Below are 57,671 nucleotides of genomic sequence, written 5' to 3' on the forward strand. Positions count from 1 at the left end.
CGTCAATATATCCACTATTACAATCACGAACGCATCAGAACAAAGCTAAAAGGCCTGAGCCCGGTGCAATACCGAAATCAGGCCTTGCTCATCTAATTTAACTGTCCAACTTTATGGGGTCAGTTCATAGCGCGGGCCTTTTCAGTCATACCAATTTATCAAGCCGTTTTTTTCTGGCGCTCCAGAGCAGCTTTGATATAGCTGGTAAACAGCGGGTGGCCATCACGCGGGGTCGAGGTGAATTCCGGATGGAATTGCACACCCATGAACCAAGGATGATCAGGCAGTTCCATGATTTCTGGCAGGTTCTCGGTAGGAGTACGAGCCGAGATTACCATACCCACTTCTTCCAGGCGCGGCACGTACAAGGTGTTGACCTCGAAGCGGTGACGGTGGCGCTCGTTGACTTCTGGGCCATAAATGGCTTCAGCGCGCGAACCAGGTTTCACGGGGCAACGCTGTGCGCCCTTGCGCATGGTGCCGCCCAGATCGGAGGTGCCATCACGGTGCTCAATCTTACCTTCACGATCAGCCCATTCGGTAATCAGGGCTACTACCGGGTGCACGGCGGATGGATCGAACTCGGTGGAGTTCGCGCCCACCAGATTGCCCACATTGCGAGCAAACTCGACCACGGCCAATTGCATGCCCAGGCAAATGCCCAGGAATGGCACGCCGTTTTCACGAGCGTATTGAATGGCGCGAATCTTGCCTTCAGTACCACGTTTGCCAAAGCCACCTGGGACCAGAATGGCATCCAGACCTTTCAAGCAATCCGTACCTTCATTCTCGATCACTTCGGAATCCAGGTACTCGATATTGATACGGGTGCGAGTATGGATACCGGCATGAACCAGCGCTTCGCTTAGCGACTTGTAGGATTCGGTCAGGTCTACGTACTTGCCAACCATACCAATGCGTACTTCGTGCTCTGGATTCTCCTGTGCCTGGACCAAACGATCCCACATGGAAAGATCTGCCGGTGGAGGCGACAAGGCCAAGGCATCGCACACCAAGCTGTCCAGACCTTGCTTGTGCAGCATGGCTGGAATCTTGTAAATAGAATCCGCATCCCACACCGAAATCACGGCGTCCATGGGCACGTTGGAGAACAGCGAAATCTTGGCTAGCTCGTCATCAGGAATGACACGATCGGCTCGGCACAGCAAAGCATGGGGGTGAATACCGATTTCACGCAGCTTTTGCACCGAGTGCTGGGTAGGTTTGGTCTTGAGTTCGCCAGCCGATGCAATGAAAGGCACCAGTGTCAGGTGAACAAAAGCGGTGTTGTTACGGCCCAGGCGTAGGTTCATCTGGCGGGCAGCTTCCAAGAAAGGCTGGGATTCGATGTCACCCACTGTGCCGCCAATCTCGACGATGGCAACATCAGCCTCGCCATTGTAGGCAGCCTTGGCGCCACGAATGATGAAGTCCTGGATTTCGTTGGTGATGTGCGGGATAACCTGCACGGTCTTGCCCAGATAATCCCCGCGACGCTCTTTGCGCAGCACGGATTCGTAAATCTGGCCCGTGGTGAAGTTGTTGACCTTGCGCATGCGAGCGGAAATAAAGCGCTCGTAGTGGCCCAGGTCCAGGTCAGTTTCCGCACCATCCTCAGTAACAAACACTTCACCGTGCTGGAAGGGGCTCATGGTGCCCGGATCTACGTTAATGTAGGGATCCAGCTTGAGCATAGTCACGCGCAAACCGCGGGACTCCAGGATGGCAGCCAGGGATGCAGCCGCAATACCTTTGCCCAGGGAGGACACAACGCCTCCCGTTACGAATACATATTTGGTGGTCATTATAAAAGGCGCCTGAGGTCAAATCAGGCGATAGCGGGAAATTTGGATTATAACGGCAAGCGCCCATGCTTGGCGACCCGACAAGTGGCATTTCACAGCGGAAATACCACTTGTCCTTGCAACTATTGACAACAGCAGACGGTGCGATCAGATCGCCTGCGTCCTTTGCTCAAGCCATGTACGTGCCTCACCCTGAACACGGGGCAAGAGACGTTCGCGCACTTGCTGATGATATTCATTGAGCCACTGACGCTCGGCAGCGGTCAGTAGTGCGGCATCTATACAACGCGTATCAATGGGGCACAAGGTCAGGGTTTCAAAACGCAGAAATTGCCCGTACTCGCTGCGCATGGCTGGTACCGCCGCCACCAGATTCTCGATACGAATGCCCCACTGGCCGGGACGATACAAGCCAGGCTCGTTGGACGTAATCATACCGGCACGCATGGCCGAATGAGGTCCGATACGGCCTCGCCAGGAGATAGACTGCGGACCTTCATGCACATTCATGAAGTACCCCACGCCATGTCCGGTGCCATGACCGAAGTCCAGCCCCTGTTCCCACAAAGGCTGACGCGCCAGCACATCAATTTGCTGACCGGCAATGCCCTCCGGGAACACCAGCATGGACAAGGACACCATGCCTTTGAGCACCAGCGTGAAGTCACGAATCTGCTCGGCAGATACCTGCCCCACCGGCACCACTCGGGTGATGTCCGTCGTCCCCCCCTGATACTGCCCGCCCGAATCGATCAGCAGCAAGCCATTGCCATCAATACGGGCATGGGACTGCTGGGTAGCCTGATAGTGCGGCATGGCGCCATTGGCGTTATAAGCAGCAATCGTGCCAAAACTAGGGCTGACAAAGCCTTCCTGACGAGCACGGGCAGCGCAGATATGTTCATCCACATCCAGCTCGTTCACCTCGCTTTGCTGCTCAAACCAGGCAAAGAACTCGCATAAGGCAGCGCCGTCTTTTTCCATGGTTTCACGAACATGATCCAGCTCGGCATCGGTCTTGCAGGACTTGAGCAATTGAGCGGGATTGATGTACTCCACTACATTCAAATGTGCCGCCAGTTGCGCCGCCCAAGCCGTGGTCCGCGCCATATCCAGCAGGATAGGCATGGACGCGGGTAAAGCACGCATGAAGGACGACAACTCGGTATAGCCTTGAACTTGCACGCCGTCCAAAGCCAGCGCCTCCTGTATGCCTGCCGACAGCTTGTTGCTATCCACAAACAGAAATGCCTGATCCGGGCCAATCAACAAGTACGACAGGAACACCGGGTTATAGGACACATCACTGCCGCGCAGATTCAGGGTCCAGGCAATATCATCCAGTGCGCTCAGCAAATGCCAATGGGCGCCCTGCTCCTGCATGGCGGCCCGGGTGCTGCTCAAGTTTTCCTGACGAGTACGGCAGGCAAAAGGGGGCAGATGCTCCACCACCTGGCCAACAGGCGCAGCAGGCCGGACCGTCCAGATCGGGCTGAGCAAATCGGCTTTCAGCACCCACTCCAGCTCCGGCGTGGCCTTTTGCCAGGCCAGCAGACTTTGTGCCGACACCGACTGGCTATCGAGCGTGACTCGCGACTGGGCAGGCAAATGCTCCGCCAGCCAATTGGCTGGCTCCGGCACGCCGGCCTCGCCGGCACGTTGCAATTGAATGCCGCTACCGTCCAGCTCCTTGGCTGCCTGCTCCCAATAACGGCTATCGGTCCACAAGCCGGCCCAATCGGCCGTCACCACCAGGAGCCCGGCCGATCCGACAAATCCGCTGAGCCACTGACGGCTTTTCCAGCGATCAGGCAGGTATTCAGACAGATGAGGGTCGGATGTAGGCCAGATGCTTGCCTGCACGGACTGAAATTGCATTTGTTCGCGCAGCGCCTGCAAGCGTGCGGCAACGGGGGGATGGGCCATGCCAACTTCCTTTACATAAACAGCGTTCACGCACCGATCAAACATAAAAAAAAGCTCCGACTCGCGCCGAAGCTTTTTAAGCCAGAGAGACCGATCAGGCCACCGCACTGACGTCCAGCGGGACGCCTGTCTTGGACTGAATGTACTCAAGGCTGACTTCTGGTGCCAACTCAAGCAACTTTAAACCATTTTCCGTCACTTCCATCACTCCCAGATCGGTAATGATGAGGTCAACCACCCCCACGCCCGTCAAGGGCAAGGTGCAAGCAGGCAGAATTTTCAGGTCTTCCGTGCCATCTTTCTTGGTGGCCACGTGCTCCATCAGGACCACGACACGGCCAACGCCAGCGACCAGATCCATGGCACCGCCCATGCCCTTGATCATCTTGCCAGGGATCATCCAGTTGGCCAGATCACCCTTTTCCGACACCTGCATGGCGCCCAGAATCGCGATATTGATCTTGCCGCCACGAATCATGGCAAACGAGTCTGCCGAGGAAAAAATGGACGAACCGGGCAAGGTGGTGATGGTTTGCTTGCCAGCGTTGATAAGGTCCGCATCAATCTTGTCTTCGGTCGGAAAGGGGCCAATGCCCAGCAAACCGTTTTCCGATTGCAGCCAGACTTCAATGCCCTCGGGCACGTGGTTGGCAACCAGCGTAGGCAAACCAATACCCAGGTTGACGTAAAAGCCGTCCTGAAGCTCCAGGGCGGCGCGTGCCGCCATTTGATCTCTATTCCAAGCCATTATTATCTTGCCTCGCTAATCAGGAAGAACGAACGGTACGCTGTTCAATGCGCTTTTCAGGCTGTGCATTGAGCACGATACGGTGCACATAAATACCGGGCAAATGCACATCATCCGGGTCCAGGCTGCCGGTCTCGACAATTTCCTCGACCTCGACAATGGTGATCTTGCCAGCCATGGCCACGTTCGGGTTGAAGTTGCGCGCGGTCTTGCGAAACACCAGGTTGCCGCTGCGGTCGGCCTTGTAAGCTTTGACCAGTGACACATCGGGCACCAGGGCCTCTTCCATCACGTATTGCTGACCGTTGAACTCGCGAATTTCCTTACCCTCAGCCACGATGGTGCCCACGCCTGTTGCGGTAAAGAAAGCAGGAATGCCTGCACCACCGGCACGCAACTTTTCAGCCAATGTGCCCTGAGGGGTGAAGTCCAGCTCCAGCTCGCCGGCCAAATACTGACGTTCAAACTCTTTGTTCTCGCCCACGTAGGAGGAAATCATCTTGCGGATCTGACGAGTTTCCAACAACTGACCCAGACCAAAGCCATCCACCCCGGCATTATTGCTAATGCAGGTCAGGTTTTTGACTCCGCTATCGCGCAGCGCAGCAATCAGCGCTTCGGGAATTCCGCACAAGCCGAATCCACCTACCGCGACTGTCTGTCCGTCGGCAACGACTCCCTGCAACGCCTCCTTGGCGCTTGGATAGACTTTATTCAATTGACTCTCCAATAACTCTTTAATTGGCCTAAACAGCAAACTTTGTCCAATAATGCCGCTATGCACCATAAGGTGCTATCAGGCATTCTACGACTTGACTACGCTTTCCGTATACGTAAAGCTTAACCCTGAAAAACCGAGTGTATCTGTTTACGCTCATCTTCGGTCCAAGGTTGAGAGCCACCTTGGGGGTTAATGGACACTAGCACACAGCGACCACGTGCATAAATGACATCAGCTTGATTTGCGTCACCTACAAAGACTTCCAGCTCAATGCTGCTGCCGCCGACTTTCAATAATTTATGCACAATCCGAACAGTCGCCGGATACAGGATCGAACGCAGGAAATCCAGGCTGGCATGAGCCAGCACCCCGGTACGTGGAGAAGGTGGCACCATGCCCAGCTTCATCATTAACTGAACACGCGCTTCCTCGATGTAGCGAAAGTAAACCGTATTGTTAACATGATTCATGGCATCCAGATCGCCCCAGCGCACGGCAATATCAAAAGTGGCTCCTGCACCAGAATCTACTACTTGTGTCATTACATGCTCTCCTTACTGATATTTACTGATGAACCCGGAAGCGGACGGACACCCCCCCTAGCCTCTGAACTCAAAACGGGATTGCTCAGACTACAATACAATCGACCGTACGCACAGTACACGAATTTCACCCGCCAACAATCAAGAACAAAGCGCTAAGCCGTAATAGGAGATCAGCAGCAATGTCTGAACGTGAATCGATGGAATATGACGTTATTATCGTCGGCGCTGGCCCTGCTGGTCTGGCCACCGCGATACGTCTTAAACAGCTCGCCCAAGAAAAAGAACAAGAAATCAGCGTCTGTATCCTGGAAAAAGGCGCTGAAGTGGGGGCCCATATCCTGTCCGGCGCCGTCATGGATACGCGCGCGCTGGACGAACTGTTGCCGGACTGGAAAGCGCAAGGCGCCCCCATTTCGGTAGAAGTGACCGAAGACAAATTCCTGTTCCTGACCGAAAAAGGCGCACGCAGCACTCCCATGTGGTTGCTGCCCGACTGCTTCAAGAACCATGGCAATTACATCGTCCGCCTGGGCAATGTCGTGCAATGGATGGGTGAACAGGCCGAGGCCCTGGGCGTGGATATATTCCCCGGCTTTGCCGCTGCCCACATTCTGTACGACGAGCAAGGCGCGGTACGTGGTGTTTTGACCGGTGACATGGGCGTGGCCCGTGACGGCACCCACACCTCCCACTACCAGCCTGGCATGGAATTGCTGGCGTCCTACACGATTTTTGCCGAAGGCTCGCGTGGCCACCTGGGCCGTGAGCTGACCGAACGCTTCAAGCTGGACGAATCCCGCAATGCACAAAGCTACGGCATTGGCATTAAAGAGCTGTGGGAAGTCGATCCGTCCCAGTCCCAGCCCGGTCTGGTGATTCACACCGCTGGCTGGCCTCTGGATTCAGACACCTACGGTGGCTCCTTCCTGTACCACCTGGATAACAATCTGGTCATGGTCGGGATGGTGGTGGGTCTGGATTATGCCAATCCCTGGCTGTCTCCCTTTGAAGAGTTCCAGCGTTACAAAACTCACCCTGCCCTGCGCGCCACATTTGAAGGCGGCAAGCGCATTGCTTACGGGGCTCGTTCCCTGACGGCCGGTGGTTTGCTGGCACTACCCAAACTCAGCTTCCCCGGTGGCGCACTGGTCGGTTGTGATGCGGGCTTCCTGAATGCCTCACGCATCAAGGGTAGCCACGCTGCCATCAAATCCGGTTCCCTGGCCGCTGAAGCCGCTTTCGAAGCCTTGCAAGCGGGTCGCAAGCAGGACGAACTGTCGCAATACGCCGAGAATTTCAAACAATCCTGGCTGCATGAGGAACTGAACAAGGCCCGTAACTTCAAGCAATGGTTCAAGAAAGGTCGCTCGATTGCGTCCGTCATGACCTTTGTGGAGCAAGGTCTGCTCAAAGGCAAAATGCCCTGGACGCTACGTAACAACAAGCCTGACCACGCCTGTTTGCAGCCGGCAGCCGAATGCGCCCGCATCGACTACCCCAAGCCAGATGGCAAGATCACCTTCGATCGTCTCAGTTCCGTGTTTATTTCAAACACCAACCACGAAGAAGATGAACCTGTTCACCTGACGCTGAAGGATCCATCCGTGCCTGTAGCCGTAAACCTGGCTCGTTACGGTGGCCCTGAAGCCCGCTTCTGTCCGGCCGGCGTGTACGAGTTCATCAAGACCGAAACCGGCGACGACAAGCTGCAGATCAATGCACAGAACTGTGTGCACTGCAAAACCTGTGATATTAAAGACCCTACCCAAAATATCGTCTGGGTGCCTCCACAAGGTGGTGAAGGTCCGGTGTACAACGGCATGTAAAAATAACTCTGGCCTTGGCGATAACACCAAGGCCAGACAGTTTGATGCTGAAAAAAACCACCCACTGAACTGCACCCCAAAAGTTGGACATTGATCCGACCTTTAGGGTGTTTTTCATGGCGAAATACAATAGTCAGTTCACACGCGGGTGGTTTTTTTAAGTTCTTTTTGATTTGCGCGATCGGCTGGGCCAGTTAACGACAAATAGCCCCAGTAGAATCAGGCCAGTTCCCATCAACTCCAATTGAGTGGGCCATTCGTCCAACAGCAACCAGGCCAGCAGAACGGTCAGTGCAGGCACACCCAAGCTGGACATACCAGCCAAGGTCGCGCTGACGCGGCTGACCACCGCCATCCAAAGCAACCAACCCACGCCAGTGGCGATCACACCCAGATACAGCACACCGCTAAACATTTGCCACTCCATCACCAAAGAGCGCTGGGGGATCAAGAAACTCAAGGGCAGGACAATGACCACTCCCAAAAGGCATTGCCAGACTGTGGCGTTAAGCAGCTCAACACGATGACGTTCAAATAGCTGCTTGGAGTAAATTGCCCCCAAGGCCCAACTCACACCGCTGAGCGTTGCCAAAACAGAACCCAGTATGCCGCCCATTCCCTTCCAAGGCGCGATCAGGAGCATCAAACCCAAAATCGCAGGCACCATACCCATTACGTGGCGCTTTTGGGGACGCTGTCCCAACATGGGCCAGGACAGCAACAAGATCCAGATGGGCATGGTGTAAGCCAGGGCAACCATCTTGCCCGCCCCACCCACCTGCAAGGAAAACTGGCTAAGCAGCTGAAATCCAGTGGTCTGGAAAATGGCCACACCCAAACTCAGCTTCCAGGGTGTGGGCCGCAAATGTCCGCCTTTAAGACGCAGCACCAACCATAAGAAAACGAATGCCACTGCATAGCGTGCGGCAATCAGATCAACTGGCCCGATGTAGACGGTCATCGCCTTCATCACGACCCAGCTCATGCCCCAGGTCAGCACCACCAAACCCATCAGCGCCAAAGCACCCCTGTCTGCCTGCTGTTCCCCACTCAAACCTTTCCCCTTTTCTTTGAATTCATGGACCGATGTTTTGACCACGGACTCAATGCTAGGCTAATTCCGTATTGTGCAGGCCTCAAAGACACAATAATCAGAAGCAATAAAAAAACCCTGGCTCCGGAAAGAAACCAGGGTCAAACAGGAACTACCAAAAAACTTAGTGTGCTTCGGACAACTGATCCAAAATTGCTGGGTTTTCCAGCGTGGATACGTCTTGCGTGATCGGCTCGTTATTGGCAACAAAACGCAGCAAACGACGCATGATCTTGCCTGAACGTGTCTTGGGCAGGTTCTCGCCGAAGCGGATCTCACGAGGCTTGGCGATAGGACCAATTTCCTTGCCTACCCAATTGCGCAGATCGGCGGCAACCTTGTCAGCCTCTTCGCCCGATGGCAGATCGCCATTGAGCACCACAAACGCCACAATGGCTTCACCCGTCGTTGGGTCAGGCTTGCCCACAACAGCCGCTTCAGCCACCAGTGGGTGGGCAACCAAAGCCGACTCCACTTCCATCGTGCCCAAACGGTGGCCCGAGACGTTCAACACATCGTCAATACGGCCCATGACCCAGAAATAGCCGTCGGTATCACGCTGCGCACCATCACCGGCCAGGTAATAGCCTTTGAGCTCAGGCGGAAAGTAGCTTTTCACGAAGCGATCCGGGTCACCCCAGATGGTGCGGATCATATTGGGCCAAGGTTTGCGAATGACCAGGAAACCGCCATTGCCGCGTTCGACCTCCTCACCTACCTCATCCACAATCGCCACGTCCATGCCGGGAAATGGCAAACCGCAGGAACCGGGTTTCAATGGAGTGGCGCCAGGCAAGGGAGTAATGACATGACCGCCCGTTTCGGTTTGCCACCAAGTATCCACAATGGGGCAACGCTCGCGGCCCACATTCTTGAAATACCACATCCAGGCTTCAGGGTTGATGGGCTCGCCCACCGACCCAATAATACGCAGGCTATCCAGATTGTATTGTTTGGGGTGAATGGCCTCGTCCGCTTCGGCTGCCTTGGTCAAGGAGCGAATAGCGGTAGGTGCCGTGTAGAACACCGTCACGCCGTGGCGCTCAATCATGTTCCAGAAACGGCCAGCATCCGGATAGGTAGGCACGCCTTCAAACACGACTTGTGTCACGCCAGCGGCCAGAGGGCCGTAGGTGATGAAGGTGTGGCCTGTTACCCAACCGATGTCGGCTGTACACCAGAACACATCGCTGTCTTTGGCATCGAAGGTCCACTGTACGCTCAGCATGGCACCTAGCAGGTAGCCAGCCGAAGAGTGCTGCACGCCTTTAGGCTTGCCAGTGGAGCCAGAGGTGTACAGAACAAACAGAGGGTGTTCTGCATTCACGGACACGGCTGGGCAATCGCTGCTTTGGCCCTTGACGGCATCTTCCCACCACAGGTCACGGCCTTCGTGCCAGGCAACAGGCCCGCTTGTACGCTTGTACACGATAACGTGACGCACGGCTTCGCAGTCGCCTCCGCTCAGGGCTTCGTCAACTGCATTTTTCAAAGGGATGGCACGGCCACCGCGACGTTGCTCGTCAGCGGTAATGACCAAGGTAGCGCCCACGTCCACCGCACGTTCGTGCAAACTCTTGGCCGAGAAACCACCAAACACCACAGAGTGGGTAATACCCAAACGGGCACATGCCTGCATGGCCACAATGGCTTGCACCGACATGGGCATATAGATCAGGGCGCGTTCGCCGGTTTTGTAGCCCAGGGCTTTCAAACCATTGGCAAACTGGCAAACTTGTTCGTACAGCTCGCGGAAGGTCACTTTAGTGACTTCGCCACCGTCAGCTTCAAAGATCAGCGCGGTTTTGTTTTCGGTGGGTGTGCCCAGGTGCTTGTCCAGACAGTTAGCCGAGACGTTCAGCTCACCATCATGGAACCACTTGTAAAACGGGGGCTTGCTATCGTCCAGAACCTGGGTGAAAGGCTTGGTCCAGACCAGACGATCACGGGCCAACTCCGCCCAGTAGCCGGGATAATCCTGCTCGGCCTTCTGGCAAAGCTCCTGGTAGGCTGCCATGCCAGCGATGCGAGCATCGCGTTCCAGATCCGGGAACACGGGAAATACCCGACTTTCCGACAGGACGGATTCAATAGACGTTGGACCGCTCATAGTTTGGCTCCTTTATTTTCCAGATTTGGTGTTTTTTTTGGGATGCGCAAGGGCAGCCCAGCTTAATTTTATATAAACGTAACGTGCCTTACTTACTCAATCCTGACAACTGAGATCGGCTTGATTCTTGGCCAAAATGCCACGCGGAAAATTCAAACGCGACAGGATCAGCAGGCCCGCCAGAAAAAACAATCCCGTGCAGGTCAGAGCCAAACGGTGGTTTCCACCACTTAGCCAAGTCACCAGGCCATAAGACAGCGGACCACATACGGCAGCCAACTGAATGGCAAAGGTCCACAAGGCGAAAAACTCGGCCAAACGGCTCTTGGGTGCCAACAAGCCCACCATGGCCCGACCCGCACTTTGACTACTTCCTATACATAGCCCGGCAACGGCTGCTGCGGTCCAAAATCCGGCCAAAGAACGCGTACTGACCGCAATCCCCACCATGACTAGCCAAGCGCACAGCGTCAGTGCCAACGCACGCCGATGGCCAATGCGATCTTGTACATGGCCAAACAGCAACGCCCCCACCGCTGCCGCGATATTGACGGTAAAAATCAAGGCCATGGTTTGCGCCATCGTAAAGCCCATGGCCTCAGTGGCGTACACCGCTGACAAGGTAATAATGACGGCAATCCCGGCCTGATAGGCAGCACCACACAACAACAAGGTGCGGAAATCGGGAAAATGCTGATGCACATCGCGCGCCGATGCAATCAAACGCGACAGCATGCCTTGCTGCTCTGCGCCACTAGGCGCACTGCGTTCGCGCAGAAACAAAAAAGAAGGCAAGGCCGACAGAGCAAACAAGGTAGCCGTAATCAAAGCAATGCCCGGTACATACTCCTGAGCCGTCCAGCCCTGCGACGTTGCCCAGGTCAAGAAACCGAGAGACAGCCCCAAAGCCAACATACCCCCAAAATAGCCAAAACCCCAGCCCCAACCGGAGACTCGTCCCAAGGCGTCAGGCCGAGCGATTTCCGGTAAGAAAGCGCCGATAACGGACTCGCCTATGCAGTAGCAATAATTGGATAACGCAATGAAAACCAGAGCCCAGACAATGTCATTGGGGCCGGCCCAATACAACATCACGGTTGCCAACACGCAACCTATGGTGCTGCTAAACAAAAGCCGTCTTTTGCCTTGACGGGCATCGGCTTTTGCACCGAGTCCGGGCATGGTCAACATGATGCTTAAATACGAAGCAGACAAGGCCAAGGTCCATGCCAAGGTAGCCCAACTGCGGCCTTCAGCGATCACACCTACAAAATAGGCACTGTAAACACTGGTCAAAATCACGGTGGTGTAGCCAGAGTTTGCAAAATCGTACATGGCCCAAGCCCACAACTCACGCAGCCGTACTCCTTCATTTAGTGCTTTCCCTAGGGCTTGTCCTATAAATCGCATCATTCAATCTCTATAAACAGTAAAACTTCGCTCTATTTCGGTTAATTTCCTGCAAGCCACCCAAAAGAGCACTGGACCCATGAACAGGGCCTAAAAACCGCTGCCAGCCACACTTTGCAACTGTATGATTCAATCGCAAAATACACTCCTACAATGCTTTACGGTGCAATTATCATCCGGTACACTGCTTAGCACTCAACGCACAGCAACGTTCGGCAAAGTATGGTGCTTTTAGCCATACTTACAGCCCTGATACCCATCAATTGCTGCTAATTTCAGCAAAAATAGGCATCAAGGTTGTGCTGCTGCCCACCAAGTCCTTAAAAAAGCCCTGGTCATGCCGCCACATTACCTGAATCCACCCGCACTTTTGCATATTACTTATCGCAGCGCCAAGTATCTTTTGTTAGCCGGTGCGCTAGCCTTAACCGGGTGCGCCACCACTGGAACTCAACAGTCCAGCCAGAACAAAGATCGTGCAGAGCTGGATCACGCTTACTACGCCGATTACGAATTCCAGACCGAGTCCGACCCGTTAGGTACGTATCTGGCCAATCGCGCTCGCAACGACATTAATATTGCGTATAGCAGCGATCGTCGCCAAGGGCGCACCGAAAGCCGCAGCAGCCGAAACGCTTCCTCTAACCATGGCTTGGCCACCACTGCCCTTAATTTTCTGGGCGTGAAGTACAGCTTTGGTGGCGACGCTCCCAGCACTGGCTTTGATTGCAGTGGCCTGGTGTCTTATGTCGCTGAAAAATCCCTGGGACTGAAACTGCCCCGCCAATCCAAAGACATTGCTAAAGAAGGCATCTCAGTTAACCGTAGCGAGCTGCGCAAAGGCGACCTGGTGTTCTTCAATACCCGTGGCGCTCGTTTTTCTCACGTAGGCATTTACTTGGGCGATGACAAATTTGTTCATGCGCCTCGCACTGGCGCCGTAGTACGCGTTGAGAGCATGCAAGTGGGTTACTGGAAAAAACGCTATAACGGTGCACGGCGTTTGGCCGCTGCCGATACCCAGCAATCCGAAGCCCGTCTGCGTAGCGTCAAGTAAAGACCGCCCTGCTGCCATTTCAGGCAATACACAAAAAAGCCACTGTGATGAAACAGTGGCTTTTTTTCTTACAGATTCCTTCTTTGCCCCAGTAAGTCATGCCGCCAATCTAGTGGCTCTTGGACTTACCGAGCGGACAAGACTCACAATAGCCGCATTGGGTTAAGGCTTGCTTCATACTGCAAACCGAGCGTCGGCAGGCGACCACTCGAATACCGGACTTCAAGGCAGCGGCCCGGAAGGTTTTCATGACGTTGTGACCCAGGAAATCGGTCAGGAGAATCAACAAATCGGTGCCCGAAGGCAACTGCAGGGTTTTTTTCTGATGCGCGGGATCACGACCGCTAATATGGTGTTTGATCGAAATATTGTGGATCTTGAGCAGGTCGGGAATATTCCCCAGACGGTCTGCTCCAACCACGACTGCACTGACGTATTGAGACACAGAAAGCTCCATTGGCTAAGAAAGTTGGATAATGATAATCATTCTTATTATCATAGTCAATTGAGCCGATAGCTTGTTTCAATTTTTACTTATAACCTTCGACCATAAGTCTTACCAACTTTGCAATCATCCGCTGGCAGCACAAACAAGAAGAGCCACCGTGTGATCACGATGGCTCTGTTACCAGCCCAACAGCCGCTGCTTTACAACGGGCTACCAGTCTGCTTTTCATCCAGAGCGCTAAGCACCACATCGCGGGTCAATTCCGGTGCCAACATCTCTAGCAACTCGAAAATGTAGTCACGTAAGAAGGCCCCGGCTTTCACCGCTACCTTGGTATGGTGCGCGCCGAACAAATGCCCTGCTGGCAGGCCCACCAAACCCTTGTCACGACGCGGATCGAACGCGATGCCTGCGATGATACCGATACCCAGACCGACATCAACGTAGGTCTTGATCACGTCAGCATCAATAGCTTCCAGCACAATGTCCGGAGTGATGCCGTACTTGGCAAAGGCCTCATCAATCGAACCCCGACCCGAGAAGGCATGGTCGTAAGTCACGATGGGATATTGCGCCAGGGTTTCGATGGACAGTTGCTTGTTGGCAGGCAGATCAGCCAACGGGTGATCCGGCGTCACCACCACCGTGTGCTCCCAGGTGTAGACCGGCAACGCGACCAGGCCCGGCGTCAAGGCCAGGGTTTCAGTTGCAATCGCAACGTCGGCCTGCTCGTGTAGCACCATCTGGGCCAGCACGGGTGGGCTACCTTCCGCCAAGGACATATGGACCTTGGGAAAGCGACGACGGAATTCAGGGATCACCTTGGGCAGCAAATATCGTGCCTGGGCATGGGTACAAGCAATGACCAAAGTGCCCTCATCGCGGCGGGCGAAGTCGTCGCTGACACGCTTGAGGTTGTCGATCTCGCGCATGATGCGGTCAATCACCTCGGCGACGGCTTCGCCCGGTCGGGTCAGGCCCTTAATGCGTTTTCCATGACGTTCAAAAATCTTGATGCCCAGCTCATCTTCAAACTCGATGATCGCCTTGGACACCCCCGGCTGGGAGGTATAAAGCGAACGAGCGGCTTCAGTCAGATTGAAGTTACGTCGGATGGTCTCTCGGACAAAGCGGAATTGTTGAATATTCATATGTTAATAGCCCCAGGTACAGAACTATTATATGTAATAAGAAGCAGCCCGCTTATTGCATTAAGTTATATATATAGATGCAACCATTACGTCATGCTGATGGTTGTATTCATTGTATTGGCGTGAGCCTGCCAGCGAGCCGTAACGGTTTTGGTCTGTGTCCAGAACTGAACAGCCTGTTTGCCGTTCGGGCCCAAGTCACCCAACTTGGACGCACGCGAACCCGTGAAGCTGAACCAGGCCACCGGCACAGGGATGGGGATATTGATACCAATCTGGCCTACGTCGATACGGTTCTGGAAGTAGCGCGCATGGCCGCCATCCTGGGTGAAGATGGACACGCCATTACCATTGGGGTTGCGATTAATGAACTGCACCGCTTCTTCCAGGGTGTTGACGCGCACAATGCACAGCACAGGCCCGAAGATTTCTTCTTCGTAAATGCGCATGTCAGCTTTCACATCATTGAAGATGGTTGGGCCTACAAAGTTGCCGCTTTCATAGCCAGGCACCTTCACGCCACGACCATCGAGCAAGAGGCTAGCACCTTCCTGTACCCCAGCTTCAATCAAGGACTCCACACGCTGACGAGCACGTGGCGAGACCAGTGGGCCCAAATCGGCCTGACGATCAGTACCGACATTGACCTTCATGGTTGCGGCACGCTTGACCAGCTCATCGATCCACTCGCCGGTTTCACCAACCATGACGGCCACCGAAATCGCCATGCAGCGCTGGCCTGCCGCACCAAAAGCAGCACCCAGCAACTGGTTGATCGCTACATCACGATCGGCATCTGGCATCACGATGCAATGGTTTTTAGCACCCATCATGGCTTGCGAGCGCTTGCCTGCCTCCGTCGCACGACGGTGGATCTCGGTGCCGACAGCAGTCGAACCAATAAAGGACACGGCTTTGACTTCGGGGTGAGTGACCAAGGCATTGGCAATCTCTGCACCGCCGTGAACCACGTTCAGCACGCCTGGCGGCAGACCGGCTTCCAGAGCCAGCTCGGCCAGCATCAGACTGGCGCTAGGATCCTGCTCGGAAGGTTTGAGCACGAAGGTATTACCGCAAGCCACGGCCAGCGGGAACATGAAGCAAGGCAGCATCACCGGGAAGTTGAATGCGGTCACGCCTGCACACACGCCCAAGGGTTGGATCAGGGTGTAGACATCAATACCACCTGCGGCGTTTTCTGCATACTCGCCCAACTGCATCGAAGCAATGGAACACGCGTATTCGATCACCTCCAGGCCACGGCCTACTTCACCTTCAGCATCGGGCATGGTTTTACCGTGCTCACGCGAGATGGCCTCAGCCAGCTTGGTACTGTTTTCACGCACCAGACGCTGCAGATTCAGCATGACGCGCATGCGAGCGCCCTGGCTGGAATGGCGCCAGCTTTCATAGGCTTTGGCCGAGCTGGCAATAATGGTCTCCAGCTCTTCCATTGTGGCGTAAGGCACTTGGGCCACCACTTCCTGGGTGGCTGGATTGAGCACATCGTCCCAACGGGTGCTCTTGGATTGAACATGTTGTCCATCGATCAGCAAAGGTACACGAACCACTTCCGTCATAGCATGTCTCCAATGAATTGCTCAGGCGGCTAAGCCTTATTTGTTATCCCACTTGTATGAGGGTTCTCATCGAGTGTAGAAGCCTCAAGACCCGTTTACCATGATGAAAAATGCACAGGAGCTGGGCATTTATGCACAAGTCTTTTTCAAGGCGGGCTCATCACGATGGACTGGGATAATCTGCGTTATTTTCTGGAAGTGGCTCGCTGCCAACGAATCAGCGTCGCGGCCCAGAGGCTGGGCGTGCAACACAGCACCGTAGCCCGCCGTATTCAAGCCTTGGAGCAGGAATTGGGCTTGCGCCTGTTTCACAAGTCCACCGTCAGCGGCTATAGCCTGACCAGTGAAGGGCTGAATCTGCAGCAACGCATGGAGCCAGTAGAAAACCGCTTGCTGGCGGCACGAGATGCGATTACCGGCAAGGCCAGACCTTTGACAGGTAAGCTGCGCCTGGGCTGCACCGAAGCCTTCGGCAGCTATGTACTGACACCCTTACTCAGCATTTTTCAGACTCAGTATCCGGAGCTGACTCTGGAGCTGCTGCCCGTGCCCCGGCCTATCAGCCTGTCACGTCGGGATGCGGACTTGGCCATTGCACTGGAGCGCCCCCAGCGTGGGCCGTACTGGTGCACGCGTTTGGCTGACTACAGCTTGCGGCTCTATGCCCATCAAGATTATTTGAATAGCCACCCACCCATAGAAAGCGTGCAGGATCTGTCTCGGCATCGCTTTATTGCCTATGTAGATGATCTGGTGTTCAGTGACAGCCTGCGCTACCTGGAGGAAATTGTCCGATCTGCCGCCGTACGCTTTCGTAGCACCAGCGTGATTGCGCAATATCAGGCTGCCTTGCAAGGACAAGGGATTGCCGTGCTGCCCTGCTTTTTGGCGAAAACCGATCCACGCTTGCGCTGTGTTCTGCCCGATCAGGTGGAGTTGCGTCGCCGCTTCTGGATGTTCTGCCATGAAGAGCAACGTCAAAATCCCAGCCTGACCCGGTTGTGGCACTTTCTGAAGCAGTCGGTGGAAGAGCGACAAGATTTGCTGGATGGGGCGTAAAGATCAGCTTCCTTCTATACACCTCAAAGCATAGAGAAAGACCGAGCCTGCCTCGGTCTTTTTACATTTACCTCCCTAACTCTTGCAGACCCCGCCTCAGGCGCCGATTCCCAGCCGTAGCCTCACTCCTGAACGCTTAATTCCCTCCTTCCGCATTCTGCTTAATTTTTAAGTAATGCGAATTATTTACATTGACCGACGGTCGGTCGGTAATTACAATCACCTCCGCTTGGCCTTCTGATCTCTCCCACACCTCAGGAAACGTTGTTATGAACTCCCATTGGTTTTCCAGAACCCATTCGGCAGAAATGGGCTGGTCGGCTTCACCTCGTTTGCGCTACACCGCGCTTGCCACCACTTTAATGTTGATCAGCGCACAGTACGCGCAGGCACAAACCACCGCGCCGTCCTCTCAAAAACCCACTACATCCAACGCCCAGCAGTCCGACGATGTGGCTACCCTGCCTTCAATCACTGTCACATCCCAGAGTGGCTCAGACACGGAAAACGGCCCGGTACAAGGTTATGTGGCAGAAAAATCCCGCATCGGTACCAAGACCAGCACCTCCATTCTGGAAACACCCCAATCGGTTTCCGTTGTGACTCGCGAACAAATGGATTTGCAACAACCCACCAGCAGCAGTGCTGCCTTGCGTTACGCTGCCGGTGCGACCAGCGAACGCTATGGTGGCTTTGGCAGCTATCTGGATATGACCCGTATTCGCGGTGTGGACGCGGACTACTACCTGGATGGACTGCGTGTTATCGGCAACCCCGGTAGCTGGCTGCCCCAAGTAGATGCCTATTCTCTGGAACGAATTGAAGTGCTGCGCGGGCCTGCCGCCGCCATTTATGGTCAGGGAACCGGCGGCGGGATCGTGAATCAAGTCAGCCGCAAGCCGCAGGACATCGCCGCCCATGAACTGAATATTCAATATGGCCGCTTCAACCGCAAGCAACTGGGCTTTGACAGCACCGGCCCCATGAATCAGGACGGCACCTTACTGTACCGAGTTACAGCCAGCGGGCTGGATAGCGAAGGCCAAATTGAGGACACACGCCACAAACGGCTCTACCTCGCCCCCGCCATTACCTGGCGTCCCAACACGCAAACATCATGGACAATTCTGGCTACCCACTCGCGTGAGCCCGAGTTGCCCAACTACAACAGCCTGCCCGCTGCCGTTCTGGGTCTGGAGGGCGGGGCTTATCCTGAAGTGGACCGTCATCGCAACTTCACGGACAGCAACTTCGCCCAGTCCTCCCGCAAGCAGAACTCCATCAGCTCCTTGTTCGAGCACGAGTTCGACAATGGCTGGAATTTTGTCAGCAACGCTCGCTATATGTATGTGCAGTCCAATATTCAGCGCGGCGTAGTGTATGGCTATCAGGACGTCAATGGCATGCCGCAGTTGAAAGGCTCGTATGAACTGACGCCCGCCAAGGTCAACACCTTTTCGATGGACAACTATCTGCGCGGCGAACTGAAGTTGGGTGCCACCACGCACACGGTTCTGGCTGGCATAGATTACTCCAAGGGTACCCTCAGAAACGAGCTGTACAGCGTTGGCCCCATCCTGTTTGACCCGTATGGCGACATTCACCACCCAAATATCTACCCGGACTTCACCACCAGCTACGCTGCACCCTGGAAAGTCCAGCAGAACTTCACCCGCGTTGGTGTGTATCTGCAAGACCAGATTGCTTACGGGCGCTGGCGTCTGACCTTGAGTGGCCGCCACGACTGGTCCAAAACCGACGATCAGACCCACAGCTACTCCCCCACTCCGCGCGACACCCATCAAAACGACAAGAAATGGAGTGGCCGCGCCGGTTTGAGCTACCAGTTCGATATGGGCCTGGCTCCCTACATCAGCTACGCCACTTCCTTCGATCCGATCCTGGGTACCAATTACAAAGGTGAAGCCTTTGTCCCTATCGAGACCAAGCAAACTGAACTGGGTATCAAGTATCACCCTGCTGGATCGAAAACCTTGCTGAGTGCTGCCGTCTTTCAGCTTGAGCAAACCAATGTCAAAACAGCGGATGCCAGCCATCTGGGTTTCAACACGCAAGCCGGAAAAGTGCGTACCCGTGGCCTGGATCTGCAAGCTACAACCGAGCTGGCCCGTGACCTGAACCTGATTGCCAGCTACACCTATCTAGACAACGAGCTGGTGCAAGACGCGAGCTATCAAGGCAAGAGCCTGACACAAACGCCCAAACACAGTGCCTCCCTGTGGATGGACTACGCCTTCAAGCAAGGTCTACTCAATGGTCTGCAAATGGGAGCAGGCGTTCGCTATCTAGGCAAAACCTATGGTGATCCCACCAACAAGCTGGAAGTTCCCTCGGCAACGCTGGTGGACCTGGGCCTGAACTACAACCTAGGCATGCTCTCCCCAGACTTGAGCGGCGCGACCCTCAGCCTGAATGTGAACAATCTGACGAACAAGCAGTACATCGCCAGTTGCACCTCTCGCCTATATTGTTTTGTTGGTCAGGATCGAACCATTACGGCCAGCCTGAACTATCGCTGGTGATCCCTTTGTCTGCACAACGCTATACCCGACGCGATGTCCTGACTCGCCTCCTGGCGGGTGGGGCCTTGCTCGCCAGCCCAAGTCTGCGGGCTGGCACTGCCAACGTCATTGAAGATATTGCGGGACGCCGCGTCACGCTTGGCCAACCCATCAAACGGCTTTTGCTGGGCGATGGGCCCTTGGCCTATGTGATGGCCCTGCTCAAACCCGAAGATCCCTTTGGTGGCATTGTGGGCTGGGGAGATAACTTTCGGGCGGCGGATCTAGATGGCTATCAAGCGTATTTGGACCGCTTTCCGAGCATAGACCGCATTCCCACCTTCTCCAGCCGAACAGTGGACTCTATCGGCACCGAATTGGCCATTTCATTAGAGCCCGATGTTCTCATCATGAACCTGAGCTCCAAGCCTGCCGCCGAATCCTCGGGTTTGATGACGCGCCTGACCCAGGCCGGTGTGCCCGTGGTGTTTGTGGACTTTCGCACACGCATGTTTGGCAACACCGCCCGCAGCATCCTGATTCTGGGCGAGCTACTGGGACGCCAGGCACAGGCACAGAGCTTTCTGGACTTTCGACAAACGCAGATTGATCGGGTCAGCACGGCCCTGCAGTCCCTTCAGCACCGGCCCACGGTCATGATTGAACGCGCCGCCGGACTATATGATGACTGCTGCCTGAGCTATGGCGATGGCAACTTTGGCGAGCTGGTTGCCGCAGCCGGGGGCGACAATCTGGGCACCCGCTTTCTGCATGGCACGTTTGGCACGCTACATCCCGAACAAGTCATTGAGTCCGACCCGGATATCGTGTTGGTCACTGGCGCAAACTGGGCTTTGTATTCGCCAACCGGAGATTGGGTCAATCTGGGGCCAGGGGCCGATCCCGAGCAAGGCCAGGCACGCCTGCGACGCTTGATGAAGCGCCCCGCCTACCGCTCCCTGTCAGCCGTACAGAAAGGCCGGGTTCACGCCATCTGGCACCCCTTCTACGACAACCCCTACTACTTTATTGCCCTACAACGTATCGCCAAGTGGCTGCATCCCGAACGGTTCCGCACACTGGACCCGGACGCTACGTTTGACGAGCTGCATCAGCGCTTTCTTCCCGTTTCTTATCAGCCAGGTTATTGGCTTAGCCTGAGCGGAGTTTCCCCATGAATCCCCTCCTTGTTTCGGGGTCAGCCCCGTCAGGTCGGCAGTTTTACACCCGCCTGATTCATCGCCGGCGGCTGTTGCTACTGACTATCAGCGTTCTGACCCTGCTCTGTTTTCTAGCCGACTTGTCCTTGGGGCAAGCGCATTACAGCCCAACCCAAGTGCTGACGGCCTTATGGGATAGCCAAGCGCCCCTCTCCGTCCAGGTGATTCTGTGGGATATACGCCTGCCAGTCGCGTTGACGGCTTTAGTCGTTGGCGCCAGCCTGTCCGTAGCAGGTGTACAAATGCAGACCGTACTGGGCAACCCCTTGGCCAGTCCGTTTACCCTGGGCCTGTCTGCAGCAGCCAGCTTTGGGGCGGCACTAGGCTTGATTCTGGGTGTCAGTATCTTGCCAGCATCCGCCGTCTCATTTGCCATTCCCGTCAATGCCTTTCTGGTCTCCATGCTGGCGGCCTTGTTCATTTACCGGCTAAGCCAAAAACGGGGTATCACCACCGAAATGATTGTGCTGCTGGGCACCACGCTGGTCTTTACTTTCACCGCCTTGCTGGAAGCTTTGCAATACGTGGCCCCCGATCAGGCCCTGTCTGCCGTGGTGTTCTGGACCATGGGCAGTTTGTCGCGCAGCAATTGGCTAAAACTGGCCATCATGAGCGGCATATTGCTGACGGTCTCCCTGATCTTTGCCCGCCACGCCTGGGCCTTGACGGCTCTGCGGCTGGGCGAGGCCCGCGCCAGCAGCCTGGGAGTTCCGGTGGCTCGCTTGCGCCTAAAAGGTATTTTGCTCGCAAGCCTGCTGGCCTCTGTCTGCGTCTCCTTTGTGGGCACGATAGGTTTTGTGGGTTTGGTCGGCCCTCATATTGCCCGTCTGCTCGTGGGTGAAGATCAACGCTTTCTGCTGCCCGCCTCTGCACTTTGCGGTGCCTGCATGCTGTCGGCTGCCTCGGTATTGAGCAAGACACTGGTGCAAGGACAAGCCCTGCCCATTGGCATTGTGACCTCATTGGTTGGGGTGCCTTTATTCTTCATCTTGATTCTGCGTACAAGGAAAGTCTAATGGACCTGCTCAACGTCACCAATCTGTCCGTATCCTTTGCCTCGCGCCAGATTCTGCACAAGCTCAGCTTTGGTCCATTGAAGGCAGGCTCCCTCACCGCCCTGCTGGGCTCCAATGCCGCCGGAAAATCGACACTGCTCAAGTGCCTTGCCGGAGAGCTGGGTGGAACGGGGCAGGTAGAAGTGCTGGGTCAGCCGCTGGAATCCTGGCCCCCTTTTCACCCCCATCGCCCGGCTCATGTTCCACAAGACATATCCATGAACTCGTCCCTGCGTGTCTTTGAGGCCATCCTGTTGGCCAGCAAGCAAGGCGGCGGCTGGGGCGTAGAGGATCAAGAGCTGGATAAGGTCAGCCAGATGCTGAAAACCCTGCAAATTCAGGCTTTGGCAGACCGTGAGCTGGCTGCGCTGAGCGGCGGACAACGCCAACTGGTGTCAATCGCACAAGCCCTGATTCGCCAACCCCGCTTGCTTTTGCTGGATGAACCAAGCAGCGCGCTGGATCTGCAAAACCAGTATGAAGTTTTTGACTTACTGCGCCGTGTCGCTCAAGAACAAGCCATGTGCATTGTCATGGCCATCCATGACTTGAACCACGCCCTGCGCTTTAGCGACTGGGTAGTGGTCCTGCATCAGGGTCAGGTTGAGGCCATCGGACCTCCTTTAGACGTCCTGACCCCGGAGCTGCTGGAAAAAGTCTATGGCGTACAGGCCCGCGTGGAGATGTGCTCGCAAGGCCATCCCTTCTTGCTGGTGGATCAATCTGTACGTAAACAACTGCGCTTTCAAACACAGGTAGCTTCATGATCACTCCCCCCTTGATTCTTTTAGCCATGCCCAGCATTCATTCAGGCGCCTGGCGGTATCCTGGAGCGCATCCGGGGTTCCAGACCGATTTTGAACAAATGAAATGGTTCGCCCAAACCCTGGAGCGGGCCTGCTTTGATGGCCTGTTCCTGCCCGATACACTGGCCATCCGGGCCGCCCCCATGGAAGCACTGATGCGGGGACACAGCACGGTGACGCTGGACCCGTTAACCCTGCTGCCGGCCCTGGCCGCCGTTACCGAGCATCTGGGCCTGATCGCCACGGCCAGCACGACCTACAACGAGCCCTACATGCTGGCCCGCCGTCTGGCCTCGTTGGACCGCATCAGCGCAGGCCGCGCAGGATGGAACCTGGTGACCTCCAGCAATCCCAATGAGGCCGCCAACTTTGACCTGGAAGAGCATATGGAGCACAGCGCCCGCTATCATCGCGCCCGTGAGTTCTGCACGGTCATGGATGGCTTGTGGGAAAGCTGGGAAGAAGATGCCTTTTGTCGGGACACCCAGACCGGCCAGTATTTCCAGCCCTCCAAGATGCAGGTTCTGAATCATCAGGGCGAACATTTCTCGGTGCGTGGCCCCTTGAACGTCGAAAGACCTGTCCAAACCCGTCCCGTCATCGTGCAAGCAGGAGCATCAGAGGCAGGACGCCAGATTGCTGCCGAAACCGCCGAAGTGATCTTTACCTATCAAACAGACCTACCTTCGGCCCAGGCGTTTTATGCCGATATGCAAGCCCGTGCCCAGGCGGCTGGCCGGGAACAGGCTTTGAAAATCATCCCGGCTGTTTTTGTAGTCTTGGGAGACAGCCTGGAGCAGGCCCAGGCCAAACGACGCCAATTAGATGAGCTGGTTGACCAAGCCAGTTGTCTGGCTACCTTGTCCATTGCTCTGGGACACGATATTTCCGGCTATGACCGTAACGGCCCTCTGCCAGAAATACCGGACAGCAATGCCAGTAAAAGCGGCCGTGAGCGTGTGGTGCAACTGACAAAAACCGAAAATATGAGCATTCTGGAACTGGCCAGGCGGATTTGTGGCTATCAAGGTTTAGAGATGGTGGGGACCGCCAGCATGGTGGTTGACCAGATGCAACATTGGCTGGAGCAATCGGCGGCAGATGGCTTCAACATCATGTTTTCCCATCTGCCTGGGGGCGTCTGCGAGTTTGCCGAGCAGGTCGTGCCGGAGCTTCAAAGACGGGCTTTACTACGAACTCGCTATGCAGGCCGCAACTTTCGAGAAAACCTGGGTTTGCTAAAACCGGCTCCAGGTTACTCGCGCCGCTAAGCCTTATAGGGTCAGCCCTGAGTCTGAGCAGCCGGGGCTAGGCAACAGGCGCATACAGGCATCGGCCACCGCCCGTGCAAAGGGCAAGCTATCCGTGGCTTGCGCCGCAATGATCTCATCCGTAGCCCCATGAACGCCCGAATAGATCAGCAAACCCACAATTCTGGGGTTTGCAGGTGCCCACAGGCCTGCGTCCATACCACTTTCAATAATGGCCAGCAGCTGATCCAGAATCGCGTTTTTGGCCTGGTTACTGCGGTCATGATGGTGATGGTTGATATAGACCACGTCGTGAACCTTATAGGTCTCCACATAGACTGTGATGCTGGTACAAATCCAGGCACGCAGCTTCTGGGCCCAATCATCCGCCGGGCAAGCGTCTACTGCTTGTTCCAGACGCTCCAGAAAGTAGTCGGTATAGCGTTTGGCCAAGGCATCCAGCATTTCATTCTTGGATGCAAAGTAGTGGTAGAAAGTGCCTTTGCCAACCTGGGCCCGCGCCACGATGTCATTGATGGTGGTGGCCTCAAAACCCTGCTCAAGAAACAGTGTCTGGGCCGCATTCATCAACTCGTCAAGACGCACCTGCGCCGGTTTGGTGCGGGGGGGCTTCGTATCGGCAGTCTTCAAGGTCATGGTTTGGATTCTCAACGACGTAAAAAAGGGGCTGCTCGCCCCTTTTGTTTCTGAGTAGTTTAACTGGCTGGCGGTTTAGGAGCCTTGATGCGCAATTTACGCCACATCATAAAGACCATGATCAGCAAGAAGATTGCATGGACCAACCACAGACCAATCTCAAAGCCCAACTGCTCATTGCGTATCCAGCCACGCGACAGGTTGATCAGGTTCATATACAACAGTCCGACCAGACCCGCCACCAGAATATTGCCCGACCGACCCATACGCGGGTTCACCGCCCCCAAGGGAATTGCCAGCAAAGCTAAATTCAATGCCGCCAACGGCAAGGCCAAACGCCACATGATCTGCGAGCGTGACTCGGGATTGTCATCACTGAATAACAACGTGGTTTGGCGAGCCTTGATCTGCTGCTCGGCACGGGCACGGATGGTTTCTGCAGTGTTGCCCGCGTCACGGCTTTCCAGACGCATGCCATAGCTTTCAAAGTCCACCATGCGGAACTCGGCCTGACCGGGCTTCAAGTCATAGCGATGGCCTTCGCTCAAGACCAGAAAACGATCGCCATTGGGCTGCTCTTCCATCCGGGCGCTTTGCGCTGTCACAATGCTGAGCCACTGCGGGTCGATCACACGGGCAATCACATTGCCCAGCTCGTCTCCTTCTTTTTCCGGGGAATCCGCGTAAAACACACGGGCGCCGTCATCGGACTCAATAAACTGCCCGGCAGTGACTTTGCTCAGGTCCGAACGCTGCTCAAAACGCTGACGGTATTCGGCAATCTGACGATAAGCCCAGGGCGAAGCCTGCAAGGTCAGTACGGCAATCAGAATCGCAACCGGCACCGCGCATTGCAAAACGGGGGTGATCCAGTTTTTCAAGGACAGGCCACTGGCGAACCAGACCACCATTTCGGACTCTCTGAAACTGCGTGTCACCGTCGTGAGCACGGCAATGAACAGGGAAACAGCCAGAATAATCGGCAAGGCGGTAATACTGGAAAAGGCGGCCAGACCCAGCACCACGTCAGGGCCAATCGTGCCATTGGCCGCTTCGCCTAACAAACGCACCAGAAGTACACTAAGCCACACAATCAGCAAAGTGGACAGTACAACGCCACTGTGACTTAAGATTTCGGATACCGCAGAGCGTTTAAATAGAGACATATGAGAATTTGCGAGATAATCGCAGGTACGATTTGCGACACACTGAGGATAGTTGAATGGAATTTAGCACACAGACATCCGCTTCTTTGCACCAAATTAAGACGGCCGCACTAGGCGTTGGCGTCTTTGCCGAGGGCATTCTAAGCCCTGCAGCGGAACTTATCGACCGCGCCAGCAACGGAGCGGTGAGCGCTGCTGTCAAAGCCGAGTTTAAAGGCAAGCCCAATACCCACCTGGTGCTGCGCAATCTGCCTGGCGTTAAAGCCGAACGCGTTATTTTAGTCGGCTTAGGCGCTCAAGAGGAATACAAAGCAGCAACTCATACGCAAGCCCAGGCCTGCCTGGCTTCTTACTGCCTGAAAGCAGACCTGAAAGAAGCCGTTTCGGCCCTGGCCAGCATCGATTGCAAAGGCACCACCTTGCGCAGCCGTGCCCAGGATGCAGCCGTCGCAGTATGCCGCGCCAGCTACCGCTACACGGCAACACTGAGCAAACCGGAACCCGCCCCCCAGCTAAGCCAGTTCCTGCTGTGGACGGCCCGTACCCAAGCCAGCGAAGCCAAGGCCGGTCTGGAACAAGGTCAGGCTATTGGTAACGGTGTGAACCTGACCCGACTGCTGGCTGACCTGCCCGGCAATATCTGCACCCCCACTTATCTGGGCAAAACGGCCAAACAGTTGGCCAAGGAGTTCAAGACGCTGAAAGCCGAAGTGCTGGAGCGCAAGCAGATTGAAGCCTTGAAAATGGGCTCGTTCCTATCCGTTGCCAAAGGCTCGGATGAACCCCCTGCATTCATCGTGTTGCGCCACACCCCCAACACCAAGACCAAACACGAAGACGGCCCTATCGTTCTGGTGGGTAAGGGTCTGACATTCGACTCGGGCGGTATCTCCATCAAGCCAGCCGGCAATATGGACGAGATGAAGTACGACATGGGCGGTGCTGCCAGCGTTCTGGGCACCATGCGTGCCATTGCCGAGCTGAACATCGACCGCGAAGTGATTGCCGTGGTGGCTTCGTGCGAGAACATGCCTAGCGGCCGCGCCAACAAACCAGGCGACGTCGTGACCAGCATGTCAGGCCAGACCATCGAAATCCTGAACACGGACGCCGAAGGCCGTCTGGTCCTGTGCGATGCCCTGACCTACGTCGAACGATTCAAACCCGCCGCCGTCATCGACATGGCTACTCTGACCGGCGCGTGCGTCGTCGCGCTGGGCCACGTCAACACGGGCCTGTTCTCCACCGACGACGACCTGGCCGACGAGCTGATGCAAGCGGGCAAGCAAACGGGCGACACGGCATGGCGCATGCCCATGGACGATGCCTACCAGGAGCAACTGCGCTCGAACTTCGCCGACATGGCCAATATCGGTGGCCCACCCGCCGGTTCGGTCACCGCCGCCTGCTTCCTGTCCCGCTTCACCAAAGCGTACCGCTGGGCTCACCTGGACATCGCTGGCACCGCCTGGCGCAGTGGCAAGGACAAGGGCGCCACCGGCCGTCCCGTACCTTTGCTGGTTCAGTACTTGCTTAATCAGTGTCGCTAAGCATGAGTCGCGTCGATTTTGCTTTCGGCGCACCAGATCGCTTGCGTACGGCCTGCGAGGTCGTACGCAAGCATTACGAAGCGGGCCGTCAGGTGGTGGTGTATCTGTCCGATGCCCGCCAACTTGCTCGCTTCGATCGGCTGCTCTGGGGGTTTGAATCCACGGCCTTTGTGCCACATGTGGGTGTAGAAGACCCTTTGGCAGCCACCACCCCGGTTTTGTTGACCAGCGCCGCCCCCGTGCCCACTGATGAACAAAGCTGGCTCTTGAATCTGGATGCCCAATGCCCGCCCGGTTTTGAACAATTTGCGCGTATTTTGGAAATCGTGTCCGAACGGGAAGCTGACCGTACCCAGGCCCGCGAACGCTGGCGTGTATACCAGACACAGGGATGCCAGGTACATGCCCACAAACTGAGGGCTTGAATAATAAAGAAGATTCTTGATTATTCAGGTAATTGTCAGTTATCCTTGACCACTGATCTCTCTGTATTCTAAGGACTCATCATGAGCGAATTTCGTCAATCAAGCTTGCCTGAGCATAACGGCACCCTGGGCACCCAGTCGCTGATTGCTCGCAATCGCGTCCTGCGCAACACCTACTGGCTGCTGGCCTTGTCCATGATTCCCACCGTGTTGGGAGCCTTGCTGGGTCTGTCGTCGGGTATTAACCGGGTAATGGGCGCCAGCCCAGGCCTGAGCGCTATTGTTTTCCTGGTCGGTGCCTTTGGCCTGATGTTCTTGGTCGAAAAGAACAAGAACAACTCAATGGGTGTTGTCCTGCTGATGGCCTTCACCTTCTTCATGGGCATCATGCTGTCGCGTCTGCTGGGCTTTGTCCTGGGCATGGGTAATGGCGCACAACTGATCATGCTAGCCTTTGGCGGTACCGCCGCAGTCTTTGGCACCATGGCAACCATTGCCAGCACCACCAAACGTGATTTCTCCGGTATGCAGAAGTTCCTGTTTGTCGGTGCCGTCATTTTGCTGGTTGCGGCTCTGGCCAATATCTTCCTGCAACTGCCTGCGCTGATGCTGACCATCTCCGTGATGGCTATCGGTATCTTCTCGGCTTTCTTGCTGGTTGATCTGCAGCGCGTCATCAACGGTGGCGAAACCAATTACGTATCGGCCACCCTGGCAATCTACCTGGACGTCTACAATATTTTCAGCAACTTGCTGATGCTCTTGGGCATACTGGGCGGTAACCGCGAATAAGATCGCGAACCCGCCTCCCCCAAGCCCCCTTTCCGAAGGGGGCTTTTTTATTGCTGGCTGATTCAAACGCCTTAGCTTGAAAACCCACGTATCCCCCTCATCTGCGTGATCTTGCCCTAAGCGTGAAGTGATACCCTCAGACCTGATTAACGTTCCGACGAATCACCCTGATGAAGCGCCCTGTTTTTCGTGTCCTGGATCAGACGCGCGGGTATAGTAAACCTTGTAAAAAATTTCCCCTCTGGAGAACACTGGTGGCAGTCTTTGAAACTCAACACATCGTCGACAATCTGCGCGGGGCCCGCGAAGAATGGCGACAGGCGCATCAACGCTTGAACGAGCTTGAAGGCCAGGAATTTCCATCCGTCCAGGCATTGATTCAAGTCACCGAGCAGCTCAAAGGCATTTTGTTCCCAATGCGTCTGGGTAGCCCGGAACTGCGCCGTGAGTATGAAGACCACTTTGTCGGCCACCACTTGGGCCAAGCTCTCAACACCCTGCTGCAACAAGCTCGGATCGAGCTACAACGCGCTGCTCTGCTGCGCGGCGACCAACATGACCGTCAGACCATTGAGGAACAGGCTCACAAAGCCATTCAGGCCTTTGCTGACAAACTGCCAGACTTGCGCCGCACCCTGGACCTGGATGTAGTCGCTGCCTATCAAGGCGACCCGGCTGCCCGCAACGTCGATGAAGTGCTTTTGTGCTATCCCGGCCTGCTGGCCATGATTCACCACCGCATCGCCCATACCCTGACCAATTTGGGTCTACCGCTGACCGCCCGCATTATTGCCGAACTGGCCCATAGCCAGACCGGTATTGATATTCACCCCGGCGCACAAATTGATCACTCCTGCTTCATCGACCACGGCACTGGTGTTGTCATTGGCGAGACGGCCATTATCGGCAAACGGGTTCGGATTTATCAAGCCGTCACCCTGGGTGCCAAACGCTTTAGCAAGGACGAGAAAGGTTTGCTGCTCAAGGGCCAGGCCCGTCACCCGATTGTGGAAGACGATGTCGTCATTTACGCTGGCGCCACGATACTGGGTCGCGTCACACTGGGAGCAGGCTCCACGATTGGCGGGAATGTCTGGATTACGGAAGACGTACCGGCGGGTTGTTCGGTCACCCAGGCAAATCTGTTGCGCAATCAACCTGACTGTCCCGAGACACTGCGCTAAGCGGCATATTTGGGCCACGCAGGACAAGCTCCGGTGCCTCCCGGACGATCTCTCCAAGAAGATTTTCATAGTCAAAAAAACGACTCCCGATATGCTCCCCTTTGAAAACCGGATAGCAATCCGAGTTTTTCGGGGGTTATGACAGGAGTCGTTTTTTTAAGAGTCCGCCACACTCAAGAGAAGCCCTCAAAACGTCTTGTTCGGCGCAGACAACCTTGGGTACTAAGCAGACAGGATTCACGCCTTGAGAGGCGGTACAGGCGGTCCGGGCCGCCACATCTTGATAAGCCCTTCCAAAGCCATCAAGGCGATGGCAATCCAGATCGGAATATAAGTCCACCACTGATTCACGCTCATGGGTTCGTCCAGCAGCAAATACGCCACCCAGAACAAGAGCACCGGCTCCACATAGCCCAGGATGCCAAACAAAGCCAAAGGCAGCTGACGGCTGGCAGACAGATAGCTGACCAGCGCAACCGAGCTGATCAGACCCAGGACCGGGACCTGCCACAGCAAGCGCGGCTCATTGCCAAACAGGCCCCACATCTGCGTGTCTTGGACAAAAAGCAACCAGCAGGCGGGCAAGAACAAGAAGCTGAGGTCAAACCACAGCGAAGCCAGCGAACCCAGGCGCAGGTAACGGCGCAACATGAAATAAGGCGGATAGCCCAGGACCACCACTGCTGTCGCCCAGGACACACTCCCTACGCGGAACAGCTCATGCAGCACGCCTAAGCCCGCCAGCACAACTGCAATCCACTGGATAGTACTCAATCTATCTTTGTAGATCACCCGTCCTACCAGCACCATCACCAACGGCAGCAGGAAGTAGCCCAAGGACACGTCCAGCGCCATCTGGTGCAAAGGTGCCCAGACAAAAATCCAAAGCTGTACCCCGACCAATACAGCCGCCAGCAAGAGCAGCGCAAAATAGCGCCAATTACCGGGCCAATGCCGTAGAACCCAACGCACTTCCCGCCAGCGCCGTGCACGGGTAATCACCAACGCCAACGCAGGCAGGCCCAGCACAATACGCCAGGCAAAAATCTGCTCACCACTGAGCGGATGCAGCACGGTGGCGTAATAGTACAAGCAAGCGAACAATGCTGAGGCTAGAACCGACAGCAAAACACCTTGCTTCATGAGTGTGCCTCGTCCATTTTCTGACGCCGCAAATAAGCCTGTCCCACACCGAACAAACGATCACGCTTTAACAAAGTATGCGTATCCAGTGCCTGCGCTTCGGGCGTCAGCATCAAAGCGGGCAAACCATCCAGCAAACGCTGCATCAAGTCCGGATGCGCGGCCATATACAAAGCTAACAACTGATCCGGCTCCCACAGGCTGATCCCCAGGCGTCGCAGCTCGGAGCGATTAAAGTCTTTCAGATTCCGGGTCAGGATACCGACTGGCTGATCAGGATAACGCTGCTGCGCCAGACGGGCAGTGGCGATCACATGCCAGTCCTTGACATCGGAATAGCGCAAATTCTTCTTGAACTCGCTACTGTCGCCTAAATCGGCTTCAGGGTAACGCTGTTGCAGCTCTTCCCACTGCTCCTCGATGGAGAGGGGCATAACTTTCCACAGGCGGCCCGCATTACGACGCCACTCATCACCAATGACGGGACTCCAGACAGGTTTGAACAGTTGCTCATCGGCCAGGGCCAGGAGCAAGCGACGCAGAACGTTGGAGATCAGGACGCAGGTATCCAGAACCAGCACGGAAGGAAGGGAGACGGCCATATCAATAGCGTTGCAACTGCATAAGAACGGATCGGGTATGCAAGGGGCGGCCCAGCAGACTGTTCAAGCGTTCACGCAAGCGTATGCGCAACTCCGGCTCACCGACTGGATCGTTGAAATCAGGTGTGGCCTCATCAAAGCCATAACCTGTTTCGGTCAGCAGCACCCACTCAAAACGCCGCAAGGCCCCCGCCACAGGCGGACGAGGAATCTGTGCCAAATGCACCAGGGCTTCTTCGTAAGCATCGAACAAAACGGGGTGCGGGTCCTCACGCGGCAACAAACGAATCAATAATTCATTCATGTACCAGGCCGACATCAGGGCGCGGCCTTTCAAAGGGCGAATCCCGGCGCAATCCGCCCGCGTCAGTGTCTTGACTTCATTCTTGCCCGACCAGGCCAACAATAAAGGCTGAAACACAGACAAAGCAGGCCGCAAAATAGAATGCGGCCTTTTGGCGCCTTTAGCGACCATCGGCACCAGCCCGTGGTTACGCGTAAAGGCATGACAGATCAGAGACGTTTCACGCCAGGCACTGGTGTGCAGTATGTAGCCCGCTTCGTCCTGATAGCGATGACGGGGATTACTCATACCCCAGGTCGCGCAGGACCGCTTCACGATCAGACCAGCCCTTGCGCACCTTGATGTACACATCCAGGAACACAGGCTTGTCGATCAGCTTGGCAATATCTTGGCGAGCCTCAGTCGCAATGCGCTTCATGTGCATGCCGCCAGCACCCAACAGAATCGGACGATGGCTTTCGCGTTCCACCACCACGCAGGCGGAAATACGGGCACCCTGCTCGTTTTCGTCCCACTGCTCGATGACCACGGTACAACCGTAAGGCAGTTCATCACCTACCAGACGGAAGATCTTCTCGCGCAGCAGCTCCGAGGTAATGAAGCGCACCGAGCGGTCGGTAATGGTATCCGCGTCGAACATGGCCTCGCCTTCAGGCAAACGGGAGGCGATCTCGTCCAGCAAGGGGTCCAGTTGCAGGCGCTTGGCCGCGCTGACCGGAATCACGGCACCGTATTCGAATTCCTGCGACAGGCGGGCGATATAGGGCAGCAAGTCATTCTTGCTCTTGAGCGCATCAACCTTGTTGATGACCAGAATGGTCTTGCCGCCTTTAGGCAGCATGGGCAGCAGCTCGGCATCCGAAGCGGACCACTTGCCAGCCTCGACCACGTGCACCACCACGTCCACATCGGCCAGCGCCTGGGTAACAACACGATTCATCATGCGGTTCATGGCCCCGCCGTGCTTGGTCTGAAAGCCGGGGGTGTCCACAAATACCATTTGATCGTGGTCACGCGTCAACACGCTGTTGATGCGGTGGCGCGTAGTCTGCGCCTTGCGCGACACAATCGAAATCTTGCTGCCGATCAAAGCATTGGCCAGCGTGGACTTGCCGACGTTCGGTCGTCCGACAATAGCCACGAAGCCGCAGCGAAAAGGGGTCTGTGTCATTCTGCTTCCTGCGACACTGCCACAGGCAGTGTCAATTGTGAGGGGCGACGATGGCGACTGGCGCGCGTCGTCTTGGCTGGAAATTCAGCTTGTAAAATAGCAATGGCCTGCGTTGCGGCGGCTTGTTCAGCCGCACGACGGCTGCTGCCACTGGCACGGACATGGATGTTGAGCTTGGCGATCGTGCATTCAATATCGAAAAGCTGATCGTGGGCTGCGCCATGCGTGGCCACCACGGTATACAGCGGCAAATCCAGCTTGCGACCTTGCAGCAGCTCCTGCAGCAAGGTTTTGGGATCTTTCCCCAAGGTTTTGGGGTCCACATCAACCAGCATGGGTTCATACAGCTGAGTGATGACGGTTTGGGCCTGTGTGAAACCCGCGTCTAGAAAAACAGCGCCAAAAATCGCTTCCAGCGCATCCGCCAAAATGGAAGGACGGCGGAAACCACCGCTTTTCAGCTCCCCTTCTCCCAGACGCAAATAATCCGACAAACCCAGACGGGTTGCAATTTCAGCCAGCGCAGCCTGTTTGACCAGATTCGCTCGCAGGCGCGACAAATCGCCCTCATCAATGCGCTGAAAGCGGTCAAACAACAAGGCCGCAACCGTGAAGTTCAGAACCGAATCGCCCAGAAACTCCAGCCGCTCGTTATGACGAGCGCTGTGGCTACGATGGGTCAAGGCCTGCTCCAGCAGGCCGATGTCTTTAAAGGAGTAGCCGATAGCGGCTTCAAGCAAAGCAAGACGTTTCATTAATGGAAGCGACCTATACGGCTAAGTTCGCGGAAATTCATCCAGATAAAGAAGGCGCGTCCCACAATATTCTCATCGGGCACAAAGCCCCAATAACGACTGTCCAGACTATTGTCGCGATTGTCTCCCATGACAAAGTAGTTGCCATCAGGCACCACACACGAAATGCCATTGGAAAAATATTCACAAGAATCACGATGGGGGAAGGCCACGATGGGCATCAAACCCTGAGGCGCAGTTTTGTTCAGCAAGATGTTGTGCTGCACCTTGCCCAGCTCTTCCAGATAACGCCCAATGTAAGCGGAGCGATCCGGTTCGTAGTAATCACCACTGCGCACTTGGGTAATGACCTGACCGTTTACGGACAACACCTTGTCGCGATACTCCACACGGTCACCGGGCACGCCGACCACGCGCTTGATGTAGTCCACGGACGTATCCACGGGGTAACGAAACACAATCACATCGCCACGCTCGGGATGCCCCAAAGGAACAACCTTGGTGCCACTAACAGGCAGACGAATACCGTACTCGTATTTGTTCACCAAAATCAGGTCGCCATTTTTCAGCGTCGGCAACATCGAGCCCGACGGAATGCGAAATGGCTCGATAATGAACGAGCGCAAGACGAATACAAACAAAATGACTGGGAAAAAGCTGACGCCATATTCAATCCACCAGGGCATACGGTTGGCCTGGTCATACGCATCCTGGCGCAGTTGCTGCAAATGCTCAGGGTCTTGAGCTGCCGTTTCCGGTATTGCTTGCATCGCGGCCCGCGCACGCGCCAGACGGCGGGAACGCAGGAAGAATCGATCCAAACACCAGATTACGCCGGTCAGTATTAGCAGTACAAACAAAATCAGAGCGAAATCCCAGCTCATCGGTTTCCTTTAAAGAAATTAAGGCAGTCCTGGCTGTAGTCGGCTTGGGGTGCCGACTACAGCATTACTTATCTTCGACCTGCAAAATTGCCAAAAAGGCTTCCTGCGGAATTTCGACGTTCCCAACTTGCTTCATCCGCTTCTTACCCGCTTTTTGCTTCTCAAGCAGTTTCTTCTTGCGAGAGATGTCACCGCCGTAACACTTGGCCAGCACGTTTTTACGCAATGCCTTGACGTTCTCGCGAGAAATAACTTCGGCACCAATGGCGGCCTGAATAGCAATATCAAACATCTGGCGCGGGATCAAGGAGCGCATCTTGGCGACCACTTCGCGTCCACGGTAACGGGCATTGCTACGGTGCACAATCATGGACAAGGCATCGACACGGTCGCCGTTGATCAGGATATCCACCTTGACCACATCGGCCGAACGGTATTCCTTGAACTCGTAGTCCATGGAAGCGTAGCCACGCGATACGGACTTGAGTCGGTCAAAGAAGTCCAGCACGATCTCAGCCAGGGGCATTTCATAGACCAGATTCACCTGACGGCCATGATAGGTCATATTTAACTGCAAACCCCGCTTGGCTGTACACAGGGTCATGACCGGGCCCACGTATTCCTGTGGCATTAGCAGCGAAACCACAACAATAGGCTCGCGCACGTCTTCAATATGGGACACCTCCGGCATGCGGGAGGGGCTCTCAATCATCAGGACTTCGCCATCACGGCGCTCGACCTCGTACACCACCGACGGCGCGGTAGTGATGATGTCCATATCAAATTCACGTTCCAGACGCTCCTGGACGATTTCCATGTGAAGCAGGCCCAGAAAGCCGCAACGGAAACCAAAACCCAGCGCCTGAGACACTTCGGGCTCGAACATCAGGGAGGAATCGTTCAGCTTGAGCTTTTCCAGGGAATCGCGCAGCTGGTCGTACTCACTGCTTTCCACCGGGTACAAGCCGGCAAACACCTGAGGTTTCACTTCTTTAAAGCCAGGCAGCGCCTTGTCCGCAGGTTTGCCAGCCAGGGTGATGGTATCGCCCACCTTGGCGTGTTCCAGCTCTTTAATACCGGCAATGATGAAACCCACCTCGCCAGCAGACAGATGAGGACGGTTCTCCGATTTAGGAGTGAACACACCGATGTGCTCGACCAGGTGCGTGGCGCGGGTGGCCATCAACAGGATTTTTTCCTTGGGCTTGAGCATACCGTTAACGATGCGCACCAACATGACCACGCCCACGTAGTTGTCAAACCAGGAGTCAATGATCAAGGCCTGCAAGGGCGCTGCCGGATCGCCCACAGGTGCAGGCACACGGGCGACGATGGTCTCAAGGATTTCGTCGATCCCCTGACCCGTTTTTGCACTGGCCGCAATCGCATCGCTGGCATCAATACCGATAACGTCTTCCACTTCCTGGCGTGCCGAATCCGGATCAGCCGAAGGCAAATCCATTTTATTGAGCACGGGAATCACTTCGACGCCCTGGTCCAACGCGGTGTAGCAGTTAGCCACCGTCTGCGCTTCCACGCCTTGGGAAGCATCCACGACCAGCAAGGCACCTTCACAGGCCGACAAAGAACGGCTGACCTCGTAGGAGAAGTCAACGTGGCCGGGAGTGTCGATCAAGTTCAGGTTGTATACCTTGCCATCCTGAGCCTTGTAGTGCAAAGCGGCGGTCTGGGCCTTAATCGTAATGCCACGCTCTTTCTCGATGTCCATCGAATCCAGAACCTGGGTCGACATCTCGCGGTCGGCCAGGCCACCACAGCGTTGGATCAGGCGGTCAGCCAAAGTCGATTTGCCATGATCGATGTGGGCAATAATAGAGAAATTGCGGATGTGGTCCATAAACCCGTTAATAAACAAAGAAAATGTTGAGGCGCAATGCCAGAGAAACGGCACAAGAAAGGGGCGCCCATGACGCCCCTTTTCAGTCCACGCGCCGAAAACGCAAGACCCGTCCTGTCAGACGGGCGCACGTGGAACCATGATCTATTCGGGGCAAAATGCCCCCGCAAATAGTGGCGAAAAAACTCCGGCCCCTGGCCGGAGTTCATCAATGGCTACCATTTTAGCCGTTTTACAGAATTTTTATTTCGATGGCGTAATCAAAACCCATTGCGACTGGCCTGCACGCAAAACCAGCAAGGCCGCAGGTTTGGATTTATCCAAAGATGCAACCATTTTAGCGTATTGATCCGGTGTCCCTACGTCTTTATCGTTGACGCGCAAAATAAGATCACCGGGCTGCAAACCGGCCTCGCTGGCAGGAGCGGTCGCATCCACGACCTGAACAGCACTCTCGACACCTAAACGCTTCAAATCAGCATCAGAGACAGCAGTCACTTTCAGACCAAAGGCATCCGTACTGCTGGCGGTTGGCGCGTCTTTCTGATCCTTGCCGGCGACAACCGGGCTGCTGGAAGGCATTTCCTCGACATCGATCTTGACTGTCTGCACCTTGCCCTTACGCCATATTTCCAACGTGGAGCTTTGACCTGGTTTGGTACCACCCACAATACGGGGCAGATCCGTCATTTGATCAATGGTGCGACCATTGAACTTCAAGATCACGTCACCGGACTGAATACCGGCTCTGGCAGCAGGACCACCCTCTTCCACGCTGCTGACCAAGGCACCCTTGCTGTCTTTCAGGCCCAGTGCTGTTGCCACATCATCGGCCACCGGGGTGATCTGCACGCCGATACGACCACGAGTCACCTTGCCGTCAGATTTGAGCTGCTCAACCACATTCATGGCTTCATCGATGGGAATGGCCAGGGAAATACCCATAAAACCACCACTGCGCGAAATGATCTGGGAGTTCACGCCCACCACTTCACCATTCAAGTTGATCAAGGGGCCGCCGGAGTTACCGGGGTTTACAGCCACGTCAGTCTGAATGAAAGGCAGGTAATCGCCCGTTTCGCGGTTGATGGCGCTGACAATCCCGGAGGTCACCGTGGACTCCAGACCGAACGGCGAACCAATCGCCAGAACCCACTGCCCTTTCTTGAGCTGCTTGGAGTCCCCAATCACCATAGGCTTGAGGTCTTTGGCTTCGATCTTGATCAAAGCCACATCGGTGCGTTCGTCCGTACCGATGATCTTGGCTGGATATTCCTTACCATTGCTCAGCGTGACGAAAATGCCGTTGGAGTCCGCCACCACATGATTATTAGTCAGGATGTAGCCATCGGCCGAGATGATAAAGCCCGAGCCCACGCCACGCGGCACAGTGCGCTCCTGGGGCTGCTGCCCATTATTGCCCCCATGGGGCCGTTGGGGAGCCATGCCTGGCGGCATGAAATCAGGCCCAAAAAACCAGCGGAACATGTCGTAAGGGTCCGAACCGGGGCCCATGGCAGGTGAGCGTACCCGCACCGCCTCTGTGGTGCGAATATTGACCACCCCATCTTCGGTCTTGGCAACAACTCCCGTAAAATCAGGCAGGCCCAATGTCGTGCTTTGGACCTGCTCGCTTGTCGTGACAGGCTGGGCCTGCGCGTAGACCATAGGCGCACCCGTTGCCAGTACCACGGCAGCCGTCAAGGCCGAGAGAACAGGAATACGCATTTTATGACTCGATTTTTCCATTCAAATACTCCTGGTGGACGATAGTCAATGTGTCCGGGATGGTGGGGTGAACTGTGTGCCTTCAAGCAAAGCGCGCAGAGTCTGTACAGGGACAGCCCCCGTACTAGTTAAAACATAATCGTTGATGCGACTGCGGTACATATTCATGGAGCCACGGTGAAAGGCACCCAAGCTATTTTCTTCTGCTTCGGGAGTCCCTACCTTTTCCAGAAACACGGAAATAGCGGCCAGACCGTCAGACATCATCAGATGGGTTACCTGACGACCAGCCCGCATGGGCCGAAGCATTTCGGAGCGCAAGGTAAAACCGGCCGGCATAGCCAAATGCCACCCCAATTCGCTTATATCAATTTTCTGCACTTCGGGCTCAACCACGTCCCACTTGCTGGGGTTCCAGTTGGTGCGCAATTGCTGCAAATCCACCTGCTCTCCAAAAGCGACCGAGGCAAAAGCGATCTGATCCACTACCGCTTGTTGTGGGTCCAAAGTCTGCATTTTCAACAGCAAATGGTGATCGGTATCGGCACACACACGGTAGCCATAACGCTGATCATCCTTGGGGACCAACTCGATCAGATCGCAAGGACGGCCCGCCACGCGCTCGCGCGAAGGCAAACGGCGCATATCGTAGAATTTTGGCAATTGACTGACATCACCGACCAGAAAACTGGGAAAGCGCTCGTTTTCACGCCGCTCGATCACCACCATTTTCTTTTCGGGAATCAGGCATTGGGTCACTTCGTTCTGACGCAGAAACTCACGCGGTTCACCATCCAGAATTTCCAGACGCTCGCGCTCGCCAGTACCATCAATAATGTGAACCAACTTCATGGACTGGCTGGCCTGATCCTGCGTGTAAATAATGACCCCGGAGTAGTCCAGATCGCGCGCCGCTTTGTGAACTTTCTGCAGCCAAGGCAGATCCAGAGGCTCCAGCCCGTCAGCCCCCTGAGCCAGCACCGGTGCACACAACACCACCAGCGAAAAGGCAAGCAAACCCTTATAGAGACGCGCCAAACCCATCTGCGATGGCATACGTACAGACCTCATTGACCCAGGGCTCCACTTTCAAAGGACACATGGCGTACTGGGCCGGTACCAACAAAATCGCGATGCAAATCCGCGTAATCATTCCAGAGCTGATCGTCCTGGGCGCTGGCCACCAAAGTGCCAGGCACTGAAGTCACGCCCATGTAAGGTAATCCCACCCACAAGGCTGCCGCCACCGCTGCCACCACAGCCAAGCCGCTGACACCGTAGCGCTGCACCAAAGGACGTTTCATGGCGCTTGGAGCAAGCACAGTAGGCTCTTCGTCGATCGCTTTGGACAGACGTGCGTAAAAACGGTCCGAAGTACGGATAGCCAGTGCGTCGGTACGCATGACGTCACCAATCAAATGATAGGTATCCCAGACTTGACGCCCATAAGGGGAGTCCAGTTCCTCGGGCCGTATTTCAGCCTCACCATCCACCCAGGAAGACACGGCGGCCTCCCAGGCATTCAGTTGATCTTCATCGGAATGGGATTTCAGGGCTTGCATCATCAATCCTTACCACCGTCGTTCACTATCTTCACCATCCAGTATGGGACGCAACTGCGCAGCAATGGCGTCGCGGGCTCGAAAGATGCGTGAGCGTACAGTTCCTATAGGGCAGTCCATGGTCTGAGCAATATCTTCGTAGCTCATACCTTCTATTTCACGTAGCACGATAGCTGTCCGCAACTCTTCGGGCAGCGCCTGAATTGCTGTATTCACTGTTTCAGCAATCTGGCGGCTGACCATCATGGATTCTGGCGTGCTTATATCGCTTAGGTTGTCGATTCGGTCAAAAGTTTCACCTTCTTCGGTTTCGACGTTCTGCAAAGTGTTGGGACGTCGTGCGGCCGAGGCCTGCCAATTACGGGCCGTGTTGATCGCAATACGGTACAGCCAAGTGTAAAAAGCACTCTCACCCCGAAACTGAGGTAGAGCTCGGTACGCTTTGATGAAGGTTTCCTGAGCCACGTCTTCAACTTCAGACGGGTCACGTACCATACGGCTGAGCAGACGCATGATTTTGCGCTGGTACTTCAGTACCAGCAGGTCAAAGGCTCGCTTATCCCCACGCTGAACACGTGCAACTAGTTCGGCATCGGTATCGCGTTCACTCATTAAGAATCCTTATTCTGAGCACGGACCTGATGGGACAGCCGGTTAGCACATAGACACAAGGCCCACCAGGCCTGCGACGGCTGAGTACGGCGCCATACAGTAATCGTACGGCAGGCCCTACCGGCGCAATCAAAACGTAAGCGCAAAGTCATGAACCAAGCACACCGCCAGATCTGCTCTATTTGCACGGACGCCTTTGCTGTGCCCTCGTACTGCAAGAAGTATAGCCCTGCCCGATGCGCTAGTGTAGCGCGCCCACCCCACACCCGACGACTGCGAGCATACAAAAAATTAGCCCACAAAGCACCTGCGAACAGACAAACAGCCCAGGGCCATTGCCAGCTGTACATCGCCCAGGCCAAGCCTGACGCAAGCAATACATAAACAACAACGCCCAGTCGGCGCACCGGGGCCGGAGCTCCGATCGACAAGGACTGGGCGTCAAGAGTGGGACGGTCTAACTTAGCGAAGACGACGAACCACCATCGAACCGTTAGTGCCGCCAAACCCAAAAGAGTTGGACAAGGCCACGTCAATCTTCATATCACGCGCCTGGTTAGCGCAGTAATCCAGGTCACAAGCAGGATCCTGATTGAAAATATTGATCGTTGGAGGCGAGATCTGGTTATACACCGCCAAGGTGGTGAACACCGCTTCAATACCACCGGCAGCACCCAGCAGGTGACCCGTCATGGACTTGGTGGAATTGACCACCAGCTTGTAAGCGTGATCGCCAAAGGCCAGTTTCAATGCTTCGGACTCGTTCACGTCGCCCAGCGGCGTGGAAGTACCGTGTGCGTTGACGTACTGAACCTCGTCGGCGTTGATACCACCATTGCGCAAGGCATTCATCACGCCACGACGCGGACCGTCACGGTCTGGCGAGGTGATGTGGTGAGCATCCGAGCTCATGCCGTAGCCGGCGAACTCGCCGTAAATGCGGGCGCCACGTTTCTTGGCGTGTTCGTACTCTTCCAGCACCAGCACACCAGCACCCTCGCCCAGCACAAAGCCGTCGCGGTCCATATCCCAGGGACGCGATGCCGTTTCCGGGTCGTCGTTACGGGTGGACAGTGCACGCATGGCCGCAAAACCGCCAATGCCCAGCGGGGACACAGTGGATTCGGCACCACCCGCAATCATCACATCAGCGTCGCCATACTCGATCAGACGAGCAGCATCACCAATGGAGTGCAGACCGGTTGTACATGCCGACACAACCGCGTAGCTAGGACCTTTCAGGCCCAGACCGATGGACAACTGGCCGGACACCAGGTTGACCAGAGAACCAGGCACAAAGAACGGGGAAATCCGACGTGGCCCCCGTTCCAGATATTCTTTTTGGGTTTCTTCAATACGGGGCAAACCACCAATCCCCGAACCTACAATAACGCCAACACGCTCAGCATTGATGCTGTTGATGTCCAAGCCGCAATCCTTCCAGGCTTGCATACCTGCTACCACGCCGTAATGGATAAAGGTATCCATCTGCTTGGCTTCTTTGACTGAAATGTAGGGTGCTAATTCAAAACCTTTGACCTCACCCGCTATCTGGGCTGTTAGGGCCGAAGGATCGAAACGGGTAATACGCCCGATGCCCGAACGCCCATTGACGATGTTATCCCACGCGGTAGGAATATCGTTGCCGACCGGGGAAACAATACCCAGCCCGGTAATCACGACACGTCGTTTCACGGATGACTCCTAAACACAAAAAAAGCGGTTTAAAGGGAATAACTGCGTCTTGCAAGCTAAAGCCGCCGGGCACAAGCTACTCTCTGGAAACCGCTCTGGAGCGAGGGCGTGCACATGCCGCCCACCCTCTTAATTGAACTTACTGCTTGCTGTGAGAATTGATGTAGTCCACAGCTTGCTGGACCGTCGTGATTTTCTCAGCTTCTTCGTCTGGTATTTCGGTTTCGAATTCGTCTTCGAGCGCCATCACGAGCTCGACCATGTCGAGCGAGTCGGCACCGAGGTCGTCGAGAAAAGAAGATTCGTTTTTGATCTCGGCTTCGTTAACGCCAAGTTGTTCAGCGACGATCTTCTTGACGCGCTGTTCGATGCTTTCCATGCAGATTCTCCAAGTTGGGAAAAATTCCCGCAAATTATAGCCAATCCATACTACTAAGAGGGATAAGCTATGACAAAAAACGGCGTTCTTGTATGAGGCCTAACGTTATTCGTACAACGCCGGCTCAAGCAATAGGCCCCAAATAATCCCGCAATTTTACCTCAGCCGGGCGCGATGCCAAGCCTTACATATGCATACCACCATTCACATGGATGGTGCTGCCCGTAATATATTGCGCTTGCGACCCGGCCAGAAAGGCTACCGCGTTGGCGATATCCTCAGCAGCACCCAGTCGTCCCAGAGGGATTTGCGACAAGATTGCCGCCGACTGCTCAGGGGTCAAAGAGCGTGTCATATCCGTATCGATAAAGCCCGGAGCGACACAATTAACTGTAATGTTACGGCTACCGAGCTCGCGCGCCAAGGCGCGGCTCATGCCGGCCACACCGGCTTTGGCAGCGGCGTAGTTGGCTTGGCCAGGGTTACCACTCTCGCCCACCACCGAGGTGATGCTAATGATGCGGCCCCAGCGGGCTTTCATCATGGGGCGGATAACGGCACGCGACAGGCGGAATACGGCACTCAGATTAGTCTGGATAACTGCATCCCAATCTTCATCTTTCAAGCGCATGGCCAGGTTGTCACGCGTAATACCGGCATTATTGACCAGGATATGCGGACCGCCATCTTCTTTGCTCAAGGCAGAAATCAGCGCTTCGCAAGCAGCCGGGTCGTCCACATTCAATACATGGCCATAGCTGCCATTCTGGTCCAGTACAGCAGAAATCGCCTGCGCGCCGGACTCGGACGTGGCAGTACCAATAACCTTGGCGCCACGTGCCATCAATTCTTTAGCAATCGCCTGACCGATACCGCGCGATGCGCCAGTTACCAGGGCAGTCTTGCCGCTTAGATCCAATTCTTGCATTTATGCTCCCTCCAGGGCTTCCAAAGTGGCCTGCAAGGATGCAGGGTCGCTGATCGACAAGGCAATCAGATCACGGTCAATACGCTTGACCAGACCGGTCAGCACTTTGCCTGGACCACACTCGACTACATGGGTAACACCTTGGGCCTTCATGGCCTGGATGGTTTCCACCCAGCGTACAGGATGCCAAGCCTGACGAACCAGCGCGTCTTTAATCTGCTCAGGGTCGGTAGGTGCGGCTACGTCCACGTTATTGATGACAGAGACCGTGGGAGCCTTCACATCCACCGACGCCAGCGCCTGAGCCAGCACGGTGGCAGCCGGTTCCAGCAGGCTGGAGTGGAACGGGGCCGACACGGGCAGCACCAAGGCACGCTTGGCACCGGCCTCTTTGGCCAGAGCACATGCACGATCTACCGCTTCTACATTCCCGGCAATCACAACCTGAGCAGGCGCATTGTAGTTAACAGCCTGAACAATCTGCTGCCCCTCGGAGGCTCGCGCACATACATCGCGCACCTGATCATCATCCAGACCCAACACGGCAGCCATGGTACCCGCACCGACGGGCACAGCAGCCTGCATGGCATCGGCACGAATACGAACCAGCGGGACAGCCTGTTCCAGGCTCAACGCACCGGCAGCAGTCAGGGCCGAGTATTCACCCAGGCTATGGCCGGCCATCACGGCAGGAACGGGGCCTCCGGCCTGAATCCAGGCCTGGTACATGGCCACGGCGCTCGCCAGCATGACAGGTTGAGTATTGGTAGTCAGATTCAAAGCCTCAGCAGGCCCTTGTGCCATCAACTGAGCCAGGTCCTGACCCAGCGCCTGGCTGGCTTGTGCAATGGCTTGCTGTACGACAGCGGACTCGGCCCAGGCATCGAGCATGCCCACGGACTGCGAGCCTTGTCCTGGAAAGACAAACGCAATTTTCATGGTAGAAAAACTCAAAGAGATGAGGCGGTAATCCGAATCGCGCTACTTAGCAGCGGACCAGCACCGAACCCCAGGTAAAGCCGCCACCCACGCCTTGCAACAGCGCCAGATCACCGGTACGGATACGACCATCCCGGCGAGCAGCATTCAGGGCCAAAGGCACACTGGCTGCCGAGGTATTGGCATGTTGATCAACCGTGATAACCACCTTCTCGGAGGGGATACCCAGCTTACGACCTAGAAAATTGATGATGCGAACGTTGGCCTGGTGCGGAACCAGCCAATTGATGTCAGACAAGGAAACACCAGCCTGTTCGCAGACTTGATTGGCCGAAGCGGCCAGTGAAGTGACAGCCAGTTTGAACACAGCCTGACCGTCCATACGCAGGAAGGGATCACCCACAACCTGACCGTGCGAGACATTGCCTGCCGCGCACAAAATACCCATTTGGCTGCCATCCGCATTGAGCTGGGCGGCCAAAATACCGGGTTCATCACTGGCTTGCAGAACCACAGCGCCCGCACCGTCGCCGAACAGGACGCAGGTAGAGCGGTCGTTCCAATCCAGGATGCTGGAGAACACTTCAGCACCGATAACCAGCGCATTGCGCGCACGGCCTGCCTTGATCATGGCGTCGGCGGTCGTCAGTGCATAGACAAAGCCGCTGCACACCGCTTGTACGTCGTACGCGGCCGCGCCCTTGTTGCCCAACTCGGCTTGCACCAGGCACGCCGTGCTGGGGAAAACGTAATCGGGAGTGGAAGTAGCCACCACAATCAGGTCCAGATCCTGGGCAGCAATGCCCGCATCTTCCAGCGCCTGACGCGCGGCGTGTGTTGCCAAATGACTGGTACGAACACCGGGATCAGCAAGATGACGCTGGTGAATACCGGTACGCTCGACAATCCATTGATCGGAGGTTTCGATACCCTTTTGAGCCAGCTCAAGCGCTAGATCATCGTTAGACACAATCCGAGGAGGCAGATAGCCACCTGTACCGATAATCTTGGCAAATATCGTCATTTTATGTTCCCGATCAAGCCCGTTCTTATGAGGACGAGGGCTCTGAAGTATGGCGTGTATCTGGTTCGCCGCTTTGCTGTTCATGCAAGCTCACACTTTGCATGATGCGTTCGACTGCCTGGCTGGTACCGCTGAGCAGACCATTGAGCACCGCACCGCGGGCTCGTTGCAAAGCATAACCGAAAGCGTAGGCATCGGCAGAACCATGACTCTTGATAACAATACCGCGTAAACCCAAAAGGGCTGCACCGTTATGACGGCGATTATCCACCCTGTCGCGGAAACGATTCAAGACAGGACGAGCCAGCAAAGCGGACACTTTGCTTAAAGGGTCACGGGTAAATTCGTCGCGCAGCATACTGCCGACCATCTTGGCCAGACCTTCAATGGACTTGAGGACCACATTGCCCACGAAACCGTCACACACGACCACGTTGACAGTACCTTTACAGATATCGTCACCTTCTACGTTGCCGTAAAAATTCAGTCCGCTAGAGCGTAACAATTCAGCCGCCTTTTTGACGACCTCGTTGCCTTTGATGACCTCTTCCCCAATGTTGAGCAAGCCCACAGTGGGACGCTCATGGCGATCCACGATACTGGCCAGAGCAGATCCCATAATGGCGAACTGCAAGAGGTGTTCTGCAGAGCAATCCACATTGGCACCCAGGTCCAGCATGATCGTGGCCCCGCCCTTTTGGTTCGGGATGGACGTAGCAATGGCTGGGCGATCAATCCCATCCAAAGTTTTGAGTACGTAGCGCGAAATTGCCATCCAGGCGCCGGTATTACCCGCAGAAATGCAGGCATCAGCTATCCCGTCCTTGACAGACTGGGCAGCCACTCGCATGGAGGAATCTTTTTTGCGGCGCAGGGCCACCTCGACCGAATCGGCCATGGTGACAACTTCGGATGCGGGAAGAATGTCGTACCAGGAGGTATCGACATTACCTTGCGCACGCAATGTTTGCTCGATGGCCTGAGGCTCGCCAACCAATAAGCAGTGCACATCCGGATAGCGCTTGGCAAAAAGCAGCGCTGCAGGGACAGTGACGGACAAACCGATATCGCCGCCCATGCAATCGATGGCAATACGTATTTTTTTGTTAGACATCAAGCATGCAACCTATGTTGCTTGCAACGACAAAGAGACTATTACTCGTCGTTCTTTGTCTTCAGCACTTTACGGCCACGATAGATGCCGTTGGGGCTGATGTGGTGACGCAGGTGCAATTCGCCAGTCGTAGGCTCGATAGCCGTCGAAGGACCAGTAAGCGCGTCGTGCGAACGACGCATGTTACGCCGGGACGGGCTCTTTTTATTCTGCTGAACAGCCATGATGACTCCTGTAGATGGACAACCCCGAATAAATGGGTGCAGCCCGAAAAATTAACGAATTAGTAACAAACAATCAAGACTTCTTGAGCGAACCCAGCACAGCAAACGGGGATGGCCGCTCAAAAGCGGATTCATCCAGGTCGTCTGACTTAGCTTCCATGGACAGCGACTGAGCGTCGGGACAAACCTCATGGCGCGGCACATAAGGCACGCTGAGAATCAGTTCATCCTCGACCAGCCCCAGGACATCCAACTGGCCTTCACACAAGATACGATCAGGACCTTCCGTATCGTCATCGTCCAGCTCCAGTTCTTCCTCGGTTGCCACAATCTGCACTTCGTTAGAAACATCGATGGGCCACGCAAAAGGCTTCACACAGCGCTGGCATTCCAAAATGACACTACCTTTGGCCTGCACATGCACAAACCGACGCCGGGCAGAATCCTCCCGACCCGAAACGCTCCAGTCAATGCGCAAATCGCCTTGATCGGGCAAATCGGATACCAGACGAGACAAATCCTCCACCAGCACCTGGCCCGACATTTCCTGAGGGGCACGGGCGAGATTCAAGGTGTCGATATACTGTGTCGTCATAAGTATGCTTAGGGCATCAAACCGCGGTCTTGCCAGGATTTGGATACCGCTTGTTTGTTTTGCTTGTCGCTTGTTTGCTGCTTGTTTGTTTTACTGCCTTGGTATCGCTTGGGTGCGCTCTACCATTTTTCTTGTACTGCTTCTTTTCCCTGCCCTTCGGTATTGAAGCATGTAAAACCTCGCTGGCAAACTGCCAAGCTAGCCCACAACCATTTCAATAACGAAGAAAACATTAGATAATACCGTGCTAAGCACAAGGCAGTCAAACCAAAGCACAGCTAAAACACACCATGCGTCTCATCCTTGCATCAAGCTCAGTCTATCGCCGCGCTATGTTAGCGCGTTTGGGCCTGCCTTTCACCTGTCAGTCTCCCGACATTGACGAAACCCCACTTCCTGGGGAGGCTCCTGCACAGCTCAGTCTGCGTCTGGCGCGTGAAAAAGCCACCCGTATCAGCCAGCTAAACCCAGGCGCACTGGTGATTGGCTCCGATCAAGTTGCCACGTCGGGCCAGGACGCCATCGGCAAGCCCGGCGACCACGCTGGTGCACAGAAACAACTGCGTCGCCTAAGCGGTCAACACATTGATTTCCATAGCGCCTTATGCGTGACTGACGGCCAGGAACTGCTGTGCAGCGATATTGTTACCAATTGTCGTTTTCGTGCATTAAGCGATGAGGAAATTGAGCACTATTTGCTGCAAGAAAGGCCTTATGACACTGCTGGCAGCGCCAAAGCCGAAAGTCTGGGGATTGCTCTGATGGAATCCATGCGCTCGGACGATCCGACCGCGATCATCGGCCTGCCCCTGATCGAGCTGTGCACCATGCTGCGTCACTTTGGATTAAACCCCTTGCGCCCCAACCTTCTTACCCCTTCCGTTTAGGACTGATTCGCCATGCCCCAAGCCGCCCCCTTGCATCTGATCCCCGTAGGCTTAAGCGAGAGCCCGATCAGCGGCTGGCTACCCGCCGACGTCAAAGCCTTGACGCGCGAACTGACCGTCTTTATTGCCGAGAACGCCAAAACCGCCCGTGCTTTTCTGAAACTGGTCGAGCCAGTGGTGCCTTTGCAGGAAATCACCATTCATACCTTGGACAAGCGCGGCAACAAACCCGGTGAAATGCGCGAGTGGTTGAAAGTCGCCCTGCAAGGCCAGGCGATTGGCCTGGTGTCAGAAGCTGGCTGCCCTGCGGTGGCCGACCCCGGCGCGCTAGTGGTGGCCATGGCCCACGAAATGAAAATCCCTGTGCGTCCACACGTTGGCCCCTCCTCCATTTTGTTGAGCCTGATGGCCAGCGGCCTGGACGGACAACAGTTTGTATTTCACGGCTATGCGCCTGTCGATGGCGCCGCACGCGCCAAGCAGCTCAGACAATGGGAAAGCCAGTCCCAGACCTTGAAACAAACTCAGATCCTGATCGAAACGCCTTACCGCAACCAGGCCATGTACAGCACCCTGCTGCAGGCACTGAAGCCCACAACACGCTTGTGTCTGGCACGTGATCTGACGGGTTCGCGTGAATTGATCCAGACCGCCACGGTGGAACAGTGGCGCGAACGCCCAGCGCCCGCCCTGGACAAAACCCCCTGCATTTTCTTGTTTCTGGCGGGTCGTTAAGATGAAACCCCTGTCTTGCCTTACCCCCGCCTTGAAACGCAGCCTTCGGATTGGCGCGCTCAGCCTGACGGCCTTATTGGCGGCTTGTGGCGGTAGTGGCCCCTTCAAACTTGATGACAGCCACAGCGCCCAGGGCCAAAACAGCCGAGTGCGATATCTGGTCATGCACTACACCGCCGGCGACCACGCCACGTCTCTAAAAGTGCTGACACAACGCGATGTCAGCGCCCATTACCTGGTCAGCGACGAGCGTCGTCCTACTGTCTACCGCCTGGTTCCGGAAGAGCGCCGCGCCTGGCACGCTGGCATAGGCTCCTGGTACGGCTTCACGGATCTGAACACCGGCTCTATCGGCATCGAAATCGTGAACATGGGACGCCTGGCAGATGGCCGCTGGGCCCCGTATACATCCGGGCAAATTGAGGCAATCAAAGTATTGTTAAAAGATCTGGCTCAGCGCCATGGCGTGTCTGCTCGCAATATTATTGGTCACAGCGATGTGGCCCCACAGCGCAAGCTGGATCCCGGCCCCCATTTCCCCTGGAAGGAACTGGCCCAAGCGGGCATAGGCCGTTGGTACAAGGAATCACAGGCTCACGCGCTGCAAGCACAGTACGCTACGCGCCCCCTGCCCTCTGCTGCTCAAACTCAGGCTCTGCTGCGAAAAGCAGGCTATGAGACTCCGGACAGTGGTGTTTTCGACAAGGCCACACAAAACGTGATTGCCGCTTTTCAGATGCACTACCGTCCGGCCCGCTATGACGGTATTCTGGACGCCGAAACAGCCGCCATTTTGCAAAGTTTGGATTAAGAAAAAAAACAGGTAATGGGCTAGTGCTCATTACCTGTTCTTTTCAATACTCTGTCTTATTCAGGGTGGGCCAGCGGCGCAAAATCAACAAACCCGCCAGCACCAAACCATAAACATAGACCTCCACCACATCATTTTTACCGATACGAATCAGATAAAAATGCAGAATGGATAGGACCGCCGCCAGATACACCGTCTGATGCAAACGACTCCAGCCACGCCCCAAACGCTTTTGCCAGCCATTCGTGGAGGTCAGGGTCAAGGCCAATAAAATCAGCACAGCCACCACACCAATAGCGATCAAGGGCCGCTGTACCACGTCCTGCCACATGGACAGCCAATCCCCCGAACGATCCCACCAGGCCCAGGCCAGCGTATGCAAAGCAGCATAAAAGAAACTGAACAAACCCAACATACGACGCCAACGCACCAAAGCGGGTTGCGCCAGCAAACGCCGTACGGGGCTCAAGGCCAGGGTCAGCAATAACAGCACCAAGGCCCAGACCCCGCTGGAGCGCGTCAAAAACTCGGCGGGATTCGCACTCAGACCATTATTGAAACCCAGCCATACCCAGCGCCCCAAGGGAAACAAGCCCAACAAAAACACCAGGGGCTTGAGCCTGTCTAACTGGGCGGCCTTCCAGGTAGCCATTAGTAAAACCGCCTCAAATCCATATCGGCATACATGCCAGCCACGTCTTGTGCATAGCCATTGAAAGGCAAGGTCGGCTTTTTAGTGGCAAAAAATCCCGAACCAATGACTCGCTCAGTCGCCTGACTCCAGCGCGGATGCGGCACCTCGGGGTTTACATTGGCGTAAAAACCATATTCATGAGGAGCCACCTTCATCCAGCTGGACTCGGGCATGGTGTCCGTCAGGGTAATTCGCACCAGGGACTTGGCCGACTTGAAGCCATACTTCCAGGGCACGATCAACCGCACAGGCGCTCCGTTCTGAACAGGCAGGCTTTTTCCGTAAAGACCGGTAGCCAGCAAGGTCAACGGGTGCATGGCCTCATCCAGCCGCAATGCTTCCACGTAAGGCCAGTCCAAGATACGTGAGCGCAAGCCCGGCATGGTTTCCGGGTCTGCTGCCGTTTCAAAGCGAACAAAGCGGGCTGAGCCTTGGGGCGACGCCTGTTTTAACAGGGTCGACAAGGAATACCCTACCCAAGGCACTACCATGGACCAGGCTTCCACACACCGCAGGCGGTAGATACGCTCTTCCAAGGGGGCGAGCTTCAAGATCTGATCCATATCCAGGGTCAGCGGTTTGTTCACCAAACCGTCGATCTGCAAGGTCCAGGGTTCCGTCTTGAATTTCCCCGAGTGACGCGCAGGGTCTTCCTTGCCCGTGCCAAATTCATAGAAATTATTGTAGGTGGTGACATCGGACTCGCGGGTGGGCGTCTCGTCCAGCTTCCAACGCTGGGAAGGCGTGAACGTCAAGGCCTGCCCCACAGGGACGGCCTGAGCCTGACCCGGCAAGCTGGCCGCCAAGCCCAAGGCCCCCGGAGCCTGCAACAGCAGACGGCGGCGAGCCCGCCAGACCGACTCATCAGTAATTTCAGAGGGACGTATGGGCTGCGAGCGTGATTTGAACATCTCCATCTCCTTGAACCTGCCGGCAAGGCGGCCATCAAACCCGCTTGCCTTGTCTTAAATCCGTGCCAATACCCAATCGCGCATTTGCGCCACATTATCAACCATGACCGTAGGCTCTGCCTTGGCCAAAGTTTGAGGATCGTGTGCGCCATATGTGACAGCCACACTATCCATGCCCGCATTGGCCGCCATGTGAATATCATGCACGGTATCACCCACCATCAAGACCTGTTCGGGCTCCAGCATCAATTCAGCCAGCAATTGATGCAGCATTTCCGGATCCGGCTTGCTACGGGTTTCGTCCGCACAACGGGTCGCATCAAAAAAAGTGCTGAGTTTGACCTGCTGCAACACCCTGTCCAGACCTTGACGACTTTTACCTGTTGCCACTCCTAAGGCAATCTGACGGCCACGAAGTTCACCCATGAAAGGTAAAATTCCGTCAAAAAGCTTGATATGAGGGTCACGCTGCATGAAATGATAGCGGTAACGCTCCAGAAACAGCGGCATCTGCTCGGCAGTCAAATCCGGTACAGCGCGGTACAAGGCGCTTTCCAGCGACAAACCAATAACCCAACTGGCTTGCTGAATCGAAGGCACAGGCAATTGCAGGTCCGCACTGGCCAACTGAATAGAACTGGCAATTGAGTACGTCGAATCCATAACTGTGCCGTCCCAATCAAACAGAACGGCGGCGTAACGCGTCATAACAACTTCTCCAAACGCTCAAGAACGGCCTGACAGGCCGCTGGCAAAGCCGCCTCCAGAACCAGGGGCTGTCCGGTGACAGGATGATTGAACTCCAAGCGTCCCGAATGCAGGAACATGCGCTTGAAACCTTGACGGGCAAATTGATCGCGGATGGCATCGTCGCCATATTTATCATCACCCACAATCGGAAAACCCGAATGGGCCAGATGAACACGAATCTGGTGAGTACGGCCGGTTTTCAGCTCGGCCTGCACCAAGGTAAAGCGGCCAAAGCGGCGCTGCATGGTGATGATGGTATGCGCAGGCTTGCCAGCCGGGTCAACCTTGACGCGCCGCTCGCCACTTTCAGTCAGCCAGCGCAGCAAGGGGAAACGAATATGTTGACGATCGTTCACCCAATCGCCCTGCACCAGCGCCCAGTAAAACTTGCGGGCACGGATTTCACGAAACATATCATGCAAGCCGACCAAAGCCGCGCGACGTTTGGCAATAATCAGCAAGCCGGAGGTGTCACGATCCAGACGGTGGGCCAGTTCCAGAAAGGGTGCCTGAGGGCGCGCCGCACGCAACTGCTCAATGACACCAAAAGACACGCCACTGCCACCATGCACAGCCACACCGGCAGGTTTGTCGATCACCATCATGTGCTCGTCCTCGAACACCACTGGAAAAACGGCAGCGGGGACGGGACGGGCCTGCTCGGGTTCAGGCAGGCGCAGAGGCGGAATCCGCACCATATCGCCATCTTGCAAGCGATAGTCGCTGCTGATGCGGCCTTTGTTCACGCGAACCTGACCGCCGCGAATGGCTTTGTAAATGTGGCTTTTTGGCACCCCTTTACATTCGCGTAACAAAAAATTATCTATACGCTGACCCGCCCGCGTTTCATCAATGCGTAATATTCGCACTTGAGGGACTGATCTTTGTGATTCATGAGGTTTGCACATAACAAAAAGGGGCATATAATCGCTTCAGCCTATAGAAGCTGAGACTGGGTCCAGCGTAGAGATGCAAAGGGTGCGTCTCCGTTGGATAACCAAGGACTGATAATTGTATCCTTGAGTTCCAGCTTCCGGGTCATAAGGTCGCCGGGGTGAGTCCGAAATAACGAAAGTCGTGTGGCAAGAAGGCCCGCTTTCCTAGAGATGCTTTCCTCCCGCGTGCGGCGCTGAATTCCTGCACAGATTGTCCCGTTCTTTTGCACCAGCCGCATGATTTATGCGACTGCCGTTCCCCCAGCAATTTTATATTCGTCAAACACACACTGTGACTCTGACCCTCCTGCTGATTGAACTTCGCGCTTTGGCGCGACTCGTGCCTCCCAGACTATAAGCCGGTAGGCCGATTTTGCCTGCCTGCCCCAAACTGATGCAGCTATAGCGCTACACACCTGTGACCCGCGGTCGTGCGCCGATATTTCGGTGCTCCATGACAACGGAGATCCACACTCATGAAACGCATGTTGTTCAATGCGACGCATCAAGAAGAACTACGCGTCGCCATTGTTGACGGTCAAAAACTCATTGACCTCGACATCGAAACAGCCGGGCGCGAACAGCGCAAAGGCAATATTTACAAAGGGGTCATCACCCGTATCGAACCCGGCCTGGAAGCCTGCTTCGTCAGTTACGGTGAAGAGCGTCACGGCTTTCTGCCCTTCAAAGAAGTGGCTCGCAGCTACTTCAAAGAAGGGGTTGATGTACGCAGCGCCCGCATCCAGGACGCCCTGGTCGAAGGCCAGGAACTGATCATCCAGGTTGAAAAAGAAGAGCGTGGCAACAAGGGCGCTGCCCTGACCACCTTTATTTCCCTGGCAGGTCGCTATCTGGTTCTGATGCCCAACAACCCTCGTGGGGGTGGCGTATCGCGCCGCGTGGAAGGCGAAGACCGCCAGGAACTGCGCGAAGCCATGGACCAGCTGGATATCCCGCAGGGCATGAGCATCATCGCCCGCACCGCAGGTATCGGCCGCAGCGTCGAAGAACTGCAGTGGGACCTGAACTACCTGATGCAGCTGTGGACCGCCATTGACGGCGCGGCCCGCGACAATGCTGCCCCTATCCTGATTTATCTGGAATCCAGTCTGGTTATCCGGGCGATACGCGATTACTTCTCGCCCGATATTGGCGAGATCCTGATCGACACGGATGAAATTCACGAGCAGGCCGCCGCCTTCATGAGCGTGGTCATGCCCGACAACTTGCATCGCGTGAAAATGTACCGCGATGACATCCCCCTGTTCTCGCGCTTTCAGATCGAACACCAGATCGAAACTGCTTACTCACGTACCGTGCAATTGCCGTCGGGTGGTGCTGTCGTTATCGACCATACCGAAGCGCTGGTTGCCATTGACGTGAACTCGGCCCGCTCCACGCGTGGTGCCGATATTGAAGAAACCGCCCTGCGCACCAACCAGGAAGCAGCCGACGAAGTGGCCCGCCAGTTGCGTTTGCGTGACTTGGGTGGCCTGATTGTTATCGATTTCATCGATATGGAAGACAGCAAGAACCAGCGTGCTGTCGAACAACGCCTGCGTGACGCCCTGCACCTGGATCGTGCTCGTGTTCAGATGGGCAAGATCTCGCGCTTTGGCCTGATGGAACTGTCTCGTCAGCGCCTGCGCCCTGCCCTGAACGAAGGCTCTCACATCACGTGCCCACGATGCACCGGTACCGGCGTGATTCGCGATGCTGAATCCAGCGCCCTGCATGTTCTGCGCCTGCTGCAAGAAGAAGCCATGAAAGAAGGCACTGCCGCCCTGCACGCTCAAGTGCCGGTGGACGTGGCTACTTTCTTGCTGAACGAAAAGCGCGCTGACATCACCAAAATCGAATCGCGTCTGAACATCGCCCTGATCCTGATTCCCAACAAGAATCTGGAAACCCCGCACCACATCATCGAGCGCCTGCGCCACGATGACCCACGCCTGGACGAACTGCGCAGCAGCTACGAGCTGGTTCAGCAGCCTGAACAGCAAGACAGCCTGGTGCCGCACCGCAGCCACGAAATCAAGCCTCGTCCAGAAGCCCTGGTCAAAAGCACCACGCCGGCCCAGCCTGCTCCCATGAGCAAGCCAGCTGCTGCTGCCGCAGCCGCCAGCGCCGCTGCCAGCGACAACAAACCCGGCCTGCTCAAACGTTTGCTGAGCTGGTTGTCCGGCACACCCACGGAGCCCGTGACCGAAGCCAGCAAATCCGAAGAGAGCAAATCTCCTTCCGGTCGCCGCCAAGGCCGTCCAGGCCAATCCCACGGTGGCCGTGGTCAAGGTGGACGTGGTCGTCGCCAGTCCAACCGCCCGGAAGCAGCTCAGGAAGAAAAAGCCAGCACGGAAAGCACCAGCGCGAATACCCGTGGTCGCCGCCGCAATGCCTCGGCCAATAACGAAGCCGCCTCGGAAGCCCCGCAAAGCACCAGCACGACTACGACGCCTACCACCGCCGACGAAGGCAGCAGCAACAGCCGCAACCCACGTAACCGTCGAGGCCGTGGCCGTCAACGCCGCGAAGAAGGCAGCACAGAAAACGTCGAGCTGAACAAAGACCTCAACAGCACGGCCGCCCAGCCCGAACAGGCTGTTGCCAGCATTGCCGCAGCCTCTGCTGTTGCCGCCACCAAGCAAGAAGCACAAAAACGTGCTGAACAGCTGGCTGAGGCCGACAACACTGATACCGGCGACAACTCGGATACTGAAACGGACGAAAACAGCGAGAACGGCGCCCTGGATCCAGAGCGCAAACGTCGCCGTCGTCGTAGCCGTCGTGGTCGTCGCAACACAGACGCCAACGCAGTGGCCGAAAACGAAGAGAGCAGCGAAGAAGGCAATACCAGCGCCTACGTTGCTCACGCAACACCCAGCTTTAACCCCGCTGCCCTGGATGCCCAGGAACAAGCCGCTGCCCAAACCGCAGCAGCCGAGCCTGAGCAGCCCCAAGCAGCCGTAGAGGCACCAGCAGCCCAAGAAGTGACGGCTGTCGCCGCTCAGGAAGCTCCAGCCGCTGCCGAAGCTGCACAACCTGCTCAAGAAGTCGTCACGACTCAAGCAGCCGCAGTTGAAACCGCCTCAGCTCAGGAAGAAGTAGCCGCTCCAGCCGTTCAGGCCGAAGTTGCTCCAGAAGCTCCTGCTGCTGAAGAAACTGTTGCTCCTGTGCAAGCAGAAGCTGCTGCCGAACCTGCAAAAGCAGAAATCGTTGAAGCTCAAGCCGAAGCCGTAGAAACAGCTGCAACTCCAGCAGAAGCCCAAGCCGTGGCAGAAACCCCAGCCGTTGAAGCTGCTCCAGTGGAAACTGTCGCCGTCGAAACCGCTGCTGCTCAGAAAGAGACAACTGTTCCCGCCGCCGAAGCCGCTCCAGAAGCTCCTGCAGCTGAAGAGGCCATTGCTCCTGTACAAGCAGAAGCTGCTGCCGAACCAGCCAAAGCAGAAGTCACCGAAGCTCCAGCTGAAGCCGTAGAAACAGCCGCGACTCCTGCACAAGCCCAGTCCACAACTGAAGCCCCAGCCGTTGAAGCCACTCCAGTGGAAACTGCAGCCGCAGAGACTCGCGTAGAGACTCAAACCGCTGCCGCAGAAACTCCTGCCGCCGAACAAGCACAGAAGCCCGCTGCCGCTCCTCTGGAAGCCGTACTGAACGCCGCAGGCATCGAACTGGTGGAAACCGCTCGCTCGGCAACACAGGACGACTACCAGCCTGCACCAGTGCGCCTAGGTCGCCCACGCAAGCAACGTACTGCAGAAACCGAGAGCAGCGAACCGCTGCAACAGGTCGAAACGCAGTAAACAGCAAGACTAAAAACGCCGCCCTCCAGGGCGGCGTTTTTTATGCCTGTCGTATCCACAAAGAGCAATCACCTGAGCCCCCTTCTCCTTCTCCCTTCCCGCTAATCCAAGCCACTCCCCCAACAAGCCCCTATCCTCTTTCGCCCAAACTCCAGCCTAGCCCCACCCACCTCGGCATCTAGCCCAGCATTAAACCCGCCCTAGCCTTAACCTCAAACCCACCACTCTTTCAACTCCAGTTGCATACAAAGCCGAAGATAGGAATAAAGAGAAAAAACAAAGCTGAAGCCAACAGCGCAGAAAACGTACGCACATACACAACCGAACGAGGCATAGGCCAAAACACAGGCTCAGACACAGGACAGTTGCAGGTGCAGACAGCAGATACAGCCCTCTATTTGAGCCCTCTGCGATATTCCCTTTTTCTTGAGGTAGGGAGTACAGCCCGAATGCGAGTCAGAGCTTTGGCCGCGGGCTATTGAACAATCCAGGGTGCAAACCCAGCGCTGTTCGGGCCAGACGCTT

Annotated in this window: 53 protein-coding genes; 17 read left to right on the top strand and 36 right to left on the bottom strand. The window is 55.7% G+C overall.

The annotated features are described in order from the left end of the window. On the top strand, positions 1–96 hold a 96-nt coding region (locus tag AB7E06_RS14020; RefSeq protein ID WP_427955672.1), incomplete at its 5' end, for an IS3 family transposase. A 62-nt stretch (positions 97–158) separates the two neighbouring features. Here the strand turns inward: AB7E06_RS14020 and AB7E06_RS14025 are convergent. The 5 genes from AB7E06_RS14025 to AB7E06_RS14045 all read right to left on the bottom strand — a co-directional run bounded on the left by AB7E06_RS14025 (position 159) and on the right by AB7E06_RS14045 (position 5,742). Next, the gene (locus tag AB7E06_RS14025) at positions 159–1,805 is read right to left on the bottom strand and encodes a CTP synthase (protein WP_094197277.1); all 1,647 of its coding nucleotides are present in this window, start codon (positions 1,803–1,805) and stop codon (positions 159–161) included. Between the two features lie 147 nt (positions 1,806–1,952). Beyond that, complete coding sequence (locus AB7E06_RS14030) at positions 1,953–3,731, bottom strand: aminopeptidase P family protein (protein ID WP_427957351.1); 1,779 nt, start codon at positions 3,729–3,731, stop codon at positions 1,953–1,955. Between the two features lie 94 nt (positions 3,732–3,825). After that, positions 3,826–4,479 (bottom strand): CoA transferase subunit B, encoded by a 654-nt coding sequence (locus AB7E06_RS14035; protein WP_042482349.1) that lies wholly within the window; start codon positions 4,477–4,479, stop codon positions 3,826–3,828. Between the two features lie 19 nt (positions 4,480–4,498). After that, entirely contained in the window at positions 4,499–5,197 is a 699-nt protein-coding gene (locus AB7E06_RS14040; protein ID WP_094197279.1) for a CoA transferase subunit A, read from the bottom strand. A 122-nt stretch (positions 5,198–5,319) separates the two neighbouring features. After that, entirely contained in the window at positions 5,320–5,742 is a 423-nt protein-coding gene (locus tag AB7E06_RS14045; protein ID WP_108727741.1) for an acyl-CoA thioesterase, read from the bottom strand. A 182-nt stretch (positions 5,743–5,924) separates the two neighbouring features. On the opposite strand from AB7E06_RS14045, the gene AB7E06_RS14050 reads away from it, so the two are divergent. Further along, positions 5,925–7,571 (top strand): electron transfer flavoprotein-ubiquinone oxidoreductase, encoded by a 1,647-nt coding sequence (locus AB7E06_RS14050; RefSeq protein WP_162496901.1) that lies wholly within the window; start codon positions 5,925–5,927, stop codon positions 7,569–7,571. A gap of 157 nt (positions 7,572–7,728) precedes the next feature. Here AB7E06_RS14050 and AB7E06_RS14055 read toward each other — a convergent pair whose 3' ends face one another. The 3 genes from AB7E06_RS14055 to AB7E06_RS14065 all read right to left on the bottom strand — a co-directional run bounded on the left by AB7E06_RS14055 (position 7,729) and on the right by AB7E06_RS14065 (position 12,187). Continuing rightward, complete coding sequence (locus AB7E06_RS14055; RefSeq protein ID WP_234354320.1) at positions 7,729–8,625, bottom strand: DMT family transporter; 897 nt, start codon at positions 8,623–8,625, stop codon at positions 7,729–7,731. A gap of 163 nt (positions 8,626–8,788) precedes the next feature. Further along, positions 8,789–10,774 (bottom strand): acetate--CoA ligase, encoded by a 1,986-nt coding sequence (gene acs, locus AB7E06_RS14060; protein WP_427957355.1) that lies wholly within the window; start codon positions 10,772–10,774, stop codon positions 8,789–8,791. A 96-nt stretch (positions 10,775–10,870) separates the two neighbouring features. Then, entirely contained in the window at positions 10,871–12,187 is a 1,317-nt protein-coding gene (locus AB7E06_RS14065) for an MFS transporter (RefSeq protein ID WP_162496902.1), read from the bottom strand. 334 nt (positions 12,188–12,521) lie between these two features. On the opposite strand from AB7E06_RS14065, the gene AB7E06_RS14070 reads away from it, so the two are divergent. Continuing rightward, positions 12,522–13,241 (top strand): C40 family peptidase, encoded by a 720-nt coding sequence (locus AB7E06_RS14070; protein ID WP_395013561.1) that lies wholly within the window; start codon positions 12,522–12,524, stop codon positions 13,239–13,241. Positions 13,242–13,350: 109 nt separating this feature from the next. Here the strand turns inward: AB7E06_RS14070 and AB7E06_RS14075 are convergent, their stop codons facing one another. The 3 genes from AB7E06_RS14075 to AB7E06_RS14085 all read right to left on the bottom strand — a co-directional run bounded on the left by AB7E06_RS14075 (position 13,351) and on the right by AB7E06_RS14085 (position 16,420). Then, positions 13,351–13,686 (bottom strand): DUF2325 domain-containing protein, encoded by a 336-nt coding sequence (locus AB7E06_RS14075; protein ID WP_009456553.1) that lies wholly within the window; start codon positions 13,684–13,686, stop codon positions 13,351–13,353. 203 nt (positions 13,687–13,889) lie between these two features. After that, on the bottom strand, positions 13,890–14,840 hold the full coding sequence (locus AB7E06_RS14080; protein WP_427957356.1) for a CysB family HTH-type transcriptional regulator: 951 nt from the start codon (positions 14,838–14,840) through the stop codon (positions 13,890–13,892). An 86-nt stretch (positions 14,841–14,926) separates the two neighbouring features. Beyond that, positions 14,927–16,420: a CoA-acylating methylmalonate-semialdehyde dehydrogenase gene (locus tag AB7E06_RS14085; RefSeq protein WP_094197286.1), complete on the bottom strand. Its 1,494-nt coding sequence runs from the start codon at positions 16,418–16,420 to the stop codon at positions 14,927–14,929. Between the two features lie 165 nt (positions 16,421–16,585). Here AB7E06_RS14085 and AB7E06_RS14090 point away from each other — a divergent pair, with 165 nt between their 5' ends. From AB7E06_RS14090 to AB7E06_RS14115, 6 genes are all read left to right on the top strand, one after another. After that, positions 16,586–17,479 carry a LysR family transcriptional regulator gene (locus AB7E06_RS14090; RefSeq protein WP_427957357.1) on the top strand — a complete coding sequence of 298 codons (894 nt, stop codon included), beginning with the start codon at positions 16,586–16,588 and terminating at the stop codon, positions 17,477–17,479. Positions 17,480–17,748: 269 nt separating this feature from the next. Beyond that, positions 17,749–20,022, top strand: a complete 2,274-nt coding sequence (locus AB7E06_RS14095) for a TonB-dependent siderophore receptor (protein WP_427957359.1) — start codon at positions 17,749–17,751, stop codon at positions 20,020–20,022. Positions 20,023–20,027: 5 nt separating this feature from the next. Next, positions 20,028–21,179 carry an ABC transporter substrate-binding protein gene (locus tag AB7E06_RS14100; RefSeq protein WP_427957361.1) on the top strand — a complete coding sequence of 384 codons (1,152 nt, stop codon included), beginning with the start codon at positions 20,028–20,030 and terminating at the stop codon, positions 21,177–21,179. Beyond that, the gene (locus AB7E06_RS14105; protein ID WP_427957363.1) at positions 21,176–22,237 is read left to right on the top strand and encodes a FecCD family ABC transporter permease; all 1,062 of its coding nucleotides are present in this window, start codon (positions 21,176–21,178) and stop codon (positions 22,235–22,237) included. The genes AB7E06_RS14100 and AB7E06_RS14105 overlap by 4 nt, the downstream gene beginning before the upstream one ends. Continuing rightward, complete coding sequence (locus AB7E06_RS14110; protein ID WP_427957365.1) at positions 22,237–23,043, top strand: ABC transporter ATP-binding protein; 807 nt, start codon at positions 22,237–22,239, stop codon at positions 23,041–23,043. Before AB7E06_RS14105 ends, AB7E06_RS14110 begins: the two co-directional genes overlap by 1 nt. Further along, a complete protein-coding gene (locus AB7E06_RS14115) occupies positions 23,040–24,353 on the top strand; it encodes an LLM class flavin-dependent oxidoreductase (RefSeq protein ID WP_427957367.1) in 1,314 nt (437 codons plus the stop codon). Before AB7E06_RS14110 ends, AB7E06_RS14115 begins: the two co-directional genes overlap by 4 nt. Positions 24,354–24,356: 3 nt before the next feature. On the opposite strand, the gene AB7E06_RS14120 is transcribed toward AB7E06_RS14115, so the two are convergent. Together AB7E06_RS14120 and lptF are read right to left on the bottom strand one after the other, a co-directional pair. Next, positions 24,357–24,989, bottom strand: coding sequence for a TetR/AcrR family transcriptional regulator (locus AB7E06_RS14120; RefSeq protein ID WP_264671812.1), 633 nt, complete (start codon positions 24,987–24,989; stop codon positions 24,357–24,359). A gap of 59 nt (positions 24,990–25,048) precedes the next feature. After that, a complete protein-coding gene (gene lptF, locus AB7E06_RS14125) occupies positions 25,049–26,155 on the bottom strand; it encodes an LPS export ABC transporter permease LptF (RefSeq protein WP_094197292.1) in 1,107 nt (368 codons plus the stop codon). A 56-nt stretch (positions 26,156–26,211) separates the two neighbouring features. Here lptF and AB7E06_RS14130 point away from each other — a divergent pair, with 56 nt between their 5' ends. From AB7E06_RS14130 to epsC, 4 genes are all read left to right on the top strand, one after another. Further along, positions 26,212–27,705, top strand: coding sequence for a leucyl aminopeptidase (locus tag AB7E06_RS14130; protein WP_108727746.1), 1,494 nt, complete (start codon positions 26,212–26,214; stop codon positions 27,703–27,705). Between the two features lie 2 nt (positions 27,706–27,707). Then, positions 27,708–28,130 carry a DNA polymerase III subunit chi gene (locus tag AB7E06_RS14135; RefSeq protein ID WP_094197294.1) on the top strand — a complete coding sequence of 141 codons (423 nt, stop codon included), beginning with the start codon at positions 27,708–27,710 and terminating at the stop codon, positions 28,128–28,130. Positions 28,131–28,211: 81 nt separating this feature from the next. Next, positions 28,212–28,922 carry a Bax inhibitor-1/YccA family protein gene (locus tag AB7E06_RS14140; protein ID WP_094197295.1) on the top strand — a complete coding sequence of 237 codons (711 nt, stop codon included), beginning with the start codon at positions 28,212–28,214 and terminating at the stop codon, positions 28,920–28,922. Positions 28,923–29,176: 254 nt separating this feature from the next. Then, positions 29,177–30,106, top strand: coding sequence for a serine O-acetyltransferase EpsC (gene epsC, locus AB7E06_RS14145; RefSeq protein ID WP_108727747.1), 930 nt, complete (start codon positions 29,177–29,179; stop codon positions 30,104–30,106). Positions 30,107–30,343: 237 nt separating this feature from the next. Here epsC and rarD read toward each other — a convergent pair whose 3' ends face one another. From rarD to AB7E06_RS14240, 19 genes are all read right to left on the bottom strand, one after another. Beyond that, a complete protein-coding gene (gene rarD, locus AB7E06_RS14150) occupies positions 30,344–31,249 on the bottom strand; it encodes an EamA family transporter RarD (protein ID WP_094197297.1) in 906 nt (301 codons plus the stop codon). Beyond that, positions 31,246–31,851, bottom strand: coding sequence for a PIN domain-containing protein (locus tag AB7E06_RS14155; RefSeq protein ID WP_427957372.1), 606 nt, complete (start codon positions 31,849–31,851; stop codon positions 31,246–31,248). Before AB7E06_RS14155 ends, rarD begins: the two co-directional genes overlap by 4 nt. Before the next feature lies 1 nt (position 31,852). Then, positions 31,853–32,443, bottom strand: coding sequence for a DNA repair protein RecO (gene recO, locus AB7E06_RS14160; RefSeq protein ID WP_094197299.1), 591 nt, complete (start codon positions 32,441–32,443; stop codon positions 31,853–31,855). Further along, on the bottom strand, positions 32,436–33,326 hold the full coding sequence (gene era, locus AB7E06_RS14165; protein ID WP_094197300.1) for a GTPase Era: 891 nt from the start codon (positions 33,324–33,326) through the stop codon (positions 32,436–32,438). Before era ends, recO begins: the two co-directional genes overlap by 8 nt. Next, positions 33,323–34,081, bottom strand: a complete 759-nt coding sequence (gene rnc, locus AB7E06_RS14170; RefSeq protein WP_094197301.1) for a ribonuclease III — start codon at positions 34,079–34,081, stop codon at positions 33,323–33,325. Before rnc ends, era begins: the two co-directional genes overlap by 4 nt. Further along, positions 34,081–34,965 (bottom strand): signal peptidase I, encoded by an 885-nt coding sequence (gene lepB / locus AB7E06_RS14175; RefSeq protein WP_094197302.1) that lies wholly within the window; start codon positions 34,963–34,965, stop codon positions 34,081–34,083. The genes rnc and lepB overlap by 1 nt, the downstream gene beginning before the upstream one ends. 64 nt (positions 34,966–35,029) lie before the next feature. Then, on the bottom strand, positions 35,030–36,823 hold the full coding sequence (gene lepA / locus AB7E06_RS14180; RefSeq protein WP_094197303.1) for a translation elongation factor 4: 1,794 nt from the start codon (positions 36,821–36,823) through the stop codon (positions 35,030–35,032). Positions 36,824–37,066: 243 nt separating this feature from the next. Continuing rightward, positions 37,067–38,572 (bottom strand): DegQ family serine endoprotease, encoded by a 1,506-nt coding sequence (locus AB7E06_RS14185; protein ID WP_094197304.1) that lies wholly within the window; start codon positions 38,570–38,572, stop codon positions 37,067–37,069. 24 nt (positions 38,573–38,596) lie between these two features. Next, positions 38,597–39,622: a MucB/RseB C-terminal domain-containing protein gene (locus AB7E06_RS14190; protein ID WP_238988666.1), complete on the bottom strand. Its 1,026-nt coding sequence runs from the start codon at positions 39,620–39,622 to the stop codon at positions 38,597–38,599. Beyond that, positions 39,619–40,113 carry a sigma-E factor negative regulatory protein gene (locus tag AB7E06_RS14195; RefSeq protein ID WP_230017700.1) on the bottom strand — a complete coding sequence of 165 codons (495 nt, stop codon included), beginning with the start codon at positions 40,111–40,113 and terminating at the stop codon, positions 39,619–39,621. The genes AB7E06_RS14190 and AB7E06_RS14195 overlap by 4 nt, the downstream gene beginning before the upstream one ends. 9 nt (positions 40,114–40,122) lie before the next feature. Beyond that, entirely contained in the window at positions 40,123–40,725 is a 603-nt protein-coding gene (rpoE, locus tag AB7E06_RS14200) for an RNA polymerase sigma factor RpoE (RefSeq protein WP_009456579.1), read from the bottom strand. 462 nt (positions 40,726–41,187) lie between these two features. Next, positions 41,188–42,420 carry a beta-ketoacyl-ACP synthase II gene (gene fabF / locus AB7E06_RS14205; RefSeq protein WP_094197308.1) on the bottom strand — a complete coding sequence of 411 codons (1,233 nt, stop codon included), beginning with the start codon at positions 42,418–42,420 and terminating at the stop codon, positions 41,188–41,190. 139 nt (positions 42,421–42,559) lie between these two features. Then, positions 42,560–42,799 carry an acyl carrier protein gene (gene acpP / locus AB7E06_RS14210; protein WP_003800961.1) on the bottom strand — a complete coding sequence of 80 codons (240 nt, stop codon included), beginning with the start codon at positions 42,797–42,799 and terminating at the stop codon, positions 42,560–42,562. Between the two features lie 184 nt (positions 42,800–42,983). After that, complete coding sequence (gene fabG, locus AB7E06_RS14215; protein WP_042482415.1) at positions 42,984–43,727, bottom strand: 3-oxoacyl-ACP reductase FabG; 744 nt, start codon at positions 43,725–43,727, stop codon at positions 42,984–42,986. Continuing rightward, entirely contained in the window at positions 43,728–44,666 is a 939-nt protein-coding gene (fabD, locus tag AB7E06_RS14220) for an ACP S-malonyltransferase (protein ID WP_121739263.1), read from the bottom strand. It lies immediately after the preceding gene. 46 nt (positions 44,667–44,712) lie between these two features. Next, positions 44,713–45,690, bottom strand: coding sequence for a beta-ketoacyl-ACP synthase III (locus AB7E06_RS14225; protein WP_094197310.1), 978 nt, complete (start codon positions 45,688–45,690; stop codon positions 44,713–44,715). Between the two features lie 25 nt (positions 45,691–45,715). Next, the gene (gene plsX / locus AB7E06_RS14230) at positions 45,716–46,804 is read right to left on the bottom strand and encodes a phosphate acyltransferase PlsX (protein ID WP_094197311.1); all 1,089 of its coding nucleotides are present in this window, start codon (positions 46,802–46,804) and stop codon (positions 45,716–45,718) included. A 41-nt stretch (positions 46,805–46,845) separates the two neighbouring features. Further along, positions 46,846–47,028: a 50S ribosomal protein L32 gene (rpmF, locus tag AB7E06_RS14235; RefSeq protein WP_003800968.1), complete on the bottom strand. Its 183-nt coding sequence runs from the start codon at positions 47,026–47,028 to the stop codon at positions 46,846–46,848. 73 nt (positions 47,029–47,101) lie between these two features. Then, on the bottom strand, positions 47,102–47,623 hold the full coding sequence (locus AB7E06_RS14240) for a YceD family protein (protein ID WP_427957381.1): 522 nt from the start codon (positions 47,621–47,623) through the stop codon (positions 47,102–47,104). 290 nt (positions 47,624–47,913) lie between these two features. On the opposite strand from AB7E06_RS14240, the gene AB7E06_RS14245 reads away from it, so the two are divergent. The 3 genes from AB7E06_RS14245 to AB7E06_RS14255 are packed head-to-tail and all read left to right on the top strand — an operon-like array spanning position 47,914 to position 50,056. Further along, the gene (locus AB7E06_RS14245; RefSeq protein ID WP_108727754.1) at positions 47,914–48,510 is read left to right on the top strand and encodes a Maf family nucleotide pyrophosphatase; all 597 of its coding nucleotides are present in this window, start codon (positions 47,914–47,916) and stop codon (positions 48,508–48,510) included. A 12-nt stretch (positions 48,511–48,522) separates the two neighbouring features. After that, the gene (locus tag AB7E06_RS14250) at positions 48,523–49,245 is read left to right on the top strand and encodes an SAM-dependent methyltransferase (RefSeq protein ID WP_094197314.1); all 723 of its coding nucleotides are present in this window, start codon (positions 48,523–48,525) and stop codon (positions 49,243–49,245) included. Position 49,246: 1 nt separating this feature from the next. Beyond that, on the top strand, positions 49,247–50,056 hold the full coding sequence (locus AB7E06_RS14255) for an N-acetylmuramoyl-L-alanine amidase (protein ID WP_427957384.1): 810 nt from the start codon (positions 49,247–49,249) through the stop codon (positions 50,054–50,056). A 43-nt stretch (positions 50,057–50,099) separates the two neighbouring features. Here AB7E06_RS14255 and AB7E06_RS14260 read toward each other — a convergent pair whose 3' ends face one another. The 4 genes from AB7E06_RS14260 to AB7E06_RS14275 are packed head-to-tail and all read right to left on the bottom strand — an operon-like array spanning position 50,100 to position 53,334. Beyond that, positions 50,100–50,708, bottom strand: coding sequence for a sulfite oxidase heme-binding subunit YedZ (locus tag AB7E06_RS14260; protein WP_427957386.1), 609 nt, complete (start codon positions 50,706–50,708; stop codon positions 50,100–50,102). Continuing rightward, the gene (gene msrP, locus AB7E06_RS14265) at positions 50,708–51,661 is read right to left on the bottom strand and encodes a protein-methionine-sulfoxide reductase catalytic subunit MsrP (protein ID WP_427957388.1); all 954 of its coding nucleotides are present in this window, start codon (positions 51,659–51,661) and stop codon (positions 50,708–50,710) included. Before msrP ends, AB7E06_RS14260 begins: the two co-directional genes overlap by 1 nt. Before the next feature lie 54 nt (positions 51,662–51,715). After that, positions 51,716–52,369 carry an HAD family hydrolase gene (locus tag AB7E06_RS14270; RefSeq protein WP_094197318.1) on the bottom strand — a complete coding sequence of 218 codons (654 nt, stop codon included), beginning with the start codon at positions 52,367–52,369 and terminating at the stop codon, positions 51,716–51,718. Continuing rightward, positions 52,366–53,334 (bottom strand): RluA family pseudouridine synthase, encoded by a 969-nt coding sequence (locus AB7E06_RS14275; RefSeq protein WP_427957390.1) that lies wholly within the window; start codon positions 53,332–53,334, stop codon positions 52,366–52,368. The genes AB7E06_RS14270 and AB7E06_RS14275 overlap by 4 nt, the downstream gene beginning before the upstream one ends. Positions 53,335–53,822: 488 nt before the next feature. On the opposite strand from AB7E06_RS14275, the gene AB7E06_RS14280 reads away from it, so the two are divergent. Next, positions 53,823–57,146, top strand: a complete 3,324-nt coding sequence (locus tag AB7E06_RS14280; protein ID WP_427957392.1) for an Rne/Rng family ribonuclease — start codon at positions 53,823–53,825, stop codon at positions 57,144–57,146. Positions 57,147–57,671: the final 525 nt, after the last annotated feature.

Origin of the sequence: Alcaligenes sp., from assembly GCF_050255915.1 — a bacterium.
GTDB lineage: Bacteria > Pseudomonadota > Gammaproteobacteria > Burkholderiales > Burkholderiaceae_B > Alcaligenes > Alcaligenes aquatilis.

Excerpts from the sequence above, each read along its gene's own strand:
- fabG (WP_042482415.1), bottom strand. The coding sequence starts at position 43,727 with ATGCAAGAATTGGATCTAAGCGGCAAGACTGCCCTGGTAACTGGCGCA.
- AB7E06_RS14070 (WP_395013561.1), top strand. The coding sequence starts at position 12,522 with ATGCCGCCACATTACCTGAATCCACCCGCACTTTTGCATATTACTTAT.
- AB7E06_RS14260 (WP_427957386.1), bottom strand. The coding sequence starts at position 50,708 with ATGGCTACCTGGAAGGCCGCCCAGTTAGACAGGCTCAAGCCCCTGGTG.
- AB7E06_RS14140 (WP_094197295.1), top strand. The coding sequence starts at position 28,212 with ATGAGCGAATTTCGTCAATCAAGCTTGCCTGAGCATAACGGCACCCTG.
- AB7E06_RS14240 (WP_427957381.1), bottom strand. The coding sequence starts at position 47,623 with ATGACGACACAGTATATCGACACCTTGAATCTCGCCCGTGCCCCTCAG.
- AB7E06_RS14185 (WP_094197304.1), bottom strand. The coding sequence starts at position 38,572 with ATGGAAAAATCGAGTCATAAAATGCGTATTCCTGTTCTCTCGGCCTTG.
- lepA (WP_094197303.1), bottom strand. The coding sequence starts at position 36,823 with ATGGACCACATCCGCAATTTCTCTATTATTGCCCACATCGATCATGGC.
- AB7E06_RS14225 (WP_094197310.1), bottom strand. The coding sequence starts at position 45,690 with ATGACGATATTTGCCAAGATTATCGGTACAGGTGGCTATCTGCCTCCT.
- rpmF (WP_003800968.1), bottom strand. The coding sequence starts at position 47,028 with ATGGCTGTTCAGCAGAATAAAAAGAGCCCGTCCCGGCGTAACATGCGT.
- lptF (WP_094197292.1), bottom strand. The coding sequence starts at position 26,155 with ATGTCTCTATTTAAACGCTCTGCGGTATCCGAAATCTTAAGTCACAGT.
- acpP (WP_003800961.1), bottom strand. The coding sequence starts at position 42,799 with ATGGAAAGCATCGAACAGCGCGTCAAGAAGATCGTCGCTGAACAACTT.
- AB7E06_RS14130 (WP_108727746.1), top strand. The coding sequence starts at position 26,212 with ATGGAATTTAGCACACAGACATCCGCTTCTTTGCACCAAATTAAGACG.
- AB7E06_RS14155 (WP_427957372.1), bottom strand. The coding sequence starts at position 31,851 with ATGGCCGTCTCCCTTCCTTCCGTGCTGGTTCTGGATACCTGCGTCCTG.
- AB7E06_RS14110 (WP_427957365.1), top strand. The coding sequence starts at position 22,237 with ATGGACCTGCTCAACGTCACCAATCTGTCCGTATCCTTTGCCTCGCGC.
- AB7E06_RS14135 (WP_094197294.1), top strand. The coding sequence starts at position 27,708 with ATGAGTCGCGTCGATTTTGCTTTCGGCGCACCAGATCGCTTGCGTACG.
- AB7E06_RS14090 (WP_427957357.1), top strand. The coding sequence starts at position 16,586 with ATGGACTGGGATAATCTGCGTTATTTTCTGGAAGTGGCTCGCTGCCAA.
- acs (WP_427957355.1), bottom strand. The coding sequence starts at position 10,774 with ATGAGCGGTCCAACGTCTATTGAATCCGTCCTGTCGGAAAGTCGGGTA.
- rpoE (WP_009456579.1), bottom strand. The coding sequence starts at position 40,725 with ATGAGTGAACGCGATACCGATGCCGAACTAGTTGCACGTGTTCAGCGT.
- AB7E06_RS14245 (WP_108727754.1), top strand. The coding sequence starts at position 47,914 with ATGCGTCTCATCCTTGCATCAAGCTCAGTCTATCGCCGCGCTATGTTA.
- AB7E06_RS14250 (WP_094197314.1), top strand. The coding sequence starts at position 48,523 with ATGCCCCAAGCCGCCCCCTTGCATCTGATCCCCGTAGGCTTAAGCGAG.
- AB7E06_RS14085 (WP_094197286.1), bottom strand. The coding sequence starts at position 16,420 with ATGACGGAAGTGGTTCGTGTACCTTTGCTGATCGATGGACAACATGTT.
- AB7E06_RS14095 (WP_427957359.1), top strand. The coding sequence starts at position 17,749 with ATGAACTCCCATTGGTTTTCCAGAACCCATTCGGCAGAAATGGGCTGG.
- era (WP_094197300.1), bottom strand. The coding sequence starts at position 33,326 with ATGACACAGACCCCTTTTCGCTGCGGCTTCGTGGCTATTGTCGGACGA.
- rnc (WP_094197301.1), bottom strand. The coding sequence starts at position 34,081 with ATGAAACGTCTTGCTTTGCTTGAAGCCGCTATCGGCTACTCCTTTAAA.
- recO (WP_094197299.1), bottom strand. The coding sequence starts at position 32,443 with ATGAGTAATCCCCGTCATCGCTATCAGGACGAAGCGGGCTACATACTG.
- AB7E06_RS14025 (WP_094197277.1), bottom strand. The coding sequence starts at position 1,805 with ATGACCACCAAATATGTATTCGTAACGGGAGGCGTTGTGTCCTCCCTG.
- AB7E06_RS14120 (WP_264671812.1), bottom strand. The coding sequence starts at position 24,989 with ATGACCTTGAAGACTGCCGATACGAAGCCCCCCCGCACCAAACCGGCG.
- AB7E06_RS14190 (WP_238988666.1), bottom strand. The coding sequence starts at position 39,622 with ATGAGGTCTGTACGTATGCCATCGCAGATGGGTTTGGCGCGTCTCTAT.
- AB7E06_RS14270 (WP_094197318.1), bottom strand. The coding sequence starts at position 52,369 with ATGACGCGTTACGCCGCCGTTCTGTTTGATTGGGACGGCACAGTTATG.
- AB7E06_RS14035 (WP_042482349.1), bottom strand. The coding sequence starts at position 4,479 with ATGGCTTGGAATAGAGATCAAATGGCGGCACGCGCCGCCCTGGAGCTT.
- lepB (WP_094197302.1), bottom strand. The coding sequence starts at position 34,965 with ATGAGCTGGGATTTCGCTCTGATTTTGTTTGTACTGCTAATACTGACC.
- AB7E06_RS14255 (WP_427957384.1), top strand. The coding sequence starts at position 49,247 with ATGAAACCCCTGTCTTGCCTTACCCCCGCCTTGAAACGCAGCCTTCGG.
- AB7E06_RS14195 (WP_230017700.1), bottom strand. The coding sequence starts at position 40,113 with ATGCAAGCCCTGAAATCCCATTCCGATGAAGATCAACTGAATGCCTGG.
- AB7E06_RS14050 (WP_162496901.1), top strand. The coding sequence starts at position 5,925 with ATGTCTGAACGTGAATCGATGGAATATGACGTTATTATCGTCGGCGCT.
- AB7E06_RS14115 (WP_427957367.1), top strand. The coding sequence starts at position 23,040 with ATGATCACTCCCCCCTTGATTCTTTTAGCCATGCCCAGCATTCATTCA.
- AB7E06_RS14065 (WP_162496902.1), bottom strand. The coding sequence starts at position 12,187 with ATGATGCGATTTATAGGACAAGCCCTAGGGAAAGCACTAAATGAAGGA.
- AB7E06_RS14030 (WP_427957351.1), bottom strand. The coding sequence starts at position 3,731 with ATGGCCCATCCCCCCGTTGCCGCACGCTTGCAGGCGCTGCGCGAACAA.
- AB7E06_RS14105 (WP_427957363.1), top strand. The coding sequence starts at position 21,176 with ATGAATCCCCTCCTTGTTTCGGGGTCAGCCCCGTCAGGTCGGCAGTTT.
- rarD (WP_094197297.1), bottom strand. The coding sequence starts at position 31,249 with ATGAAGCAAGGTGTTTTGCTGTCGGTTCTAGCCTCAGCATTGTTCGCT.
- AB7E06_RS14280 (WP_427957392.1), top strand. The coding sequence starts at position 53,823 with ATGAAACGCATGTTGTTCAATGCGACGCATCAAGAAGAACTACGCGTC.
- AB7E06_RS14045 (WP_108727741.1), bottom strand. The coding sequence starts at position 5,742 with ATGACACAAGTAGTAGATTCTGGTGCAGGAGCCACTTTTGATATTGCC.
- msrP (WP_427957388.1), bottom strand. The coding sequence starts at position 51,661 with ATGTTCAAATCACGCTCGCAGCCCATACGTCCCTCTGAAATTACTGAT.
- fabD (WP_121739263.1), bottom strand. The coding sequence starts at position 44,666 with ATGAAAATTGCGTTTGTCTTTCCAGGACAAGGCTCGCAGTCCGTGGGC.
- AB7E06_RS14275 (WP_427957390.1), bottom strand. The coding sequence starts at position 53,334 with ATGCCCCTTTTTGTTATGTGCAAACCTCATGAATCACAAAGATCAGTC.
- AB7E06_RS14080 (WP_427957356.1), bottom strand. The coding sequence starts at position 14,840 with ATGAATATTCAACAATTCCGCTTTGTCCGAGAGACCATCCGACGTAAC.
- plsX (WP_094197311.1), bottom strand. The coding sequence starts at position 46,804 with ATGTCTAACAAAAAAATACGTATTGCCATCGATTGCATGGGCGGCGAT.